The sequence below is a fragment of the Streptomyces sp. NPDC050287 genome (assembly GCF_044459385.1).
Taxonomy (GTDB): domain Bacteria; phylum Actinomycetota; class Actinomycetes; order Streptomycetales; family Streptomycetaceae; genus Streptomyces.
This window is the reverse complement of the sequence record NZ_JBITIY010000014.1, coordinates 57,672-112,723: the sequence shown is the minus strand read 5'-3', so window position 1 is coordinate 112,723 and position 55,052 is coordinate 57,672. Positions and strand designations below refer to the sequence as shown.

54 protein-coding genes and 4 pseudogenes (1 of these 58 only partly in view) are annotated in these 55,052 nt (G+C 70.6%); 24 read left to right on the top strand and 34 right to left on the bottom strand.

Translation table 11 applies throughout. The features are described 5' to 3' along the window. Positions 1 to 55 precede the first annotated feature (55 nt). The 5 genes from ACIBK3_RS37085 to ACIBK3_RS37065 all read left to right on the top strand — a co-directional run bounded on the left by ACIBK3_RS37085 (position 56) and on the right by ACIBK3_RS37065 (position 6,554). Positions 56 to 964 (top strand): pyridoxamine 5'-phosphate oxidase family protein, encoded by a 909-nt coding sequence (locus ACIBK3_RS37085; protein WP_399372175.1) that lies wholly within the window; start codon positions 56 to 58, stop codon positions 962 to 964. A gap of 57 nt (positions 965 to 1,021) precedes the next feature. Further along, positions 1,022 to 2,014 carry an Acg family FMN-binding oxidoreductase gene (locus ACIBK3_RS37080; RefSeq protein ID WP_399372173.1) on the top strand — a complete coding sequence of 331 codons (993 nt, stop codon included), beginning with the start codon at positions 1,022 to 1,024 and terminating at the stop codon, positions 2,012 to 2,014. Positions 2,015 to 2,329: 315 nt separating this feature from the next. Further along, the gene (locus ACIBK3_RS37075; RefSeq protein WP_399372172.1) at positions 2,330 to 3,115 is read left to right on the top strand and encodes a universal stress protein; all 786 of its coding nucleotides are present in this window, start codon (positions 2,330 to 2,332) and stop codon (positions 3,113 to 3,115) included. A 53-nt stretch (positions 3,116 to 3,168) separates the two neighbouring features. Further along, on the top strand, positions 3,169 to 5,580 hold the full coding sequence (locus tag ACIBK3_RS37070; RefSeq protein ID WP_399372169.1) for a glycoside hydrolase family 65 protein: 2,412 nt from the start codon (positions 3,169 to 3,171) through the stop codon (positions 5,578 to 5,580). Positions 5,581 to 5,675: 95 nt separating this feature from the next. Next, positions 5,676 to 6,554, top strand: a complete 879-nt coding sequence (locus ACIBK3_RS37065; RefSeq protein ID WP_399372167.1) for a potassium channel family protein — start codon at positions 5,676 to 5,678, stop codon at positions 6,552 to 6,554. A 237-nt stretch (positions 6,555 to 6,791) separates the two neighbouring features. Here the strand turns inward: ACIBK3_RS37065 and ACIBK3_RS37060 are convergent, their stop codons facing one another. From ACIBK3_RS37060 to ACIBK3_RS37050, 3 genes and pseudogenes are all read right to left on the bottom strand, one after another. Continuing rightward, positions 6,792 to 8,033 carry a PP2C family protein-serine/threonine phosphatase gene (locus ACIBK3_RS37060; RefSeq protein WP_399372166.1) on the bottom strand — a complete coding sequence of 414 codons (1,242 nt, stop codon included), beginning with the start codon at positions 8,031 to 8,033 and terminating at the stop codon, positions 6,792 to 6,794. A gap of 131 nt (positions 8,034 to 8,164) precedes the next feature. Next, positions 8,165 to 9,178 (bottom strand): 2-hydroxyacid dehydrogenase, encoded by a 1,014-nt coding sequence (locus tag ACIBK3_RS37055; RefSeq protein WP_399372164.1) that lies wholly within the window; start codon positions 9,176 to 9,178, stop codon positions 8,165 to 8,167. Positions 9,179 to 9,278: 100 nt separating this feature from the next. Beyond that, positions 9,279 to 9,532: pseudogene (locus ACIBK3_RS37050) on the bottom strand (response regulator transcription factor); the annotation flags it as partial. 234 nt (positions 9,533 to 9,766) lie between these two features. Between ACIBK3_RS37050 and ACIBK3_RS37045 the strand changes: the two are divergent. Both ACIBK3_RS37045 and ACIBK3_RS37040 read left to right on the top strand, forming a co-directional pair. Continuing rightward, a complete protein-coding gene (locus tag ACIBK3_RS37045) occupies positions 9,767 to 10,672 on the top strand; it encodes a universal stress protein (RefSeq protein WP_399372163.1) in 906 nt (301 codons plus the stop codon). A 43-nt stretch (positions 10,673 to 10,715) separates the two neighbouring features. Beyond that, entirely contained in the window at positions 10,716 to 11,579 is an 864-nt protein-coding gene (locus ACIBK3_RS37040) for a universal stress protein (protein ID WP_399372162.1), read from the top strand. 71 nt (positions 11,580 to 11,650) lie between these two features. Here ACIBK3_RS37040 and ACIBK3_RS37035 read toward each other — a convergent pair. The 8 genes and pseudogenes from ACIBK3_RS37035 to ACIBK3_RS37000 form a co-directional block, all read right to left on the bottom strand. Then, positions 11,651 to 11,885, bottom strand: a pseudogene (locus tag ACIBK3_RS37035) (putative PEP-binding protein); the annotation flags it as partial. 98 nt (positions 11,886 to 11,983) lie between these two features. Then, positions 11,984 to 12,598, bottom strand: coding sequence for a TetR/AcrR family transcriptional regulator (locus tag ACIBK3_RS37030; RefSeq protein WP_399372160.1), 615 nt, complete (start codon positions 12,596 to 12,598; stop codon positions 11,984 to 11,986). After that, entirely contained in the window at positions 12,598 to 13,446 is an 849-nt protein-coding gene (locus ACIBK3_RS37025) for an oxidoreductase (RefSeq protein ID WP_399372159.1), read from the bottom strand. The genes ACIBK3_RS37030 and ACIBK3_RS37025 overlap by 1 nt, the downstream gene beginning before the upstream one ends. A 362-nt stretch (positions 13,447 to 13,808) precedes the next feature. Beyond that, positions 13,809 to 14,162, bottom strand: coding sequence for a hypothetical protein (locus ACIBK3_RS37020; protein ID WP_399372158.1), 354 nt, complete (start codon positions 14,160 to 14,162; stop codon positions 13,809 to 13,811). Between the two features lie 671 nt (positions 14,163 to 14,833). After that, positions 14,834 to 15,631 (bottom strand): ArsR/SmtB family transcription factor, encoded by a 798-nt coding sequence (locus ACIBK3_RS37015; protein WP_399372157.1) that lies wholly within the window; start codon positions 15,629 to 15,631, stop codon positions 14,834 to 14,836. A gap of 541 nt (positions 15,632 to 16,172) precedes the next feature. After that, positions 16,173 to 16,400: a helix-turn-helix domain-containing protein gene (locus ACIBK3_RS37010; protein ID WP_399372156.1), complete on the bottom strand. Its 228-nt coding sequence runs from the start codon at positions 16,398 to 16,400 to the stop codon at positions 16,173 to 16,175. Beyond that, positions 16,397 to 16,546, bottom strand: a complete 150-nt coding sequence (locus ACIBK3_RS37005; protein ID WP_399372155.1) for a hypothetical protein — start codon at positions 16,544 to 16,546, stop codon at positions 16,397 to 16,399. Before ACIBK3_RS37005 ends, ACIBK3_RS37010 begins: the two co-directional genes overlap by 4 nt. Continuing rightward, positions 16,543 to 17,394, bottom strand: coding sequence for a hypothetical protein (locus ACIBK3_RS37000; protein WP_399372153.1), 852 nt, complete (start codon positions 17,392 to 17,394; stop codon positions 16,543 to 16,545). Before ACIBK3_RS37000 ends, ACIBK3_RS37005 begins: the two co-directional genes overlap by 4 nt. Before the next feature lie 98 nt (positions 17,395 to 17,492). Here ACIBK3_RS37000 and ACIBK3_RS36995 point away from each other — a divergent pair. Together ACIBK3_RS36995 and ACIBK3_RS36990 are read left to right on the top strand one after the other, a co-directional pair. Further along, positions 17,493 to 17,822: pseudogene (locus tag ACIBK3_RS36995) on the top strand (L-histidine N(alpha)-methyltransferase); the annotation flags it as partial. 194 nt (positions 17,823 to 18,016) lie between these two features. Continuing rightward, positions 18,017 to 18,232, top strand: coding sequence for a dodecin (locus ACIBK3_RS36990; protein WP_399372151.1), 216 nt, complete (start codon positions 18,017 to 18,019; stop codon positions 18,230 to 18,232). A gap of 24 nt (positions 18,233 to 18,256) precedes the next feature. On the opposite strand, the gene ACIBK3_RS36985 is transcribed toward ACIBK3_RS36990, so the two are convergent. Continuing rightward, positions 18,257 to 18,760 carry a hypothetical protein gene (locus ACIBK3_RS36985; RefSeq protein ID WP_399372150.1) on the bottom strand — a complete coding sequence of 168 codons (504 nt, stop codon included), beginning with the start codon at positions 18,758 to 18,760 and terminating at the stop codon, positions 18,257 to 18,259. Between the two features lie 280 nt (positions 18,761 to 19,040). Here ACIBK3_RS36985 and ACIBK3_RS36980 point away from each other — a divergent pair, with 280 nt between their 5' ends. Continuing rightward, positions 19,041 to 19,445, top strand: coding sequence for a (2Fe-2S) ferredoxin domain-containing protein (locus tag ACIBK3_RS36980; RefSeq protein ID WP_399372149.1), 405 nt, complete (start codon positions 19,041 to 19,043; stop codon positions 19,443 to 19,445). A gap of 15 nt (positions 19,446 to 19,460) precedes the next feature. Here the strand turns inward: ACIBK3_RS36980 and ACIBK3_RS36975 are convergent, their stop codons facing one another. Then, a complete protein-coding gene (locus ACIBK3_RS36975) occupies positions 19,461 to 20,159 on the bottom strand; it encodes a DNA polymerase beta superfamily protein (RefSeq protein ID WP_399372148.1) in 699 nt (232 codons plus the stop codon). Between the two features lie 185 nt (positions 20,160 to 20,344). Here ACIBK3_RS36975 and ACIBK3_RS36970 point away from each other — a divergent pair, with 185 nt between their 5' ends. Continuing rightward, positions 20,345 to 21,343: an LLM class flavin-dependent oxidoreductase gene (locus ACIBK3_RS36970; protein WP_399372146.1), complete on the top strand. Its 999-nt coding sequence runs from the start codon at positions 20,345 to 20,347 to the stop codon at positions 21,341 to 21,343. Here ACIBK3_RS36970 and ACIBK3_RS36965 read toward each other — a convergent pair. Beyond that, positions 21,330 to 22,277 carry a DMT family transporter gene (locus ACIBK3_RS36965; protein WP_399372357.1) on the bottom strand — a complete coding sequence of 316 codons (948 nt, stop codon included), beginning with the start codon at positions 22,275 to 22,277 and terminating at the stop codon, positions 21,330 to 21,332. The genes ACIBK3_RS36970 and ACIBK3_RS36965 overlap by 14 nt on opposite strands. Positions 22,278 to 22,432: 155 nt before the next feature. Here ACIBK3_RS36965 and ACIBK3_RS36960 point away from each other — a divergent pair, with 155 nt between their 5' ends. Then, positions 22,433 to 23,038 carry a TetR/AcrR family transcriptional regulator gene (locus ACIBK3_RS36960; protein WP_399372144.1) on the top strand — a complete coding sequence of 202 codons (606 nt, stop codon included), beginning with the start codon at positions 22,433 to 22,435 and terminating at the stop codon, positions 23,036 to 23,038. A gap of 213 nt (positions 23,039 to 23,251) precedes the next feature. On the opposite strand, the gene ACIBK3_RS36955 is transcribed toward ACIBK3_RS36960, so the two are convergent. After that, positions 23,252 to 23,902, bottom strand: coding sequence for a response regulator (locus ACIBK3_RS36955; protein WP_399372142.1), 651 nt, complete (start codon positions 23,900 to 23,902; stop codon positions 23,252 to 23,254). Then, on the bottom strand, positions 23,899 to 25,104 hold the full coding sequence (locus ACIBK3_RS36950; protein ID WP_399372141.1) for a sensor histidine kinase: 1,206 nt from the start codon (positions 25,102 to 25,104) through the stop codon (positions 23,899 to 23,901). Before ACIBK3_RS36950 ends, ACIBK3_RS36955 begins: the two co-directional genes overlap by 4 nt. Before the next feature lie 154 nt (positions 25,105 to 25,258). Here ACIBK3_RS36950 and ACIBK3_RS36945 point away from each other — a divergent pair, with 154 nt between their 5' ends. Together ACIBK3_RS36945 and ACIBK3_RS36940 are read left to right on the top strand one after the other, a co-directional pair. Beyond that, a complete protein-coding gene (locus tag ACIBK3_RS36945; protein WP_399372139.1) occupies positions 25,259 to 25,819 on the top strand; it encodes a VanZ family protein in 561 nt (186 codons plus the stop codon). 359 nt (positions 25,820 to 26,178) lie between these two features. Next, positions 26,179 to 26,391: pseudogene (locus ACIBK3_RS36940) on the top strand (hypothetical protein); the annotation flags it as partial. A gap of 130 nt (positions 26,392 to 26,521) precedes the next feature. On the opposite strand, the gene ACIBK3_RS36935 reads toward ACIBK3_RS36940, so the two are convergent. From ACIBK3_RS36935 to ACIBK3_RS36915, 5 genes are all read right to left on the bottom strand, one after another. Beyond that, the gene (locus ACIBK3_RS36935; RefSeq protein WP_399372137.1) at positions 26,522 to 27,337 is read right to left on the bottom strand and encodes a lysophospholipid acyltransferase family protein; all 816 of its coding nucleotides are present in this window, start codon (positions 27,335 to 27,337) and stop codon (positions 26,522 to 26,524) included. Continuing rightward, a complete protein-coding gene (locus ACIBK3_RS36930; protein WP_399372135.1) occupies positions 27,337 to 28,107 on the bottom strand; it encodes a GNAT family N-acetyltransferase in 771 nt (256 codons plus the stop codon). Before ACIBK3_RS36930 ends, ACIBK3_RS36935 begins: the two co-directional genes overlap by 1 nt. Before the next feature lie 219 nt (positions 28,108 to 28,326). Next, a complete protein-coding gene (locus ACIBK3_RS36925; protein WP_399372134.1) occupies positions 28,327 to 29,076 on the bottom strand; it encodes a succinate dehydrogenase/fumarate reductase iron-sulfur subunit in 750 nt (249 codons plus the stop codon). Further along, positions 29,073 to 31,022: a fumarate reductase/succinate dehydrogenase flavoprotein subunit gene (locus ACIBK3_RS36920; protein ID WP_399372133.1), complete on the bottom strand. Its 1,950-nt coding sequence runs from the start codon at positions 31,020 to 31,022 to the stop codon at positions 29,073 to 29,075. Before ACIBK3_RS36920 ends, ACIBK3_RS36925 begins: the two co-directional genes overlap by 4 nt. Positions 31,023 to 31,024: 2 nt before the next feature. Further along, entirely contained in the window at positions 31,025 to 31,696 is a 672-nt protein-coding gene (locus ACIBK3_RS36915) for a succinate dehydrogenase (RefSeq protein WP_399372355.1), read from the bottom strand. A 130-nt stretch (positions 31,697 to 31,826) separates the two neighbouring features. On the opposite strand from ACIBK3_RS36915, the gene ACIBK3_RS36910 reads away from it, so the two are divergent. Then, positions 31,827 to 32,711, top strand: coding sequence for a LysR family transcriptional regulator (locus tag ACIBK3_RS36910; protein WP_399372132.1), 885 nt, complete (start codon positions 31,827 to 31,829; stop codon positions 32,709 to 32,711). Positions 32,712 to 32,718: 7 nt separating this feature from the next. On the opposite strand, the gene ACIBK3_RS36905 is transcribed toward ACIBK3_RS36910, so the two are convergent. Continuing rightward, positions 32,719 to 33,618, bottom strand: coding sequence for an NAD(P)H-binding protein (locus tag ACIBK3_RS36905; protein ID WP_399372131.1), 900 nt, complete (start codon positions 33,616 to 33,618; stop codon positions 32,719 to 32,721). 124 nt (positions 33,619 to 33,742) lie between these two features. On the opposite strand from ACIBK3_RS36905, the gene ACIBK3_RS36900 reads away from it, so the two are divergent. Next, entirely contained in the window at positions 33,743 to 34,588 is an 846-nt protein-coding gene (locus ACIBK3_RS36900) for a LysR family transcriptional regulator (protein WP_399372130.1), read from the top strand. Between the two features lie 342 nt (positions 34,589 to 34,930). On the opposite strand, the gene ACIBK3_RS36895 is transcribed toward ACIBK3_RS36900, so the two are convergent. The 3 genes from ACIBK3_RS36895 to ACIBK3_RS36885 form a co-directional block, all read right to left on the bottom strand. Beyond that, positions 34,931 to 37,066: a putative bifunctional diguanylate cyclase/phosphodiesterase gene (locus ACIBK3_RS36895; RefSeq protein ID WP_399372128.1), complete on the bottom strand. Its 2,136-nt coding sequence runs from the start codon at positions 37,064 to 37,066 to the stop codon at positions 34,931 to 34,933. After that, complete coding sequence (locus ACIBK3_RS36890; protein ID WP_399372126.1) at positions 37,063 to 37,875, bottom strand: SAM-dependent methyltransferase; 813 nt, start codon at positions 37,873 to 37,875, stop codon at positions 37,063 to 37,065. Before ACIBK3_RS36890 ends, ACIBK3_RS36895 begins: the two co-directional genes overlap by 4 nt. 317 nt (positions 37,876 to 38,192) lie before the next feature. Further along, a complete protein-coding gene (locus ACIBK3_RS36885; RefSeq protein WP_399372125.1) occupies positions 38,193 to 39,161 on the bottom strand; it encodes an SCO0930 family lipoprotein in 969 nt (322 codons plus the stop codon). A 778-nt stretch (positions 39,162 to 39,939) separates the two neighbouring features. Between ACIBK3_RS36885 and ACIBK3_RS36880 the strand changes: the two genes are divergently transcribed. Together ACIBK3_RS36880 and ACIBK3_RS36875 are read left to right on the top strand one after the other, a co-directional pair. Then, positions 39,940 to 40,068: a hypothetical protein gene (locus tag ACIBK3_RS36880; RefSeq protein WP_399372123.1), complete on the top strand. Its 129-nt coding sequence runs from the start codon at positions 39,940 to 39,942 to the stop codon at positions 40,066 to 40,068. Positions 40,069 to 40,091: 23 nt separating this feature from the next. Beyond that, positions 40,092 to 40,856 (top strand): hypothetical protein, encoded by a 765-nt coding sequence (locus ACIBK3_RS36875; RefSeq protein ID WP_399372121.1) that lies wholly within the window; start codon positions 40,092 to 40,094, stop codon positions 40,854 to 40,856. Between the two features lie 456 nt (positions 40,857 to 41,312). Here ACIBK3_RS36875 and ACIBK3_RS36870 read toward each other — a convergent pair whose 3' ends face one another. Then, positions 41,313 to 41,810, bottom strand: coding sequence for a hypothetical protein (locus tag ACIBK3_RS36870; protein ID WP_399372120.1), 498 nt, complete (start codon positions 41,808 to 41,810; stop codon positions 41,313 to 41,315). A gap of 332 nt (positions 41,811 to 42,142) precedes the next feature. Between ACIBK3_RS36870 and ACIBK3_RS36865 the strand changes: the two genes are divergently transcribed. Beyond that, entirely contained in the window at positions 42,143 to 42,814 is a 672-nt protein-coding gene (locus ACIBK3_RS36865) for a class F sortase (RefSeq protein ID WP_399372118.1), read from the top strand. A 34-nt stretch (positions 42,815 to 42,848) separates the two neighbouring features. Here ACIBK3_RS36865 and ACIBK3_RS36860 read toward each other — a convergent pair whose 3' ends face one another. Both ACIBK3_RS36860 and ACIBK3_RS36855 read right to left on the bottom strand, forming a co-directional pair. Beyond that, positions 42,849 to 43,712 (bottom strand): polysaccharide deacetylase family protein, encoded by an 864-nt coding sequence (locus ACIBK3_RS36860; protein ID WP_399372117.1) that lies wholly within the window; start codon positions 43,710 to 43,712, stop codon positions 42,849 to 42,851. Between the two features lie 402 nt (positions 43,713 to 44,114). Beyond that, positions 44,115 to 44,456 (bottom strand): hypothetical protein, encoded by a 342-nt coding sequence (locus tag ACIBK3_RS36855; protein ID WP_399372115.1) that lies wholly within the window; start codon positions 44,454 to 44,456, stop codon positions 44,115 to 44,117. 87 nt (positions 44,457 to 44,543) lie between these two features. On the opposite strand from ACIBK3_RS36855, the gene ACIBK3_RS36850 reads away from it, so the two are divergent. Then, on the top strand, positions 44,544 to 45,005 hold the full coding sequence (locus ACIBK3_RS36850; RefSeq protein WP_399372112.1) for a universal stress protein: 462 nt from the start codon (positions 44,544 to 44,546) through the stop codon (positions 45,003 to 45,005). 385 nt (positions 45,006 to 45,390) lie between these two features. Here ACIBK3_RS36850 and ACIBK3_RS36845 read toward each other — a convergent pair whose 3' ends face one another. Continuing rightward, on the bottom strand, positions 45,391 to 46,539 hold the full coding sequence (locus ACIBK3_RS36845) for a CapA family protein (protein ID WP_399372110.1): 1,149 nt from the start codon (positions 46,537 to 46,539) through the stop codon (positions 45,391 to 45,393). A 210-nt stretch (positions 46,540 to 46,749) separates the two neighbouring features. On the opposite strand from ACIBK3_RS36845, the gene ACIBK3_RS36840 reads away from it, so the two are divergent. From ACIBK3_RS36840 to ACIBK3_RS36830, 3 genes are all read left to right on the top strand, one after another. After that, entirely contained in the window at positions 46,750 to 47,295 is a 546-nt protein-coding gene (locus tag ACIBK3_RS36840) for a sigma-70 family RNA polymerase sigma factor (RefSeq protein ID WP_399372109.1), read from the top strand. 137 nt (positions 47,296 to 47,432) lie between these two features. Continuing rightward, the gene (locus tag ACIBK3_RS36835; RefSeq protein ID WP_399372108.1) at positions 47,433 to 47,948 is read left to right on the top strand and encodes a hypothetical protein; all 516 of its coding nucleotides are present in this window, start codon (positions 47,433 to 47,435) and stop codon (positions 47,946 to 47,948) included. Between the two features lie 160 nt (positions 47,949 to 48,108). Then, on the top strand, positions 48,109 to 48,768 hold the full coding sequence (locus tag ACIBK3_RS36830; RefSeq protein ID WP_399372106.1) for a zf-HC2 domain-containing protein: 660 nt from the start codon (positions 48,109 to 48,111) through the stop codon (positions 48,766 to 48,768). Positions 48,769 to 48,796: 28 nt separating this feature from the next. Here the strand turns inward: ACIBK3_RS36830 and ACIBK3_RS36825 are convergent, their stop codons facing one another. Continuing rightward, entirely contained in the window at positions 48,797 to 49,660 is an 864-nt protein-coding gene (locus tag ACIBK3_RS36825; protein WP_399372104.1) for an Fpg/Nei family DNA glycosylase, read from the bottom strand. 60 nt (positions 49,661 to 49,720) lie between these two features. Continuing rightward, a complete protein-coding gene (locus ACIBK3_RS36820; protein WP_399372102.1) occupies positions 49,721 to 51,796 on the bottom strand; it encodes a SpoIIE family protein phosphatase in 2,076 nt (691 codons plus the stop codon). A gap of 295 nt (positions 51,797 to 52,091) precedes the next feature. Here ACIBK3_RS36820 and ACIBK3_RS36815 point away from each other — a divergent pair, with 295 nt between their 5' ends. Then, positions 52,092 to 53,519: a lipase maturation factor family protein gene (locus ACIBK3_RS36815; RefSeq protein ID WP_399372100.1), complete on the top strand. Its 1,428-nt coding sequence runs from the start codon at positions 52,092 to 52,094 to the stop codon at positions 53,517 to 53,519. A gap of 19 nt (positions 53,520 to 53,538) precedes the next feature. Here the strand turns inward: ACIBK3_RS36815 and ACIBK3_RS36810 are convergent, their stop codons facing one another. The 3 genes in view from ACIBK3_RS36810 to ACIBK3_RS36800 are tightly spaced (each overlapping or abutting the next) and all read right to left on the bottom strand, a layout consistent with a single transcriptional unit that may run on beyond the window. Further along, positions 53,539 to 54,363: an amidohydrolase family protein gene (locus tag ACIBK3_RS36810; protein WP_399372099.1), complete on the bottom strand. Its 825-nt coding sequence runs from the start codon at positions 54,361 to 54,363 to the stop codon at positions 53,539 to 53,541. Further along, positions 54,360 to 54,674 carry an L-rhamnose mutarotase gene (locus ACIBK3_RS36805; RefSeq protein WP_399372097.1) on the bottom strand — a complete coding sequence of 105 codons (315 nt, stop codon included), beginning with the start codon at positions 54,672 to 54,674 and terminating at the stop codon, positions 54,360 to 54,362. The genes ACIBK3_RS36810 and ACIBK3_RS36805 overlap by 4 nt, the downstream gene beginning before the upstream one ends. Beyond that, positions 54,671 to 55,052, bottom strand: partial view of an aldo/keto reductase gene (locus ACIBK3_RS36800; RefSeq protein WP_399372096.1) — the final stretch only. The gene runs 617 nt beyond the window's last position; only the last 382 of its 999 coding nucleotides appear in the window; its start codon lies off the right edge, out of view; it ends in the stop codon at positions 54,671 to 54,673. Before ACIBK3_RS36800 ends, ACIBK3_RS36805 begins: the two co-directional genes overlap by 4 nt.

Sequence of the window (55,052 nt, the reverse complement as noted above, 5' to 3'; positions counted from 1 at the left end):
CCCGGCGCGCGTGGCACGTTGGATACAGCACTCCTCCAAGGAGAGGGCGGACGTCATGCGAGCTCACCTGGGCGATCACCTCGTCATCGAACGCACGACGACGGGCGCCATCAAGCGCGACGGGGAGATCGTCGGACTTCATCACGAGGACGGAACGCCGCCTTATGACGTGCGCTGGTCGGACACGGACGAAGTGACGCTCGTGTTTCCCGGGCCCGACGCACACATCCACCATCTCGAACACGGCCTGTCCGCAAGCGCCTACGCCGCCTCGGACCCTGACACGGCCGAGGCAGAGGCCACGCCGGGCCGGACACCCGGCCCCGGTGACATCGGTCGACGCGTGGCCGTCGAACGCCACAGACAGCGAGTCAGCCGCGAGGAGACGGCCCGCCGCGCCCGGATGTCGCCCGGCTACCTGGAGTATCTGGAGGAGCGGCCCGCCGACCCGAGTGTGGCAACCCTCATCAGGCTCGCCGACGCGCTGGGGACCACGGTCACCGCCCTGCGCGGAGGAGGAGTGGATCTGCCACCCGGCCAAGGACAGGCGCTGCTGCATCCCCAGCTGCGAGACATGGACCCGGAGGAATGCCGCACGTTGCTCTCCACCCATGGCGTGGGGCGCATCGCGGTCTCGGCGGGCGACGGCCGCCCAGCGGTCGTGCCGGTCAACTACGACGTCGTCGATGACGCGATCGTCTTCCGGACGGCGCCGGGCTCCACCCCCGCGGCATCCGTCGGAACCGAGGTCGCCTTCGAGGTCGATCACATGGACGAGGCGATGAGTCAGGGCTGGAGCGTGCTCGCCGTCGGCCCCGCGAGCTCGGTGACGGACCCTGAGGCCGTACGCCGGCTCACCGATCAAGCCCACACCACCCCTTGGCCGGGCGGTGAGCGTGAGTTGTGGGTGTCGATCCGGCCCGTCCACCTCACGGGCCGCCGCATCACTCCGGCCGATGGGTGACCGGGCGCCGACCAGGCAAGAGCGGTCTCGTCCCCAGGGCTCTCGAAGGGGGTTCCGATGGGCCAGCCAGCACCATCCGACGAGTGGGTGGCCGCCCGGGTACACGACGCGGTGGCCGCCCCGTCGATGCACAACGCACAACCCTGGCGCTTCCGATATCTGCGGCGCAGCCGCGCTTTCGAGGTGTGGGCCGACCTCGAGCGCACCATGCCACATTCCGACCCCGACGCCCGCGGCCTTCATCTCAGCTGCGGAGCCGCTCTGTTGAACCTGAGGGCCACCATCGTCCACGAGGGCTGGCATCCGGAAACCCGGCTGCTGCCCAACCTCGCCGACCGGGCACTCCTCGCAAGCGTGAGACTGGCCGGCCGTACCAACGACGAGAGCGGCCTCGGCGCGCTGTATCCGGCGATCCGCCGGCGGCACAGCAGCCGCTTCCCCTTCGAGGAGAGACAGATCCCCGAGGCCCTGCGGGAGGCTCTCGGCGCGGCCGCTCGCATCGAGGGAGCCACACTGACGTTCCCGATCTCATGGCATCTGTCGGAGGTGCTGGAACTGGTTCAGGAAGCCGAGGCACGCAACATCACCGATCCCAGCAGCGACCAGGACCTGACCCGGTGGACGCGTATCGACGCCCCGTCCGTCAGCACCGCCGACGACGGAGTCCCGCACTACGCCTTCGGACCGCGCAAGCGCGGGGGCAAGGCGCCCATGCGCGACTTCGCGGGCCCACGGCAGGTGGCGGGACGTGACGCGGCGGATTTCGAGCAGAACCCTCAGCTTGCTCTCATCAGCACGGATCACGATCGCCCGGAGGACTGGCTTCGCGCCGGCCAGGCGATGGAACGCGTCCTGCTGCTGGCCTGCCGCGAGGGCCTCTCCAGCTCCTTCGTGACCCAGCCTCTCGAATGGACGGACTTGCGCTGGCCATTGCGCGACCCCGTGACCGGCACGGGCTACACGCAGATCCTGCTGCGTCTGGGCTACGGCCCCACCGGTCCCGTCACGCCGCGCCGCCCTGTGTCGGAGGTACTCGACATCGAAGCCTGACCCTGGACTGTCCACGGCCGGGGTTCACGCCCAGACGCCGGAGTGGACCGTAACCCCGGCAGCGGTCTGTGCTCGGCGGTCACGGAACATCGCATCGCTCACAATGGCGGGGTCCCCGGTATGTGCCAGGTCCTTGAAGAGCGCCGGGTGGTTGGTCGGGCCGTAGGTCTCCAGCAGCGTCGCGACCCGCCACATCGCAACCCGCCGACGGCCGACCGATCCGAGCGCCCGCCTGTATGTCGCGGCGGCGCGCAGGCGGTGCGACGGTATTCAGAGGGGGGTTTGTCAGCAACGGGACGGAAGGCGGTGGCCCCGATGGAGCTCCCGCTGGTCGTGGGCGTCGACGGATCGGAATCCAGTCTGCTGGCGGTCGACTGGGCGGTGGACGAAGCGGCCCGCCACGGCCTGTCGCTGCGGCTCGTCCATGCCTCCCGAAAGAGCCGGGCCCTCCCTCAGCACCGATCGTCCCGCCGGAGAGGTCATGGGCTTCAGGCGAGGCCCGAGGCGTTCGCCCTGGTCACGGACGCTCGTGGGCGCGGCGAAGTCGCCGGGCTGTTGCTGGGGTCGGTCAGCCTCACGGTGGCGGCTCGCGCCATGTGCCCGGTCATCGTCGTCCGAGGCGAGGAGCGCAACCTTCGGGGGTCCGTCGGCCGGGTCGTGGTGGGCGTCGGCGATGCGACCGGCGGCACGGGTGCCGTATGGTTCGCCGCCCGCGAGGCCGAGGCGCGGGCATGCGCCCTGACCGCCGTACGGGCCTGGCGCAGTCCGGTTCACGAGCCGGACTCACCTCCCGCAGCGTCCGTCCCGGGGGACCCCCGGCTCGCGGCGGACGCCGCCGTGGCACCCGAGGAGCAAGTCTCGGCCAGCCTCGACGATGCGCTACGGGAGGTCGTGCGGGAGCACCCTCAGGTCGATGTCAGCCGCCGGGCGGTCGAGGGCCCCGCCCACCGAGTACTGCTGGAGGCATCGGCCGAGGCCGACCTGATCGTCGTCGGTGCTCTGCGCCTGCACGGGCACTTCGGTCTGCAGCTCGGCAGTGCTGCCCACGCCCTGCTGCACCACTCCGCTTGCCCGGTCGCCGTCGTCCCTCATCGGGTCTGAGGTTCGCCGTGCAGGCCCGGCTCCCACGGCTTCCGATCTGAGGAGGGCGACGGATGACGGAGTGGACGTGGGAGTGGGACGGGTACGACCCGGCTGACGAACAGCTGCGGGAGTCGCTCTGCACGCTCGGCAACGGCTACTTCGCCACACGGGGTGCGGTACCCGAGTGCCGGGCGAGCCTGGTGCACTACCCGGGAACCTACGCGGCCGGATGCTACAACCGCGCGGAGTCGACCGTGGCGGGGCGACAGGTGGTGAACGAGGACCTGGTCAACCTCCCGAACTGGCTGCTCCTGCGGTTCCGCCTGCGCCGCCCCGATGGTGCGTGGGGCCCGTGGTTCTCCCCCCATCCGCACACCCTCCTGGACCACCGGCACACCCTGGATCTGCGCCGCGGCACACTCACCCGTGCCTTCCGCCACCGGGACGGGGAGGCAGGTGTGGTCGCCGTCGAGCAGAGCCGCCTCGTGCACATGGGTGATCCTCATCTGGCCGCGCTCCGGACGGTCTTCACCGCCGAGGACTGGTCGGGAGAGGTCGAGATCGAGTCCTGCCTCGACGGCGAAGTGCTCAACGGAAATGTGCACCGTTACCGTGCCCTCAACCACCGCCATCTGACCCAGGTGCGGACCGGGACGCCAGACCCCCACACCATCTGGCTGACCTGCCGGACCACCGCCTCCGACGTCAGTGTCGCCATGGCCGCCCGGACCGTCGTCACGGACCGGCCACGGGCCTCGCCGGAGTTCCGCCCAAGCCGCCGCCGTGCCGTTCACCGCCTGGTGGTTCCGCTCGCTCCCGGCCGTTCCGTCGCCGTGGAGAAGACCGTGGCGCTGTACACCTCACGCGACACGGCGATCAGCGATCCTCTCGGGGCGGCGGTCGACCGGGTGTCCTCGGCGGCGGACTTCGCGGGTCTGCTGAACTCCCACGTCGCGGCCTGGGAGCGGTTGTGGCGGCGCGCGGAGGTCCAGGTGCCTGGTGAGGCCGGGCGCGTCCTGCGCTTCCACCTCTTCCACCTCCTGCAGACGCTGTCACCGCACACGGCGGACCTGGACGTGGGCGTCCCGGCCCGGGGGCTGCACGGCGAGGCGTACCGGGGCCACGTGTTCTGGGACGAGCTGTTCGTCGTGCTGTACCTCAACCTGCACTTCCCGGAGGTCTCCCGGGCCCTGCTGAACTACCGGTACCGACGCCTCCCACGGGCCTGCCGGGCCGCCGCCGCGATCGGCCGGGCCGGGGCGATGTATCCCTGGCAGAGCGGCAGCGACGGCCGCGAGGAGACCCAGGAGTGGCACCTCAACCCCCGTTCGGGTCGCTGGCTGCCGGACCACTCCCGGCTCCAGCACCATGTGGGCTCCGCGATCGCGTACAACGTGTGGCAGTACTGCGAGGCCACGGGTGACACCGAGTTCCTGCACACCAGGGGCGCGGAGATGCTGCTGCAGATCGCCCGCTTCTGGGCGGACCTCGCGGTCTTCGATCCCGCGACGGAGCGCTATCACATCCGCGGAGTCGTCGGCCCCGACGAGTACCACGACGCCTACCCGGGCGCCGACCTGCCGGGGCTGGCGGACAATGCGTACACCAACGTCACCGCCGCATGGGTGCTCGGCCGCACCTTGGACCTCCTGCGGCGCCTTCCGGCCTGGCGCCGGCAGGAGCTGCGCGATCGCATCCGGCTGGGCGACGACGAACCTGCCAAGTGGGAGGAGGTCTCCCGACGGTTGTGGGTGCCGTTCCACCGTGGTGTCATCAGCCAATTCGAGGGGTACGACGATCTGGCCGAGCTGGACTGGGACGCCTACCGGGCGCGCTACGACAGCGTCCGGCGGCTGGACCGGATCCTGGAGGCCGAGGGCGACACGGTCAACCGTTACAAGGCGGCCAAGCAGGCCGACGTCCTCATGCTCGGCTACCTCTTCTCACCCGGCGAGCTGCGGCAACTGTTCGCGCGTCTCGGCTATGACCTGGACGACGAGGTCTGGCGCGGGACCGTCGACTACTACCTCCGGCGCACCAGCCACGGCTCCACACTCAGCGGCCTCGTCCACGGCCTGGTCCTCGCGAAGGCCAGACGGGCGGAGGCGTGGCAGTACGTGCAAGACGCTCTGGAGGCGGACATCGCCGATATCCAGGGCGGCACGACCGGCGAGGGCATTCATCTCGGGGCGATGGCCGGGACCCTCGACCTGGTCCAGCGCGGACTGACGGGACTGGAGACGCGCGAGGACGCCCTGTGGCTGGACCCCGTGCCGCTTCCTGCCCTCTCCGAGTACGGATTCTCGCTGCGCTATCGCGGCCACTGGGGGGTGCGCATACGGCGCCTGAGTGGGCAGCTGAAGATCGGCGTGCCCGACTCGGAGGAGTCGGCGATCCGCGTGGTGCTGGCGGACCGGGCCGTGACCGTGGCGCCTGGGGAAACCTGCAGGCTCGTTCTGGAGGCGGATGATCCGAGCGAATGAGCGTGGCGTACCCGCATCCGCACCGTCACGCACCGTACACGGCCTAGGCTCCAAGGCGGGTTTCCGTTTCATGCCAAGGGCCGTGGGAGGCGCGGATGAAGTGGTTGGTCTCGCTGGTCGGGGCCGGGCTTGTCATGGTCACCCTGCGGGACCTGTTCCACACGCTCTGGCACCCCACACGCCACGGTGGCCTGAGCCGCCTCGTGATGACAGCACTGTGGCGCCTCGCCCGGCGATTCCGCGCACCCGGCCGCGTGGCCGGGCTCGTCGGACCGCTCGCCATGGTCACGGTCGTGAGCATGTGGGCCGTCACCGTCATCCTCGGCTGGGCAATCGTCTACTGGCCCCACATGCCGGGGGCGTTCACCTTCTCCCCCGGCTCCCAGGCAGCACAGGAGCCGGCACTGCTCGACTCCGTGTACCTGTCGCTCGTCACGGTGGCCACCCTGGGGCTGGGTGACATCGCACCGGACGAAGGCTGGCTCCGTCTCGTCTCACCCCTCGAAGCCCTCATCGGTTTCGCCCTCCTGACGGCCACCGTCTCCTGGGTCCTGCAGATCTATCCGGCGCTGACCCGCAGGAGAGTCCTGGCCGTCCGACTGGCTCTGCTGCGCGACGCGGATCCGACGACCCGGCAGATCGACTGCACCGCGGGGGCGCTTCTGCTGGACAGCCTGGCCACCGAAGTCGCATGCGTCCGCATCGACTTCACCCAGTACGCCGAGGCGTACTACTTCCATGACGGGGAGGACCACTCGTCGCTGGCGGCCATGGTCGGCTACGCCGCCGTGCTCGCCCAGCGCGGGCAGGCGGCGGGACGACCTGAGGTGCGGCTGGCCGGCGCGCTGCTCGCCGGCGCGTTGAAGGACCTCGCCGCCATCCTCGACCAGCGTTTCCTCCATACAGGCGGACCGCCGACGGACGTGTTCGCCGCTTACGCGGCCGACCACGGCCGCGACGGCGCTCAGCCGTGAAAAAGCAAGGCCGGCACCCTGCGGCCGATACGGGCATGGGAGGCCGGATGCCCCTGGCAGTCCATGACTTTCTGACGATGTTGAACAACGCGGAGCTTCCGCCCAGTCGCGCATCCCGCCAATCACGTCCACGGCCGCCGCGCCGCGGGCGCCCAGCCAACGACGCAGACTGGATGGCGAGGGGCCTGCCGCCGGTCCTCGGGGGTTCGTCCGGTAGCTATCGAGAGTCCGCCGCGGTCATAGGCGGATGACCACGAGGGCGATGTCGTCGGGAGCTCCACCAGCGACGTCGAGGCGGGCCAGCAGCGCGTCGGCCATCTGGTCAGGAGCGAGGGTGCAAGTCTGGGCCAGGACTGTGGTCAGGCGGGCCAGGCCGGCGTCGATGTCCTCGTCGCGCCGCTCGATGAGACCGTCGGTGTACAGCACGAGAGTGTCCCCCACGGTGTAGGTGAGGCCGGCTTGAGGGCGGGGGACATGATGTGGGCGGGCGCCGAGCGGCGGATCGGTGGCCTGGTCCAGCAGTTCGCAGGTCCCATCGGAGTGGAGCAGGAGGGGCGGTGGGTGCCCGGCGTTGCTGTAGATGATCAGCCTGCTGCGGGTGTCGATGAGTACCTTGACCGCGGTGGCCGCCGTCGCGCCGTCCACGGAGCGGGCATACAGTCCGAGGACTTCCAGTGCCTGGGCGGGACTGGGAATGGCCCGGATGGCTGCGCTCAGGGCGCTGCGGAGCATGCCCATGACGGCTGCGGCGTGCAGTCCGTGGCCGACGACGTCTCCGACCGCTGCGGCGTAGCGGCCGGGTGGCAGGTCGACGATGTCGTACCAGTCGCCGCACACGTTGAGGGACTTCGTTGCCGGCAGGTAACGCACGGCGATGCTGCCGGTGTGGCCGTCGAGGTCGGGGACGGAGAGCATGGCTTCCTGCAGGGTGACGGCCACTTGCCGTTCGCGGGCGTGGGCCCGGCGTAGTTCCTGGATCAGCCGTTGCAGCTCGCGGGCCCGCGCGTACAGCTCGGCTGCCATGCCCTTCTCCAGCTCGGCGAACTCGTCGGTGAGCTGGCGTGCCCGGCGTGAGTGGATGAAGGCGGTGACGTCCTCAGATCGTTTGACGATCAACTTCACTTTGCCGTCAAGCCCGGGAACCGGGGTGTGGATCTCAGACCACCATCGCTCCTCAAACCTGCCTGGCTCGTAGAGGTCGGGAATGTCGTAGCGCTGCAGCACCAAGGTGTCCGGTTCTCCGGTGTCCAGGACCCGGAGCAGCGACGCCTTCACGTTCTCTTGTGCGTCGTCGTCGAGGGTGCCGGGATTCTTCGGCAGGGCGTCGAAGAAGTACTTCCCGATCAGCTGATCCCTGGCACGGCCGGTGGCCAGCAGATATGCGGTGTTGACGTAGCGGATCACCAAGTCCGTGTCCAGCATGAGGTACGGGCTTGGTGTGGCGTCGAAGAAGGCCGTGAAATCAATGTCCGTCGTCATCACCTCCTCTCCCGGGCTTGTGAGGGCGGTGCCTGCGTTTCCAATCTACGAGCGATCCAGCGCCTGGGCTCGGCAGACAGGTTGGGAATCCTGATCGCCGGCACACCGGCTGCCGATGCCGTCCGTCTGTCTCATCCGGAGCCCGGATGGATGAGCATGTTGTCGCTCGTGCGGTCGGCGAAGTAGTCCTCGATGTTGCTCACTGTGGTCTCGGCGATCTGGCCGACGGCGTCCCGGGTGAAGTACGCCTGGTGTGAGGTGACCAGCACGTTGGGGAGAGTCATCAGCCGGGCCAGGCGTTCGTCGGTCATCACTTCCAGGGACTTGTCGAGGAAGAAGACCCCGGCCTCCTCCTCGTACACGTCCAGGCCCACTCCGCTGAGACGGCCGGCGCGCAGGGTGGTCAACAGGGCATCCGTGTCGACCAGGCCGCCGCGGCTGGAGTTGACCAGGACCGCGTCGTCCTTCATCCGGGCGAGGGCCTTGGTGTCCACGAGGTGGTGGGTGTCCGGCAGCAGCGGTACGTGCAGGCTGATCAGGTCAGATTCGGCGAACAGGCGTTCGCGGGGGACGTACTCCATACCGAGGGCCAGGCAGTCGGCGTTCTCCGCGATGTCCCAGCCGAGCAGGCGCATGCCGAAGCCGTGGGCAATGCGGGCGAACGCCGTGCCGATCTTGCCGGTGCCCATCACACCGACGGTGCGGCCGTGCAGGTCGCGGCCCATGAGCCCGTCGAGCCTGAAGTCGAACTCGCGGGTTCGGTGCGCGGCCCGTATGATCCGGCGCCCCACGGCCAGGGCGAGTGCCCAGGCGAACTCGGCGACCGAGTAGGGCGAGTAGTACGACACGCGGGCCACCGTCAGTCCCAGTTCCCGGGCGGTGGCCAGGTCGATGTTGTTGTAGCCGGTGGAGCGCTGGGCGATCAGTTTGGTGCCGTACTTGGCCAGGTGGCGCAGCACCTCGGCGTCGAGTGTGTCGTTCACGCTGCTGAGCACGACCTCATGGCCTGCCGCGATGGGGACGGTGTCCCGGTTCAGGAACAGCTCCAGGCAGCGCAGCTCGTGGCGGTCGGCGAACGCCCTGGCGCACGTTTCCCGTAGAAGTGGCTGCTCATCGGCCAGAACTCCGTACGCGAGGATCTCCACAGGGGCCTCCTCCCACGGGCGGTCACATCCACGACCTTAGGCGCCCGCCCGAGCCGGTGCCTGGGCCGGTCGGTCTGCCGTGCAAGACGTTCGCCCCGACGGGTGCGCGTGGCCGGGGCAGCTCCGGGCAGACGGTGAAGCCGTCGCCGTCCGGCAGGAGCACGTCACGGCCACGTCCGGCCGGACGGCGGGGCCCCGGTCAAGCGCGTGTGCGGCGGTGTCGGCGTCTCCGACCACCGAGATGCCGGGCTCGGCGTCCAGGAGAGCGGCGAGACCGCGCCGTACCACCTCATGGGCGTCCAGCAGGAAGGCCCGGATCGGACTCTCCACTGTGAGGGTGCGTGTCTCGGCCATGACGGCCCCTTGTTGCCGGGTGGACGGACTCACAGAAAGTCCGTGACCACGATCATCACTCGCCGAGACCGCAGTCACCAGGGCCGACCGGCCCAGTCGTGGGACGGAGACCAGACCGCCGACAAGGGACCGTACGGCACGAGGGCTGAACCTTCGGCACGCCGCGGTGACCGCGGTGTCCGGCGAGACTAGGTATGAGAGGCGTGCCGCTACGTCACCTGGGAGGTGGAGGTCATGCTCCGCACCGTCACTGTCGGTCTGGACGGCTCGCGCGAGAGCCGGGCCGCCGCCGAGTGGGCGGCCCAGGAGGCGAAACTGCGAGGGCTGCCGGTGAGACTGGTCCACGTCTGGGAACCGGTCCCGGAACCAATGGCGCAGGCCCCGCTGCTCGGTGCGGAGACGCACCAGCACTGGACCGAACGCGTTCCCCGGGAGGCCGCGGAGGGACTCCGGCTCCGTCACCCCGGCGTCGAGGTGACGACCGAGCAGGTCGCCGGGCGCCCGAGTGATGTGCTGGTCGAAGCTGGGAGGGACGCCGAACTGCTCGTCCTGGGCGCGCGCGGCATGAGTGGGATCGGAGGTTTCCTGGTGGGGTCCGTCGGGCTGGCGGTCGTCGCCCATGCCGGGCGGCCGGTTGTGCTCGTACGCGCCGGCGAGCAGGCTGCCGACGAGCATGACATGGACCCTGCGGGAATACCGTCCGCAGCGGCTCCCTTCCTGCCTGTCGTGCTCGGCCTGGACACCGAAAGCCCGGACGAGACACTGATCGAGTTCGCTTTCGATACAGCTGTCCGCCGTGCCGCGTCCCTGCGGGTCGTTCACGGCTGGCATCCGCCGCCGTACTACAGCTACGGCCTGTCGATCGACCCACAGCTTCACGGGTCGCCGGCGCGGCGCGAAGCCGCAGCCCTCACGGAGGCTCTGCATCCCTGGCGTCAGAAGTACCCGGACGTGAAGGTGATCGAGGAATCGCGCAACGAGAGTCCGGCGGTCGCTGTGGTCGCCGCCTCCATGGCAGCGTCCCTGGTGGTCGTGGGCCGACGCATACGCCGGACTCCTGTAGGCATTCACATCGGCTCGGTCACGCATGGGGTGCTGCATCACGCCACCGCGCCCGTCGCCGTCGTTCCACACGACTGACGCAGCGGCTCATCCTCACCCTTTGCGTAGGGCGGTGAGAACAATGCATCTTCCCGTGGTCGTGGGCGTGGACGGCTCCGAGCCGAGCCTGCGAGCTGTGGACTGGGCGGCCGACGAGGCCGCGCTGCGCGGGCTGCCGCTGCGAGTGGTGTACGCCTCGCTGTGGGAGCGGTACGAACACGCCGTCTTCGCCACAGGTGGGGACCCGTCGGAGCAGATCCTCAACGGCGTCTTCGTAGCGGCCGCAGCCGAGCGCGCCCGGGCGCGGATCCCTGATCTGCAAGTGTCCACCCAAGTGATTCCGGACGGGCCGACGCCCGTTCTGCTGCGTGAGGCACGCGATGCCTCAGTGCTGGTCCTGGGGTCCCGCGGTCGCGGCGATGTCCCCGAGTTGCTGCTCGGTTCCGTCAGCCTGACCGTGGCGGGACGGGCCGACTGCCCGGTGATCGTGGTCCGTGGCGGCCACGACGAGGGGGACGGTGCGTACCGTCGCATCGTTGTGGGCATTGGCGAGGAGGCGGCGACCGCGAACGCCATCCGCTTCGCCTTGGAGGAGGCTGAGCGACGCGGCGCCCTACTGGAGGCCGTCCGCGCATGGCGGCGCCCCGCGCACGAGACCACCGACCACCCACTGCTCGCGGGAAAGTCGGCGCAAGCGCACGAGCAGCGGGCAGTGGAAACACTGGAAGCCGCGCTCCGCGCCGCTCCAGCAGGCGTGGAACTACGAAGGCGCACAGCCGAAGGCTCCGCCCGGAGGGTGCTCCTGGATGCCTCCCACGGAGCGGACCTGCTGGTCGTGGGGGCACGCCGCCACCCGGGGCACTTCGGGCTGCAACTCGGCCGGGTCGCCCACACGGTGCTGCACCACGCCGCATGTCCGGTCGCCGTGGTGCCCGAGCCCGTGTGAGAACACGGCAGAAGCTTGGCCCGCCTGGAAGCCGGCCGAGCGGCGATCACCACCGACGACGGCGACTCCGGCGCCACGACATGATGGACGGCGAGGTCGGTGCGGCGGGCAGGAACTCGTGCAGGGGTGGGTTCAGGAGGCGAATGGTGACCGGCAGACCGTCCATCGCCACCACCATGTCTGCGAAGTCCTGCCGCTGGTGCGGCGGCAGGGCGTCCAGAGCACGTTCGCGCTCGGTGTCGGTGCGGGCCAGGATTTTTCGACCAGCTTGCGGCGGTCGCCGAGGAACACGTGCTCGGTGCGGGGACGTTGTGCCTCGCGGGATTCCGCCGGCGGAGTGCCTGGACGGTGGGCCTCGGAGTCACGGGGTTCGGTTTCGCGCCTCGCCGTCCACACCAGATGCCTCATGTGGTCAGACCGGCGCTGATCAGCCAGATGTGTTCGCAGGTCGAAGATGCCTTTTGCAACTCCTCGCGGGACTCTTGCGAGGCGTGGTAGAAAGTCCGCTCGATCATCCAGCACAGGGCGCGTGCCATCGCCGACGCTTGCTCTGGTTCGGTGCCGGCCTCAACGCCGGCTCGTTCCAGGACGGCGGCGATGGCCGTGATGAACAAGTCAGCTGTGTGGCTCCACAGTTCGCCGATCTCCGGCACGGTCAACGACAGGTCGATCGCCGTGCGCATGACCAGACCGTGCTCGTTCCACAGCTCGACTGTGCGCCGCATGGCTGCTGCGATGGCCTGGCGTGGCTCGTCGGTCTGCGCGGTGGCCCGGGACCGCTCCCACAGGTGCTCGACGGTCCGGGCCACGAGCGCCGTGACCACTTCTTGCTTGGAGCCGAAGTAGAAGTACAGGGCGCCACGTGTGATGCCGGCGCCCTGCGCGATGTCGCCAACGGTCATGGCGTCATAGCCCTGTTGCGCCAGCAGAGCTTCGCAGGTGTCGAGGATGGCCCGCTCCCGGACGTCACCCTTGCGTTCGGTGGTGCGTCGGCTCCGCGCGGGGTGGTGGCCGGGCATCAGAGCTGAGCGCCCTCGGCGAAGTCGGTGGTGCGGGAGAGCGTCTCCCACGCGCGGATGTCCTCGTCCACGGCCGTGCGCGCGGCGGTGACCAGTCGCAGCGCGTCCGAGCCCAGGACGAGGTGGGTCGGCGGCTGGTCGACCGACGCGATGTGCACGACGGCGTCCCCGGCCTTGGCCGGATTGCCCAGCTGGTTCCCGCTGGCCTTCTGCCGCGCTTCACGGATGGGGGTGAACAGTTCGTCGTAGTCGTCGATGGACCGCGAGGTGCGTGTCATGGACCGTCCGGCCCAGTCGGTGCGGAAGGACCCGGGCTCGATCGCCGTCACGTGGATCCCGAACTGTGCGACCTCCTTGCCCAGTGCCTCGAGGATGCCTTCAAGAGCGAACTTGCTGCCGCAGTAGGCGGACATGCCGGGCACGGCCATCAGCCCGCCCATGGAGGTGACGGCCATCAGGTGTCCGCGACGGCGCCGGCGCATGTGGGGCAGGGCCGCCTGCAGCGTGGCCACTGTCCCGAACACGTTGACCTCGAACTGCCGCCGCACGTCGGCCAGCGGCGTCTCCTCGAAGGTGCCCTCCAGGCCGTAGCCCGCGTTGGCGACGACGACATCCAGGGGACCGACGCTCTGCTCCACCTCCGTGATCACACTCGAGACGGCGTCGTCGTCGGTCACATCCAGGATGCGGCCGTGAGCGCACCCCGGTTTCAGCCCTTCGAAGGCCCGCAGGTCCTCCTCGGAGCGGACCGTGCCGACGACGGTGTGCCCGGCGGTCAGGGCGGCTTGGGCGAAGGCACGTCCAAGGCCCGTGCTGACGCCGGTGATGAGCCACTTCTGCTGCTGCACTGCTCCTCCAGAAAGGTCTCGCGAGGAGCTGGACTGCCCCCTCACCCAGAGAGTCTACACAGCGTCGAGTTTTATCAACGTGACGTTGATTCTGTCGCCCTCGATCGGATCATGCTCGCCCTGGTCAATCCGGTCCCTCACCGACCCGCTGGCGCACGCCGCTGTACATACTGGCTGGTGAGCTGCAGGTGCTGTCCTGCGATGTCACTCCGGCCGGCACCGCCCGCATCCGGCGGACCCTGACCGGACATGCCCTGGCGTCGCGCTCCTCAGCCAGCCATGTCCTGAGAGGGCGGTATGTGAGTTGACTGTTTCGCCCTGTCGGGAGGGGTAAGCGCGCTGGGTGCGGCGTCGTCGGGCGGTTACGGCCGCGGCTGGGTGAACAAGCCCTGCTCGGTCTCGGCCAGGATCCCGCGTTCGGCGAGCCGCTTGAGCTTCAGGCGGGTGTTGTTGATGGTGTTGGGCGCGGTCTCCAGGTCCATCGCCTCGCACACCTGCCGCGCCCACACCGGGGCCTCGGCCGCGGCGAACACCGCCATGATCTGCTGATAGGCCGGATGGTCCGGCAGCCTCGGGACCGACGGCGCGGACGGTCGCGGATCGGGCAGCTCCAGCAGCTTCTTGCGGGTGATGCGGATCTCCTCGACGGTGCGGTGAAACTCCTCGAGCTGCGCGGAGAGCTCCGCGATCCGGTCCTTGGCCGCCTCGGCCTGCACCCACTGCTCGTCGGACAGGTCAGTCTTCCAGGACCTTCCACTCGCTCACAGCGACTGGCCCAGCATCCCATGGCCGCCGACCGGCAACACATCGTGCTGTCACACGTTCAGGTGACAGCGAATCACCTACGCACTCGCATACCGTCCTCTTACGACTCCGTGAACGGCAGCGAGCCGTTCACCACCCGGCACTGGTCCTCGCGCGCCGTTTGGAAACCCTTATGGGACGCCGACCTGCTGGTCCTGCCTCTTGCCATCAAGGCCCGAGCAGGACAACTTCAGTACGGTTGCCGCTCGGGGTATTGCGCAGCCTTCGCCTGGAACCCGCCAGAGATTCTTGGCGGGAGCTCCACCAGGCACGCTGGCTCTACGCAACCCCGCCCGCGTCGCGTGCCCACGCAGGCGCCGTGATTGTCCAACTCCTCGACGCCGGGCTCTTCACCCAATCCCCGGCCCAAGTGAGACAGCCGCCAGCCACTTGCACAACGCCACTGTCTGGCCGAGCGTCCCGACGAGCAAAACACAACTCCGACCTGGCTCCCGGCCTCAACGGGAGCGACGCCTCCCGGTGAAGTGAGTCCCAGAACGGTCAGCCTGCCTTGCCGTCCTGGGCCGCTGCCCGGGCTCGGGTCAGGGCGAGGCGGTAGGAGTCGGTGCCTGTCTGGATCAGGTTAGGCGTGCTGCTCGGCGGGCAGGATGTCGCCGGTCTCAAGGAGGGTCTTGAGGCTGGACAGCAGGTGCGGCCAGCCGCCACCGATCATGTCCAGGACAGTGCTGCCCGGCTCGAACCCGTCGTGGACGACGGTGAGTTTCACGGTCTCGCCCTGCGGTTCGAGATCGAAGGCGACCTTGGAGCGGGGCTCGGTCTGGATCTTCGCCAGTGTCTCGTCGCTGACACCGGCCGCCTTGGCCCACTCGGGTGTGAAGGTGTGCCAGGTGTAGGACAGGCGCCGGTACGGGTCGGCTTCGAGAACGACCTGCGCGGGGTCGGTTCCGTGCAGACCCGCCCCCTCCCAGCTCATCGGTGAGCCGGTCTGCCAGTCGGTGGTGAAGGCCAGTCCCCAGTAGCGGCGGGTGAAGGTGGGGTCGGTCAGGCCCTGCCACAGCCGCGCGGGCGTGGTCTTGATGTAGGTCGTGTAGACGAACGTGTTGCTGTCCATGGGAGTCTGCTCCAGTGCTTTCTTCAAGTCGGCGAGTGCGTGCACCCGCTCGGTGTCGAAGCGGCTGATCCAGCGCTCCGCGATGGTGTTGATCGGCTCGGCGTTCAGGTAGTGCAGCTTCTGCCGCCCGTCCCGCACCGCGGTGACCAGGTTGGCCGCCTCCAGCAGCGCCAGGTGCTTGCTGACGGACTGCCGCGCCATGTCGAGGCCCGCGCACAGCTCGCCCAGGTTCTGGCCGCCCCGCTCACGCAGACCGTCCAGCAGTCTGCGGCGGCTCGGGTCGGCCAGTGCCTTGAACACCTCGTCCATCAGCAACCCCCTCCAACATGCAGCCATTCAGCTGCCAATAAATATAGGCAGCTGAATGGCTGCATGTCAAAGAGGCACGCGTCCGGCTGTAGAGCACGACCCTCGCCCGCGGAGGTCTGCCGCGGTGAATGCCGGATTTACCGCGACAGAGCCCCTACCGTGATCACCGCGACCTGCGTCGGGCCATTTCGGCCGCCGGGGCACGCGAAGCCGCCCGTCTTCCCCGTCGACGCGATCGACGACCCGGCACTGCCGGAGGTGCTCGCCGAGCTGGCGGCAGCGCGGGCTGACGAGATGGACGCCGACACCTCAACCGGGAACTGTCCAGCGCAGGTAAGGCGATCGGCTGGTGGCAGCGCCAAGGCTGGATCGAAGGCGCACGATCGGCATCGAGCGGCGGCCGGCACCGCCCGACCGGGGAACCCACGGCGTCTTCGGCAGGCAGGCATGAAATTGCGGGAGACCTGCCGGTGCGAGGACGCGGGGCGACGGCGCGCGGCTGGCCCACCGCCGTGGCCTGTGAGTCGGTCGCCGGCACCGGCTACGGCACCTTCTCCGGCTCGGGCAGCAGCAGTTCCTCGACGCCGCAGCCGAGCACGGCGCAGATGACGTCCAGCTCGTCGAGCTTGACGGTGTTCGGCTGGCCGGACCACAGGTCCGACATCTTCCCCGCGCTGATCACCACGCCGCGTGCGGCGAGCATCCGATGGAGTTCGCCGGCCTTCCAGATGCCGCGGTTGGCAGCCGCCAGGCGAAGGTTCCAATTCACTGGGCCAGTCCTTTCCATCGGTCGGTGGCGCGCTGCTGTCCGGCGACCCGTGCGTCTTCGACATGGGTGCCGTGGACGTGGATATACCGGGCCGTGGTTCCGGTCCAGGTATGTCCGAGTAGTTCCTGGATGGCGAACAAGGTCATGCCGGCGAGACAGAGCTGGGAAGCGCAGAAGTGCCGCAGCACGTGCGGGGTGAGCTTCCCGGCCCAGGGGGGCAGGTGCTGGGCAGCGGCTTCGGCCAGCACCTGCGGAAGACGTCGGAGGTCGCCCGCGAGCAGGAGCCGTCCCGGTTCTTGCGCTCGGAGGGGAACAGCGGGGCACCGGGCCGGGTGTGGTCGGCGTCGAAGTGGCCCCATACGTCCTCGATGAACCACCGCAGGTTGCGGTCGGCGCCGTTGATCAGCGGCACCAGCCGCGGCTTCGGCCCACGCCTCCGGGAGCCCTTGCCGTGCCGGACGTTGAGCTTGCCGAACCGGCCCAGTTCCCACCGGATGTCGTCCAGGTCGAGCATCCGTGCCTCGTTGATCCGCAGTCCCACGTCCGCCGCCAGCCGGGCCACCGCGTAGTTGCGGGCGGCCGGACCGAACTTGCGGCAGGTCACCAGTTCCTCGCGCCATCCGGCGAACAGCTCCTCGATCTCTGCTTCGCTGGGCGGGATCCGCAGTTGCGGTTCCAACGAGGCCCGCGGCCGGTTCATCTCGTCCAGCGGGCACTCGACCACACGGCCGGTGAGGTTGTGCAGCTCGACCTTGTGCCGCAGCTCAAGGAATTGGAAGAACTCCGCCAGCGCGCCCGCCCGGCCGGTCCGGGTCGAGGGCTTGGCGTCGTGAAGCACCTTGCCGAAATAGACGTCGGCGTCGGCCGGCTCCATCTCCCACAGCGGCCGGCCGAACCAGTCCCGGATCAGCTCCAAATGGTTGGTGTCATTGCGGATCGTGCTGTCAACCAGACCGGCCGAGGCCCGCGCGAAGGCATGCCTGAGGACGAACAAGGCGAGGAAGACGCGAGTGAGGGCTACCTCCGACGAAACGTCCCGACGCGCCTCCCAGGTTCTATGGCCGGCATCCGGACATGTCCACGCCCGCATAAGCCCGGTTCAACAAGAACGTCCTTACGGTCCTCAACCGCGAGCTGGGTGCCGACTTCGATCCCGGCGCCTTCGACCACGTGGCTCTCTGGGACACCGAGAACGAGTGGATCGAGATGCGGCTGCGCTCCCGTACGGAGCAGACCGTGAAGATCCCCGCGCTGGACCTCGCGGTCGACTTCACGGCGGGCGAGGAACTGCGCACCGAGGTGTCCGCCAAGTTCCGCAAGGAGGGCGTGCGCGCGGAACTGTCCTCGGCGGGCCTCGGCCTGGCCCACTGGTGGACGGACGGCGAGGGCCGTTTCGCGCTGTCGCTGAGCGTGGCGCGGTGACGGCGGACGTCGGCCGTCTCGCGCCCCGCCACGGCTTGGGGCACGGTGGAGTGACGCGCCCGGACACACCCCGTCGCTTCGGCCGCACAGGTCACGTCGGACATTTCGCATACTTCAGATGCGTCGGACAGGCCGGACGCTTCGGATACGTCGAACACAGGTGACATCGCCGTCACCGCGGAGAGGAGCCCCGCATGTCGAACCACACCTACCGGGTCACGGAGATCGTCGGCACCTCGCCCGACAGCGTCGACCAGGCCGTCCGCAACGGCATCTCCCGCGCCTCCCAGACCCTCCGCAACCTCGACTGGTTCGAGGTCACCCAGGTGCGGGGCCAGATCGAGGACGGGCAGGTGGCGCACTGGCAGGTCGGCCTGAAGGTCGGTTTCAGGCTGGAGGAGTCGGACTGACGGCTCCGGCACCCCGACACGGACTCAGGTCCGCCCCTCCCGCTCCTGCGCCACCTCCAGCTCGGCGGACGGGTCCGCCCAGCGCGCCCGTACGACCGTGAAGCCGGCCCGTTCGGCGTCCTCGCACACCAACTCGTCGTCGTCCACCAGCATCCGGATCTCCCGGGTGCTGGCGAGCCGGCGGAGGATCTCCAGCTTGGTGTGCCGGGCGGGCCTGCGGTCACCCCTTCCGCCGGCGTCGCGCCGCATGTACAGGCGTCCCTCGGGCAGCCCCTGAGCGGCGAGCCAGTCGAGCGTGTCGCGCCGGCAGCGCTCGGGCCGCCCCGTGAGGTAGACGACCTCGCACTCCCGCGCGCTCTTGAGCACCAGCGCGATGCCCTCGGCGAGCGGCGGATCCTGCGGCGCGGCGGCGAAGAAGCCGTCCCAGTCGCGTGGTCTGCGTTCCAGGAACCGCTGCCGGTGCGCCGTATCGGCAAGGGTGTTGTCCAGGTCGAACACGGCGAGCGGAAGGCTGTTGCTGTCGGTCACGCGTTCCACCCTAGACACCCGGCAACCCGCACGGCCCCGCCGGCCACTGCTGTGCCGACCACGTCCGACGGTCAACCCACGACGACAGCACAGGCACAGGGCAGGCACGGCGAAGGCGGGAGGCCCGTGTGAGGCACGCGGTACGCGTCGGTCCGGACGGCGGCGGCACTGGTGGGCACGGCACTGGCGACGGGATGGGCAGGGGCGGTTCTGAGGGTGAAGGCGGGCAAAGGGCACCCCGGCGGCACGCGGTGATCCCCACAGGCCGCATGCTTCTCCCATGCCTTCGATGCCCCGAACGTCCCTGACCGGCTCCGGATCCTGCACGCTCGTCGTGTGCCGGGGCTGCTGCTGCGGCAACGCCCGCAAGCAGCCCGGCACCGACCCGGCCTGGCAACTGGAACTGTTGCGGGCCGGCGCGGCCGAGCACGGCTTCCAGGTCCGGACGACGGACTGCCTGGGGCCGTGCGACCAGGCCAACGTGGTGGTCGTCCGCCCCTCGGCCGCGGGACGCCGGGCCGGCGGCCGGGCCGCGTGGATCGGGTTCGTGACGGACGACGACAGCACCGAGGAGGTCGTGCGGTGGGCGGCCGCCGGCGGTCCCGGCATCGCCGAGCCGCCCGTCACACTGGAGCTTCAGTTCATCCGGCCGCCCCGGGACGCGCGCGTGCGGTCCCGTCGCTGACGGGCCACGCAAGGGTCAGGTGACAGCCTCCGCCGGGTAGAAGTGACGGCGGACCCGGCGCAGCCACGCCTCAGCGGCCGCCTCGTCGGGCACCTCCGGCAGCACGGCGCGCGTCTCGTCGAAGGCGGCCTCGTAGTGGCGGAGCACGGGCAGCGCGGCCGACGGGTCGGCGGCGACCCGTTCGCCGAAGGCGCGGTACTCGTCGGGGTTCTCGACGCGGATCTCCAGTCGGCCGGTGGCGTACAACTCCAGGCCCTGGTGGCACAGCCGCTTGAGGTGCCGGGCGTGCTTCGCGGTGCGCCCCCGGGTGTCCGCCGAGAACGAGCCGTCGCCGCGGTTCTCGAGCCGGCGGAACTGCTGGGTGGCGTAGCCGAGATAGGCGTCCCGGACGCGCTTCGCGCACAGGAACGACGTACGGATGCCGATGAGTTCCTCGCCGAGCGGAGTGCGCGTCTCGTACAGCTCGTCCGGGAGCCACACCAGCTCCATGGCGGTCGGGTTGGCGCCGAGGGCGAGCCGGCACCATTTCGCCGCCTCGTGCAGCGTGCGGTCCGGTGCCGTGGTGACGTGGGACTCCTTCGGGCCGCGCAGGCCGTGCAGTTCGGTGGTGGGCGCGGCGAACAGGCCGAGGCGGTCGACGTCGGAGCCGGCGTGGGCGAGGCCGTACGCGGTGGACCCGACGATGCCGGCGAGCAGGATGTTCTGGACGGTCACGGTCGGCCGCCTTCCTTGGGTGGGGCGAGGTGGATGCGCGGCCGCCGCGGAGACATGTCCATTGTGCTGACCGGCCGGATCGCGGTCACCCGGATTTCCGGAGCACGGCACGGCACGGCACGGTCCGCTCCACTCCGGTCGTCGACCAGCGGGAATGTCGCCGCTCGCCATGCGTTGATACGGACGTGAGTTCCGTGATCGCCGACACCCGCTTCTCCGTCCTCGACCGTTCCCGGACCCGTGAGGGCCGTACGAACGCCGAGGCGCTGCGCGACACCGTGCGGCTGGCGCGGGAACTGGAAGGGCTCGGCTACCACCGTTTCTGGGTGTCGGAGCACCACGGCGTGCCCGGGGTCGCGGGGTCGGCGCCGACCGTGCTGGCCGCCGCCGTGGCCTCCGCGACCGAGCGGATCCGGGTCGGCACCGGCGGCGTGATGCTGCCCAACCACCAACCCCTCGTCGTGGCCGAGCAGTTCGGGGTGCTGGAGTCGCTCTTCCCGGGACGTGTCGACATGGGCCTGGGCCGGTCCGTCGGCTTCACGGACGGTGTGCGCAGGGCGCTGGGGCGCGACAAGGAGGTCGCCGACGACTTCGCCGGGCAGCTCGACGAGCTGCTGGGCTGGTTCCTGGGCACCTCCCCGACCCGGGTGCACGCGCGGCCCGCCGAGGGCCTGACCGTGCCGCCGTTCGTCCTCGCGATGGGCGAGGGTGCCGCCATCGCCGCCCGGGCGGGCCTGCCGATGGTCATCGGCGATCTGCGCAACCGCGAGAAGATGCGGCGCGGGATCGAGCACTACCGCGCCCGCTTCCGGCCCTCCCCCTGGGCGAAGGAGCCGTACGTCGTCATCTCCGGCACGATCGCCGTCGCCGCCACACCCGAGGAGGCACGGCGGCTGCTGATCCCCGAGGCCTGGTCGATGGCGTACTCGCGCACCCACGGCACCTTCCCGCCCCTGCCACCCGCCGAGCGCGTCGAGTCGCTGACGATGACCGGCAAGGAGCGCGGCTTCTACGAGGCCGGGCTCACCGGCCACCTCGCCGGCACCGAGGAGCAGGTCGCGCACGAACTGGAGGCGGTGCTGAAGGAGACGGGAGCCCAGGAGGTCCTGGTCACGACCAGCACGTACGACCGCGAGGCCCTGCTGGACTCCTACCGGCGGCTGGCCCTGATCACCTCCGGCTAGCAGCCTCTTCGCGCACCGCCCTCGCGGGATCACGGCGCCGGACGGTGGTGTCGTCGGACTTGGCCGACCGCCCGCCGGCGGCGTGCACGACGGCCACTGCCGAGAGGGCGACCGCCAGGCCGACGGCGGTCTGCGCGGTGAACGGTTCGCCGAACATGAGCGCGCCCCACACGGCCGTGACGGGAGCCATCAGGAACATCAGAGTGTTGACCTTGGTGACCCCGAAGCGCCGTAGCGCCAGCCAGTAGAGACCGTATCCGCCGAACGTCGACAGCGTCACCAGCCACACGATCGCGATCCAGAACGAGGACACCGCGGGCGGCGCGGCCGACGCGGTGGCGAGGGCGGCGCCGGTGAAGACGACCGCGCTGGTGGCGCAGTGGACGGTCAGCGACACCGTGGGCGTGACCCGCGTACGGGAACGCTGTTCGAGGAACGTGGCCGCCACGAGTGAGAGCATCCCCGCGAACGGCACGAGGTAGGCCCACCACGCCACCGTGCCGCTCGCCCCGGCGTCGGCCATGGTGACCAGGGCGACGCCGACGAGGCCCAGGCACAGGCCGAGCCACTGCCGCCCCGAGACGTACTGCCGCAGCAGCGGTCCGGAGAGCGCTCCCGCGACGAGCGGCTGGGTGCCGTCGATCAGGGCGGTCGTGCCGCTCGACACGCCGAGTTGGATCGCCCAGTAGACGGTGAGCAGATAGCCGCTCTGGGAGAGCAGTCCGATCACGGCCTGCCGCCCGATGTCGCGCGAGGTCAGCCCCTGCCACGCCGTTCTGCTCCGGACCGCGGCCGCAGCGACGAGGAGGACCGCCAGGGGCAGGAACCGCCACATCAGGATCGTCAGCGCGCCGGCGTCCTGCGTGCCCAGCTTGGCGCCCACGAACCCGGAGCTCCAGCACAGCACGAAGGCCACGGAGAGGAGGAAGTCCACGGTCATCACCCACCAGGGGTCGGGTCACCAGGTGACGAGGTCGCTGGGTCACGCGGTGACTAGACAGATCGGTATACCTCCGTCCAGTGCCCACTATACAGATCGGTATACCTCCGTCCAGTGCCCACTATACAGATCGGTATACCCTGGGGTTCATGAGCACCAGGCGGATCACGATGACCCCGGGCGCGCGCCGCGTTCTCACGGCCGCGTCACGGCTCTTCTACGAGCGCGGCATCCACGCGGTCGGGGTGGACCTGATCGCCTCCGAGGCCGGGGTCACGAAGAAGACGCTCTACGACCGGTTCGGCTCCAAGGAGCAGATCGTCGTCGAGTACCTGGCCGACCGTGACGAGCGCTGGCGGGCGTTCGTCACGGAGCGGATCGAGCCCGTGGAGCGGGGCTCCGTCGCCCGGATCCTGGCGGTGTTCGACGCCTCGCGGGCGTGGATGACCGAGAGCAGTCCCAAGGGGTGCAGCATGGTCAACGCGCACGCCGAGATCAGCGACGCGGCCCATCCGGCCCACCCGATCATCACGGGACAGAAGGAGTGGATGCTCGCGCTGTTCACGGACCTGGTCCGGGAGTTCGCCCCGGCCCGGGCCGAGGAGTCGGCCCGGACCCTCATGCTGCTCCACGAGGGCGCGATGGTCGCCCACGGCCTGCGTATCTTCCCGGACCCGATCGGGCACGCCCGTGACCGCGCGCGCGACCTGCTCGCAGGCGCCGGGGCCCACGGGAGTCACGACGGCACCCCTTAGGGCCCGTGTGCCGTCGTGATCAGTCTTGTCGATCCGGGTCCGCCTGGAAGGCGGATCCGGTAGGAAGACGATCGTGCCGCGTAGGCAACTCACCGACGAACTGTGGTATTTGATCGAGCCGTTCCTGCCGATAGGCGAGTAACGGCCCCTCCCCCGAGGATCAGTTCGAGGGGGCCGGGTGGTCTGCCTCGTTTCCCGCGCCGTTGGCACGGTTCATGTGCTGCGTCCCGCGAGTCCGGTGCGCCATGCCCAGGCCGCGATCTCCACGCGGTTTCTGGCGGTGAGCTTGGCCTGGACGTTGGCGAGGTGGGTTTTGACCGTGCCGATGGTGATGGACAGGGCTGTGGCGATCTCGGCGTTGGTCATGCCCTCCGCCAGCAGCATGACCACCTCCTCCTCGCGCGGAGACAGCCGGGTGGCGGGCTCCAGCCGGGAGGAGGAGGTACGAAGCTGTTTCAGGAGCCGCACGGTGATCGACGGGCTGACCATGGAATCGCCGGCCGCAGCCGCGCGGACCGCTTCGGCGAGCAGGCGGGGCCCGGAGTCCTTGAGGATGAATCCGCAGGCACCCGCTCCCACCGCACGGGTCAAGTAGCCCTCGTCGTCGAAGGTGGTCACCATGACGACCTGCGGCCGGTGCGCGGCGTGGGGCCGGGTGAGCTGACGCAGCGCGTCCAGGCCGTCCAGGCGCGGCATCCGGATGTCCATGAGAACGACGTCCGGCCGGTGCAGCGCGGTCATCTCCAGGGCTTGGAGGCCGTCTTGGGCGTGGGCGACGACGTCGATGTCGTTCTCAGCGGAGAGGATCATGGCCATGCCGGTGCGCACGATCTCCTGGTCGTCGGCGAGAAGTACCCGGATCACGTAAGTTCCCTCCACACGCCGGCGACAGGAATCCGGGCGCTCACCCGCCACTGTCCCTGGTTGTCGGTGCCCGCTTGGAAGGTGCCGCCCTCGGCCGTGACACGTTCTTCGAGCCCTGTGAGACCGTACCCCGCCGTGTTCCCGGCCGGGCCGGGCTGGTCGTTGACGATGTCGAGTTCGACGGTCCCCGAAAGGACACTGAGGGTCACAGACACCTTCCGGGAACCCGGTGCGTGCTTGCGCACATTGGTCAGCGACTCCATGACAACCCGGTGCACGACCACCATGGCCGCCGCGGGCAGGCTGCCCACAGGCCCCTCCTGCACGAGACGGGCCCGCCCACCGCCGGGCAGGGCGAAATCCGCCACGAGAGAGCGCAGCTGCTCTACGTCTCCCGCCGGTACGAGCCCGGCCTCCGTACGAAGCCCGCTCACCATGTGCCGCAGAGCCCTGAGAGCCTCCGCAGCAGCCCGTTCGATCTGCCCCAGCGCCGACGCGATCATTTCCGGCCTGGACGCCGCGACCACCTGGGCCCCCTGCGCCTGTACGACGATGCCCGTCACATGGTGGGCCACGAAGTCGTGCAGGTCCCGGGCGAAAGCGAGCCGCTGCTCAAGACGCACCCGCTCGGTGTGACGCCGGCGCTCGGCAGCCACCAGCCGGGCCACGAGCGCCCCAACCAGTGCGGCACACACGGCGAACGTGCAGAACAACGCCACGAGGAGGCTGTTCTCGCTCACCTCCACGGCCACCGGCCTCAGGACCACCGCCGTGCACAGCACAACGGCCGCCACGGCAGTCGGCCAGGCAGCGCCGTGCCGGACAGTGAGGACCAGTACCACGATGAGAGCGCTGATCTCGAACAGGGTGTAGGCGTCGGCACGCCCGGCCGACGATCCCTGCTGTCCCGCCGCGACGTGCATCCACGCGCTGCACCCAAGGGACACAGCACCCGCGGTCCCACCGCCCACCGCCAACGCCCACGGCCCCACCCACGATCGGCGCAGCACCCGGACCGGGACCACCAGGAACGGCGCCGCAGCCGAGAGGCGTACCTGCGGCGCGAGAGCGGACCCGTAAACACCGCTGTGGTAGTCGGCAGCGAGCGCCAGCGCCAGGACGGCCCCCACGGCGGCGACGCCGAGGCAGACCAGCATGCCACGCACCCAGGAGGAGCGGCGGCCGAAGATCACGGAATGCATGTTCCGCAGCCTACGGAACGGGCCGTGTCAGGCCCCTCTGCCGAAAGTCGTAGTGACCCCGCCCGGTTTCCGTCCTTCGACAGATCCACAGCGGCCCCCCGCACGGACACGATCGCTCAAGACGATCCGCACAAGCACGCCGCAGGAGTACGCCGTGAACTTCCAGACTCAGATCCCCGCCGCTGCCGTTCTCGGCCCGGCACTCGCGGTCTTCGCTCTATTCGCCCTCGTACGCCGACGAGGCAGCGTCCCTGGGTGGCGCGGCGGCCCGCTGGTACTCCGGGCCTTCACCGCGCTCTACGCGGCAGCGGTCGCCTTCATCACGATCTTCCCCCTGTGGATCTACGGCGGCGAATACCGCAACGCGGCACCCTGGATCAGCCAGATTCAGCCGATCCCGCTGCTCACCGCCGACATCTCCATCATCCCCAACGTCATCATGTTCGTCCCGCTCGGCTTCCTCCTGCCACTGCTTTCCCACCGCCTCACCAGGGGTCGCACCGTCGCGATCTGCGCCCTCGCCAGCCTCGGGATCGAGTTCGCACAACTGCTTCAGTACATCGCCCTCGCCAACGGACGCGCCGTCGACATCAACGACCTGATCGCCAACACCCTCGGTGGCCTCCTCGGCTACGCCGCCCTGCGCACCGCGCAGCGCACCACCGCCGCGCGCGCCGTACTGATCAAGGTGTCCCCCTCACCCAGCACCCCCTGACCGGATGCAAGGCCCCCTGCCCGCGATCCGAGCCGGCAAGGGGCGCAGGCGAAGAACCGCAGGCCTCGCTATTGCTGCATCAGGCAAAGACTGATCAGCGGCCGGATCGCTGCCGGGATACCGGTGGTTCGCGAACACCCGGAAGAACCGATTACGGCCTGTGTGACGTCGTGATCAATTTTGCCGATCCGGGTCCGCCTGGGAGGCGGATCCGCTAGGAAGACGGTCGTGACGCGCAGGCAACTGACCGATGACCAGTGGAAGTTGATCGAGCCGTTCCTGACGATAGGCGAGTACGGCCCGTACCCCGAGCGGCTGCGGGATCAGTTCGAAGGGGTGATCTGGCGGTTCAGGACAGGAGAAAGAAGAAGGGCAGCCGGGGCGGCCGCCCGGTCACTTTCGACGCCGGTCTTTACCGTGACCGCAACACCGCCGAGCGACGGATCAACCGGCTGAAGGACTGGCGCGGCATCGCCACACGCTTCGACAAGACGCCCGAAACCTACCTCGCCGGCCTCGAACTGCGCGCCTCGATGATCTGGTTCGGAGATCTCATGCGAGCAGCCGATTGATCACGACATCACACAGGCCCTAGGACACTCACCCCTCGGGACACGCACCCCTCAGGTCACTCACCCCTCAGGACGTTCGTCTCTCACGACACTCGTCCCCACGACCCTCGTCTCCCAGGACGTTCGTCCCTCAGGACACCAGAACCGCGTGGATCGGGGCCTGCGCCGGCTCGGGCAGCGCTTCCCGCTGCGCGGCCCGGGCCAGCGTACGGCGGTCGGGATGGCCGCCCGGTGCGATGGCTGCCCGTACCTCGGCCTCGGCCACCAGCCCCCGGGTCGACACCACCCGCCACACCGAGGCGAGCAGGGAGTCGTCGCCGACGAACGCGGGCGCGGTGCTGGCCGCTCCCCCGGCGAGCCGGTAGCGGATGCGCACCGGCTGCACCGGGACGCCGGCGTCGAGCGCGGCCTGGAACACGGCCCGGCGGAAGTGCCCCTGGGCGCGCCCGCACCAGGTGCTGCCTTCAGGGAACACGGCGACGGCCCCGCCCGCCCGCAGGGCGTCCGCGATCCGGGCGACCGTGCCGGGCAGGGCGCGCAGCCGGTCCCGGTCGATGAACAGGACACCGCCGCGCGCGGCCACCTGCCCGGCCACCGGCCATCGCCGTATCTCCGCCTTCGCGAGCATCCGGGCCGGACGGACGGCGGCGAGCAGCGGGATGTCCAGCCAGGAGATGTGGTTGGCGACCAGGAGCAGCCCTCCGGTGGGCGCGGCGGTGCCGGTGACGCGGACCTGGACCCCGGCGGCCCGTACGATCCACCGGCACCACCGCCTCACCACAGGGGCGGGGACCTGCCCGCCGAGCGGCGACAGCACGGCCCCGGCCAGCACCAGGACCGTGACCGCCGCCAGCCGCAGTACGGCCAGCGGTACGGCCGCGGCGGCCCCCGTCCGTTCCACGCACGCCCTCGGGGTGCAGGGCGCGCCGGGGAGCCAGACGCTCATCAGGCCGGGACGAGCGAGAGGAAGTGCCGCAGATAGCGCGGGTTGACCCGGCGCATCGACAGCAGCACGTACAGGTCGGCGACGCCGAACTGCGGGTCGTGCGCGGGCTCCGCGCACACCCAGGCGCCGAGCCGCAGATAGCCGCGCAGCAAGGCGGGGAGTTCGGTGCGAGCCGGGACGGTCACGTCCTGGGGCACCCAGGGCAGCAGCGGACGTACCCGGAACTCCTCCGGCGCCAGGTGCTTGTCCCGGACCCGGTCCCAGGTACCGGCCGCGAGGGCGCCGCCATCGGCGAGGGGGATCGAGCAGCAGCCGGCGAGCCACTCGTGGCCCCGGTCGACCATGTAGCGGGCGATGCCGGCCCAGATGAGGCCGATGACCGCGCCGTCGCGGTGGTCGGGGTGCACGCAGGAACGGCCGACCTCGACGAGGCCCGGGCGGATCGGGTCGAGCGGAGCGAGGTCGAACTCACCCTCCGAGTACAGACGTCCGGCGACCGCGGCCCGCTCCGGCGGCAGCAGCCGGTACGTCCCGACGACCTGGCCGGTCGCGGTGTCGCGCACGAGCAGGTGGTCGCAGTAGGCGTCGAAGGGGTCGATGTCGAGGCCTTCTTGCGGTGAGTTCAGGTGGGCGCCCAGCTCCCCGGCGAACACCTCGTGCCGCAGCCGCTGCGCGGCCCGCACATCGGCCTCGTCGCGGGCCAGGGTGACGGTGTAGCGGACGGGTGCGGCGGACTGCGGGGGACGGTCCAGGGTGGAAACGCCGGTCATGGCTCTCTCCAGGGCACGGGCCAACTCGGGGACGGTGGCGGTACACCCTGTTTCTTCCGACACCGGTTGGCGCGCACATGACCTGGGCCAGGAGCGCGGATGTGGGGTTGTTGAATGCCAGGGGCGCCGCCCGGAGAAAGCGAGACGGGGCCGGGGATGAGCACCACTCCCGGCCCCGCCCGTCCGCACCCTGGGCGAACGTTCCTCACCAGCGGCTGTCTACCGCTTCCCCGCCTTCCGCGCGGCTCGCAGCCACTCCTTGTTCATCCCGGTGATGGACACGAGTGGGATCCCCTTGGGGCAGGCCGTCGCGCACTCCCCCGTCAGCGTGCACCCCCCGAACCCCTCGTCGTCCATCTGCGCCACCATGTCCAGCACCCGCGTCTCCCGCTCGGGCGCCCCCTGCGGCAGCACATTCAGGTGGTTGATCTTCGCGGAGGTGAACAGCATCGCCGCCCCGTTGGGACACGCGGCCACACACGCCCCGCACCCGATGCACTCCGCGTGCTCGAACGCGAAGTCGGCGTCGGGCTTGGGCACCGGCGTGGCATGGGCCTCCGGAGCGGCCCCGGTCGGCGCGGTGATGTACCCGCCGGCCTGGATGATCCGGTCGAACGCGGACCGGTCCACCACAAGGTCCTTGATCACGGGGAACGCGGACGCCCGCCACGGCTCGATGTCGATCGTGTCGCCGTCCTTGAAGGACCGCATGTGCAGCTGGCAGGTCGTGGTGCGCTCGGGCCCGTGCGCGTCGCCGTTGATGACGAGCGAACACGCCCCGCAGATGCCCTCACGGCAGTCGTGGTCGAAGGCGACGGGGTCCTCACCGCGCAGGATGAGTTCCTCGTTGAGGGTGTCCAGCATCTCCAGGAAGGACATGTCGGAGGAGATCTGGTCCACCTCGTACGTGGACATGGCGCCGTCGGCGTCGGCGTTCTGCTGCCGCCAGACGCGCAGGGTGAGCTTCATGCGTAGCTCCGCTGAGTGGGGTGGACGTACTCGAAGACCAGGTCTTCCTTGTGCAGGACGGGAGCCTCGCCGGTGCCGGTGAACTCCCAGGCGGCCGCGTACGCGAACGCCTCGTCCTTGCGGGCCGCTTCACCGTCGGGTGTCTGGGACTCCTCCCGGAAGTGACCACCGCAGGACTCGCCGCGGTGCAGGGCGTCGAGGCACATCAGCTCGGCGAGCTCCAGGTAGTCGACGACCCGGTTGGCCTTCTCCAGGGACTGGTTGAACTCCTCGCCGGTCCCGGGGACCTTGATACGCCGCCAGAACTCCTCGCGGATCTGCGGGATCCGCTCCAGCGCCTTGCGCAGCCCGCTGTCGGTGCGGGCCATCCCGCAGAATTCCCACATGAGTTCGCCGACCTCGCGGTGGAAGGAGTCGGGGGTACGGTCGCCGTCGACGGCGAGCAGCAGGTTCAGCCGGTCCTCGGTCTCCGCCACCACCTCCTGAACGACGGGGTGTTCGGCTGTGACGGCCTCGTGGTGCGGGTTGCGGGCGAGGTAGTCGTTGATGGTCGCCGGCAGCACGAAGTAGCCGTCGGCCAGGCCCTGCATGAGGGCGGAGGCGCCGAGCCGGTTCGCGCCGTGGTCGGAGAAGTTGGCCTCGCCGATCGCGAACAGGCCGGGGATGGTGGTCTGGAGGTCGTAGTCGACCCACAGGCCGCCCATCGTGTAGTGCACGGCCGGGTAGATCCGCATCGGCACCTCGTAGGGATCCTCGTCGGTGATCCGCTGGTACATGTCGAAGAGGTTGCCGTACTTGGCCTCGACGGCCCCCCGCCCCATCCGCGCGATCGCGTCCGCGAAGTCGAGGTAGACACCCTGTCCGCCGGGCCCGACGCCCCGTCCCTCGTCGCAGACGTTCTTCGCGGCGCGGGAGGCGATGTCACGCGGGACCAGGTTGCCGAAGGACGGATAGATCCGCTCCAGGTAGTAGTCGCGCTCGTCCTCGGGGATCTTGTTCGGCGGCCGGTCGTCGCCCTTGGCCTTCGGTACCCAGATCCGGCCGTCGTTGCGCAGCGACTCGCTCATCAGCGTCAGCTTGGACTGGTGCTCGCCGGTGCGCGGGATGCAGGTCGGGTGGATCTGAGTGAAGCACGGGTTGGCGAAGTGGGCACCGCGTCGGTGCGCCCGCCAGATCGCGGTGGCGTTGGAGTTCATGGCGTTCGTCGACAGGTAGAAGACGTTGCCGTAGCCGCCGCTCGCCAGGACCACGGCGTCCGCGAAGTAGGTGCCGATGCGCCCCGTGACGAGGTCCCGCGCCACGATCCCGCGCGCCTTCCCGTCGATCACGATCAGGTCGAGCATCTCGGTACGCGGATGCATCTCGATGTTCCCGGCCGCGATCTGGCGGGACAGCGCCTGGTAGGCGCCCAGCAGCAGCTGCTGACCTGTCTGGCCGCGGGCGTAGAAGGTCCGCGAGACCTGGACGCCGCCGAAGGAGCGGGTGTCGAGCAGGCCGCCGTACTCACGCGCGAACGGCACACCCTGTGCCACGCACTGGTCGATGATCTCGACGGAGATCTGCGCGAGCCGGTGGACGTTGGACTCCCGCGCCCGGAAGTCGCCGCCCTTGACGGTGTCGTAGAAGAGCCGGTGGATCGAGTCGCCGTCGTTGCGGTAGTTCTTCGCCGCGTTGATGCCGCCCTGCGCGGCGATGGAGTGGGCGCGGCGCGGGGAGTCCTGGTAGCAGAACTGGACGACGTGGTAGCCCTGTTCGGCGAGCGTGGCGCCGGCGGAGCCGCCGGCGAGGCCGGTCCCCACGACGATCACGGTGTGCTTGCGCCGGTTGGCCGGGTTGACCAGCTTGGCCTCGAAACGGCGCTTGTCCCAGCGCTCGTTGATCGGTCCGGCGGGAGCCTTGCCGTCGACGACCGGCTCACCCGTCCTGTACTCGGTGTAGGTTGTCATGTTCAGCTCACCACTCCGGTCATGACGCCCACGGGTACGGCGATGAAGCCGGCCGTGAGCAGCAGCGCGAGAACGGCTGCGATGGTCTTCAGGGCGCGGTCGCGGGTGCGGCTGCCGACGCCGAGGGTCTGGGCGGCGCTCCAGAAGCCGTGCTGGATGTGCAGTCCGAGGGCGAGCATCGCCACGATGTAGATGACGTTGCCGTACCACGTGGAGAAGGTGTCCACGACGTTCTGGTACGGGTGGCCCTCCTGGAAACCGCCGGAGTGCACGGTGCCGGTCGTCAGGTCGAGGAGGTGCCAGACGATGAACAGGCCGAGGATGATCCCGCCCCAGCGCATGGTGCGCGTGGCGTAACTGGCCCGCGGCTTCCTGTGGACGTACTTGCTCGGGCGCGCCTTGATGTCGCGGCGGCTGAGCTGGTAGGCGGAGGTGGCGTGGGCGACCACGGCGACGACCAGCACGATCCGGATCAGCCAGAGCGTCCACTCGTAGTGCATGAACGGTTCACCGACGGTGCGCAGCCAGTGGGCGTAGTGGTTGAACTCGCCCGCCCCGAAGAAGATCTTCAGGTTTCCGATCATGTGGGCGACCAGGTACAGCAGCATGATCAGGCCGCTGACGGCCATCACGGCCTTCTTGCCGACGGTGGAGTCCCACACGGTGCGCGCCAAGGACGGCCGTCGGTCCGTCCGCGTTGCCAGTGCCATGCCACAGCACGCTACGGACGGATGTCCGATCGGTCCAAGACATGGTCCGGCTTGATTCCATAGATTCTGGCTATCGTCGGGCTATCGTGAGGGTATGCAGTTCCAGCAGCTCCAGTACTTCGTGGCGGTCGCCGAGACCCGGCACTTCACCCGCGCCGCCGAGCTGGTCCATGTCGCCCAGCCGTCCCTGTCGCAGCAGATCAAGGCGCTGGAGCGGGAGTTGGGCGCGGATCTGTTCCTGCGGGCGCGCGGCAACATCACGCTCACCGACGCGGGTGAGGCCCTGCTGCCGCTGGCCCGGCGGATCCTCGCCGACGCGGACACGGCCCGGCACGAGGTGCTGGAGCTGGTGCAGCTGCGCAGCGGCCGGATCCGGCTGGGCGCGACCCCGAGCCTGTGCACGGGCCTGCTGCCGGATGTGCTGCGCGCCTTCCACGACCGCTATCCCGGCATCCGGCTGCTGATCGAGGAGGGCGGCTCGCACGACCTCGTACGGGAACTCGCCCGCGGCGCCCTCGACCTGGCCCTCGTCGTCCTCCCGCTGCCCACGCCCTCCCCGGCACTGACCACGGTGGAACTGCTGCGCGAGGACCTGGTCGTGGTCTCCTCCCCGGACGCCCCCAAGCCCGGCCAGGGCCATCGCACCGTCCGGGTCGCCGACCTGGAGGGCGAGCGCCTGGTGATGTTCCGGCACGGCTACGACCTGCGCGAGCTGACCGTGGCCGCCTGCCGCGCCGAGGGCTTCGAGCCGGACTTCGCGGTGGAGGGCGGGGAGATGGACGCGGTGCTCGGCTTCGTACGGGCGGGGCTCGGCGTGGCCGTCGTACCGCGCATGGTGGCGGCCCGGTCCGGGCGCGGGCTGCGGGTCACACCGCTCGCCCGGCCCGGCCTGAACCGTACGATCGCCCTCGCTCATCGCAGCGACGTGGCACCGCCGAGGGCCGCCCGGGAGCTGCAGCGGATGCTGCTGGAGCGATGAGCGCGGCTCAGTTCTGGGACTGGAGGACCGCCGGCTCGAGGACCTCCTCGCACCACTGGCGGAAGGTGGTGGCGGCGAGGTCGGGTGTGGTCGGCTGGGACGCGCCGTAGAAGCCCTGGTCGTTCTGGGCGTCCACCATGTCGGCGTACGCCTGCGCCCACGCCTCGGTCGCCCCGAAACGGAGCATCCTCTCCTTCTGCTCCGCGCTGGAGGAGAACTCGGTACGGACGGGCCGGCCGAGCACCTCGGACAGGACGCCGGCCATGCCCTCCGGGGTCAGGTCGTCGGGACTGACCAGGGGGACGTCCTCCTGTCCGGTCCAGGAGTCGTCGAGGAGCAGGCGGGCGGCCGTGGCGGCGACATCGCGGGTGGCGCACAGGCGCAGCACACGGTCGGCGGCGAGCGCCATGGAGAACACCCCCGCGTCGCGGATCGACGCCACCTGGTGGAGCACGTTCTCCATCAGGAACGGCGGACACAGCGCCCGGTAGTGGACGCCCGTGGCGGTGATCGCCTCGTCCATCGCCAGCGACGCCGAGACCAGCCCCGCGTCGCGCGCGATACCGCGCCCCAGGGTGGAGACGGCCACCACCCGCTCCGGTCCCTGCGCCGCGATGACCTCGCAGAGGGGCTCGGTGAAGGCCCGGAAGTGTCCCTCGACGCTGTCGGCGCCGGGGGTCGGCGGGACCAGCCAGAACACGCGGTCGGCGCCCTGGCAGGCCTCCTTCAGTACGGCGGGGTCGGCGTGCGATCCCTGGACGACCTCCACGCGGTCGCGCACCTGTGGGGCGAGCGTGGCGGGGTCGCGGGCGATCACCCGAACCGGTGGGGAGCCCTCGCCGGCGTCGAGGAGTCGGGTGACGACCTCGCGGCCGATCTGGCCGGTCGGGGTGGTGACAACAATCATGAACTGCTCCTGGGAGACGGCTTGTCGGGATGTCCATGAGCCTGCTGCCTCCCCGTCCGGAACTGAAGGACCGGTTCGCTCCCGCTTGTTACCCTCAGGGCAATACCGATCGGAGGGCAGGCCCATGGAGTCCCGTCCGCTGCGCTACTTCGTCGCCGTCGCCGAGGAGCTCAACTTCGCCCGCGCCGCTGAACGGTTGGGCATCTCGCCGCCGCCGCTGTCGCGGTCGATCCGCCAGCTGGAGTCGGAGCTGGGGGCCGTCCTCTTCGAGCGGACCACCCACAGCGTGGCACTGACCCCGGCGGGGGAAGTCCTCCTGACGCAGGCCCGGTTCGCACTGGAGGCGTTGGAGGCCGCCGGGCGACGGACGCGCCGCGCGGCCGCCGCCGAGCCGAAGCTGGTGCTGGCCGTGAAGGCCGACGGGGACGCCGGCCTGTTGGAGCCGATCCTCGCCCGGTACGCGGCCGACCCCGCGGCGCTGCCGGTAGCCGTCCGGCTGTGCGGGTGGCAGGAACAGACCCGGCTCCTGCGTCAGGGCGATGCCGATGTCGCCCTGGTCTACGAGCCGTACGAGCGCACCGGCCTCGACACGGAGTACCTGGCCACCGAACCGCGCGTCGCCGCCCTCGCCGCGCGTCATCCGCTCGCCGCCCGGGCCGGGCTGAGCCTCGCCGACCTGGGGCTGCGTCCCGACGATGCGCAGCGGTACATCGACGAGATGCGTGCCAAGGGCCAGGACCTGGCCCAGCTCCTCACCCGCGTCGGCCTCGGCGAGGTCGTCGCCCTGCTCCCCGTGTCCGTGGCCGACCGCTATCCCCGGCCGGGCGTCGTCTACCGCCCCGTCCTGGACGCACCCCCCGCCGTCCTGGCCGTCACCTGGCCGCAGCAGTCCCGCTCGACGGCCGCGGCGGCACTGGTCCGCGCGGCCGCGGAGGTGGCGGACGCCGTACGGGAACGGCAGGCGAGCTGAACGCTCCGCTCAACGGCGCAGGTGGTAGCCGGTTCGCCGCCCGGCCGAGGCTGATCACGCCCGCGCTGCGGAGCCGCACGGGCACCCGAGCAGTCGTACGGCGACCAGGAGCGGCGGCAGGCGAGCTGAACGCTCAGCCGAACAGCGCGGTGAACGACCCACGGCCCGTCGGGGGCCGGTCCCGCCCGCGCTGCGGAGCCGCACGGGCACCGGGCAGCGGTACGGCGACCGGGAGCGGCGGCACGCGATACGGCCCCGCCGCCCCTGGTGGTGGGGTCGCCCAGGCCGCTCGGCGACCCGCGCGTCCCGCCCAGGGCCCACGCCCGGTACGCCCGCCGCGCCTCACCCCGTGGCGTCCACCAGCGCCAGTTCGTGCAGCCGCTCCGGTGGGCCGGGGCGGGCGTAGTACCAGCCCTGGGCGGTGTCGCAGCCCAGTATCCGCAGTTGCTCGGCCTGGGCGCCGGTTTCCACGCCCTCCACCGTCACCGCGAGGTTCAGGCCGTGGGCCAGTGAAACGATCCCCTCGACGATCTTGAGGTCGACGGGGTCGGCCGGGAACTGCTGCATGCTCTGGGTGAAGGAACGGTCCAGCTTGAGGACGCTCACCGGCAGGCGGCGCAGGTTGGCCAGGTTCGAGTAACCGGTGCCGAAGTCGTCGAGGGCGATGTCGACGCCCATCTCGGCCAGGCGCCGCAGCGGTTTCAGCAGGTCGTCGTCCGCGCCGATGAGCGCCGACTCGGTGACCTCCAGGCACAGCGCGTCGGGTGTGACACCGGCGCGCTCCAGAATGTCGATGGTGTCCTGGACGAGGCCGGGATGGGTGAGCTGGCAGGGCGAGAGGTTGACGTTGATGCGCAGCGGCCCGGCTCCGTCGTACCGCTCCTGCCAGGCACGGGCCTGGCGCACGGACTGCTCCAGGACCCAGCGGCCCAGCGGCACGATCAGCCCGGTGTGCTCGGCGAGCGGGATGAACCGGTCGGGGCCGAGAACGCCGTGCTGCGGGTGCAGCCAGCGCACCAGGGCCTCGGCGCCGCGTACGCTGCCGTCGCCGAGGTGGACCAGGGGCTGGTACTCGATGAAGAACTCGCCCCGGTCCAGCGCCGTCGGCAGGGCCGTGGTCAGTCCGTGCCGGGTGATGGCACGGGCGTCGGCCTCCGGGTCGGCGAGCTCGTAGCGGTTGCCGCCCGCCGACTTGGCCCGGTACATGGTGATGTCGGCGCTGCGCAGCACCTCCGCCGGGCTGCGCTCACCCGCCGGGCCCTCGACGATGCCGATGCTGCCGCGCACGGTCAGCTCACGGCCGTCGATACTGACGGGGGCGAGCAGTGCGTTCATGATGCGCGCGGCGAGTTCGTCGACCTCGCTCTGGGTCTCCGGTCCGGTGGTCAGGGCCACGAACTCGTCGCCGCCGAGCCGGGCGACCATCTCGCCGGGCGCGGTCGCGCAGGACTGCAACCGGTCCGCGATCTCGACGAGCAGCCGGTCGCCGGCCGCGTGACCGAGGCTGTCGTTGATGGTCTTGAAGCCGTCCAGGTCGAGGTAGCACAGCCCGAACCGCTGGCCTTCCCCGGCGCCCAGCGCCTTCTCCAGGCGTTCGAAGAAGAAGGTGCGGTTGGGCAGACCGGTGAGCGCGTCGTGGGTGGCCTCGTAGCGCAGCCGGAGGTTGAGCAGCCTGCGCTCGGTGGTGTCCTCCATGAGGGCCAGCTGGTACTGCGGGTTGCCGTCGGCGTCGCGCAGCAGGGAGACCGTGAGGTTGGTCCACAGGACCGTTCCGTCGGGGCGGTAGAACGCCTTCTCGACGTGGTAGTGCTCACGCTCTCCGCGGACGAGTTCCTCGTAGAGCCGCCAGGTCTGGGGCGCGTCGTCGGGATGGGTCCACTCCGGGACGCGGCGCCCGCGCAGCGCCTTGTCGGTGTGGCCGAACATGCGCAGCAGGGCGCCGTTGACCTGGAGGACGTTGCCGTCGAGGTCGGCGATGCCGATTCCTATGGCAGCGCCCTCGAAGACCGCGCGGAAGCGGGCCTCGCTCGCGTGCAGCGCCTGCGCCACCACGCCCTGCGCCCGCAGCGCGGCCTGGGCGATGGCCTCCTGCTCGGCGAGCGTGCGCTCACGCAGCGCCTGCGCGAAACCCGCGGCCATGGCGTGTTCGATCCGTGCCGCTCGCGCCCGCAGGTCCTCCTGCACGCCGCCCTCGCCGCAGTACAGCACCAGGTAGGCGTCGACGCAGTCCAGGGTGCGGGAGAGCGCGTCCGGGTCGGTGCAGTGCGCGGCGACCAGGGCGGCCCCCACCGCCTTCGCCTCGTCCGCGTCGAAGGTCCTGGCCTTCAGGGCCTCACTCAACCGCCGTGCCAGCGGGAGGAGTTGCTGTTCGAACTCGGGTCGGGTCGCGGACGTCGAGGTCACCGGGAACACGGCCCGGCTCCAGATCGTCGCGAACCGCCGCAGTCTGTCCTCCGGCCCGTCCGGTTCCGCGCTCACGCCGTACGCCCCACGCCCGCGAACCCGGAGAACGCATACGGATCCTCGTCCTCCAGTGCGGTGTCCGGCCGCCAGAGCGGCATCGGCACCAGTCCGGGTTCCACCATGTCGTACCCCTCGAAGAACCGCGCGATCTCGTCGCGCGAGCGCATGATCAGCGGGTTGCGGATGTCCTTGTACACGTCCACCGCCCCCTCGGCCCGCTCGGCCGACAACGGAATTCCCTCGTACGAGGCGTGCGTGAGCAGCAGCAGGCTGCCCGGCGCGAGCGCGTCGCGCAGTTCGGCCACCGCTGAGTACGGGTCGTCCGCGTCTTCCACGAAGTGCAGTATGGCAACGAGAAGCAGGGCCACCGGCCGGTTCAGGTCGATCAGGGCCCGTACTTCGGGGCTGGAGAGGATCTCCTCGGGCTTGCGGAGGTCGGCCGCGACGACGCCCGCGTCCGCGTTGCCGGCCAGCACCGCCTCGCTGTGCGCGACCGCCACCGGGTCGTGGTCCACATACACCACGCGGGCGCCGGGGTGCGCCGCCTGGGCCACCTCGTGGGCGTTGCCGAAGGTCGGGATACCGGAGCCGATGTCGAGGAACTGGGTGACACCCTCGTCGACGGCGAAGCGCACCGCGCGGCGCATGAACGCCCGGTTCGCCTGCATGATCTTGGGAAGTCCCGGCATGAACTCCATGGCCCGGCGGGCCGCTTCCCGGTCGACCTCGAAATTGTGCGATCCGCCCAGGTAGTAGTCGTAGATGCGCGAAACGCTCGGCACCGCGATGTCGATGCTCCGTGGGGCCCAGGCGGGACGCTCCATCTATCTCTCCAGGCGTAGGCGATCCGGTGTTCGAGCTGAGGCTACTGATCGCCCGCCAAAGGAGCGAGCAGAAACGGAAATTGACCGTCCGTTCCCGGTCACTGCCTGCGGCACGTGCCGAAGTGATTCCCCCGCGCAGTGCCCGTGAAGCCCCTGTGTCGGCATTACCGGAATACGCTACGAAAAGTACGCACTCGGTTCCGGAGTGTTCCGGAACCGAGTGCGAATCGCGGGGAGTTGTGGTGAATGACGGCAAACCGGTCCGCCCCCTCCGTGCGGCGCGGAGGGAGCGGACCGGTGGACCGGATGCGCCGTCGTTACTTCGCGGGCGCTCCGATCGGCTTTCCGTCGGGTGCCGCGGCATACCAGGTGCCGCCGACACCCTGGCCGTTGGTGTCGCCCGGGGCCTTGTCACCCGAGAAGGTGTAGATCGGCCAGCAGTTGATGGTCTGCTGCTGCACGCCGTCGGGCCGGGTGAAGTTCATGTAGCCCTTCTTCTGGATCCCCTTGGTGTCGTTGATGTCGACCGGGGCCACGGCCGGCCACTTCTCCAGGCAGGCGCCCTTGCAGGCGGAGATCGGGTCGGGCCAGGCGGTGTCCTTGAGGAACCGGTAGACCGTGTGGCCGTTCTTGTCCACGACGATCTCACCCAGCTTGGGGTCCTTACGGGTGGAAAGTCCCGGAAGGTCGGCCAGGCCCGCCTTCTTCGCCTTCTTGCCGTCCGGGGCGAGCGCGAACCACTTGCCGCCCACGCCCTGGCCGACGACGTCCCCGGCCTTGGTGTCCTTCGCGTAACGGTAGGCCGGCCAGCCGCCGATGGTCAGCTGCTTGGTGCCGTCCGTCCGCGTCACCTCGCCGAGCAGCGCCTTGTCGATGCCCGCGCCGGCCGTGGCGTCGTCCGCCGGGACGGGCGGCCAGGTCGTGGCGCAGGCACCGTCGCAGTTCGACTTCGGCGGCTCGGCCGTGTCCTCGTCGAAGCGGTAGAGGGTGAGGCCCGCGCTGTCGGTGAGGACGTTGCCGAGCTCGCCGTTGGTGGACACGTTCAGCTGGCCCGCGGCCGCGGTCTGCGTCGCGGGGCTCTGACTGGCCTGCGCATCCGCGCCGGCGCCGGTGTCGGTGCCGAGACCGGCGCCCGGGCTGCCGTAGCCACCGGCCCCGGCCGCGGCCGTCGCGCCCACGTTCTGACTGCCGGTGGACGGGGCGCTTTCCTGGCCGCACGCCGTCGTCAGCACCAGCACAGCCGCAGCGCTTGCCACGAGTGAGGCGCTCCGCCAGGAGGTCTTCATCGTCAACTCCCCATAAATTCCAAGGGTGTTGCAGCGCCCTTCTGCGCCGCCGCACGACCATGGGTACGCACGGGGGCCACGCTTGCGTTCAATCGCGCCAGATATTTCTTTCCGAAACCTGTGACATCGGGCTCCGAAACCCGCGGCACCCGGGCCGTACGCGGTGACACCGGCGTTCGCTCTTTCGGGGCAATCCCCCCGCACTCGGGCGTGCCGCGGGGCGCCAGGCCTCATGATCTCCGTCGTGCATCGACCCGAACCGACCCGATCCGCCCCGGCCATACGGGTGTTCACCCTGTTGACGCTCACCTGGATGCTCGTGGGCGCCCCCGTCGGCGCGGCCCGGGCAGACGCCTGCGCGTATGCCTCGACGGGCCCGGACGGCACCCGGGCGGTGGCGGTCGCCGGCAGCCTCACCTGGCCGACTCCCCCGCCCTGCCCGCCGCCTCCTCCGCCGCCGTGCCCCACTCCCACCCCGACTCCTCCTGCTCCTACTTCTGCCCCTACGCCCATCCCCACGCCCACGCCCACGCCGACACCACCTCCGCCCGAGCCGTCCCCCACTCCCCGTCCCGCCCCGCCGCCGAAACCGACCCCGACGCCCGAGCCGCCGCCCGCACCGCCCCCGTCGCCACCGTGGGCACGGCCGGCCCCGCCGCACCCCGCTCCCGCACCCGCTCCCGCACCCGCACCGGCACCGGCACCGGCACCGGCCCCTCCCCCATCCCCGGCCCCCACACCGTCGGCGAAGCCAGCCCCGCGGCCCACCGTCACCCCGGTGACGTATCCGCGCTACAAGGCGCTGACCCGCAAACGGCAGCCTCACGGCACCACGTCGCCGGTCACCTACGTCCTGCTCATCACCGTGCCCGCGGTGATCGCCGTCGCCGCGCTGCGGCCGCGCTAGCAACCCGATCCTGGAGGCATCCCTTGCCGGAATGGCTTGTTCTCACCCTCGCGATGCTGGCGGCCTGTGCCGTGGTGGTCGTCATCACCCTGGTACGGCACCGCAGGGCGCCCGAGGACGAGGACCCCAGCGAGACGCCGGACGTCATCGAGTACATGACCATGTGGATCGGCGTGGTGTACGCCATCGTCCTGGGCCTGGCCATCGCGGGTGTCTGGGAGGCCCGCAGCAGCGCCCAGGACCACGTACAGGCGGAGGCCCAGGCGCTGCACGAGATCTCGGAGCGGGTCCGGGTCTACCCGGCCGACGTCCGCTACCGCATTCGGGACGATGTCAACGCCTATGTCGGACACGTCGTCCACACCGAGTGGCAGCACATGGCGGACAGCGGCGAGGTCACGGAGCGGGGCACCGAACTCCTCGACCGGGTCCGCGCCGACGTCACCGACTACCGGCCGAGGACGGACTTCGAGGCCCAGGCCTATCAGCCGGTCCTCGACCAGCTGGCCACCGCGGACCAGGCCCGAGGCGGCCGGGCGGACTCGGCCAAGCCCACCATGCCGGGCGTGGTGTGGTTCGGGCTGCTGGCCGGAGCCGCCGTCACCATCGGGATGGTCTTCACGCTGCAGATCCGCCGTACCGCCCGCGAACTGATCCTCGCCGGGCTGTTCTCCGCGCTGATCGCGTTCCTGCTCTTCCTGATCTGGGACTTCGACGCGCCCTACAGCCGGGGCATCACGGCGTCGGCGGACCCGTTCCTGAATCTCTTCCCGGGCATCAAGGGCTGACGTCCCTCACCAGGGGCACGGCTCGGCCGTCTGCAGGCCCTCACCCCGGGGCCCGCCCGACCCGCCGGGGGACGCGCGACACACCGGTCCCGTCCCCCGATCGCGGGAACACGATCCCCTGACCGGCGCACACGCATGCCCCGTTCGCACGAGTGGGATCGCGCGGCCGCCCCCGTGTTCCTAGCGTTGCGGTCATCGAGGTGCATCGACAGCGGAAAGGGAAAGGGTCCGCGGCTGCTCCTCGGGGACCGGAGGAATCACCATGGGCGCGATACCCGCCGCTCGGGCCGCATCGCTGGGCGTGGGCCCTCGCCCTCGCCGCCCCCGCCGCGCACGCGAGCGGCGAGAGCTCGGGCTTTCGCGTCAGTGTCCTGTCCGAGACCGTCGTGGCCGCAGGACAGGTGACGCCGCGCGCCACCGGCTGCCGTCAGGACGTGTTCGTCTCCTCGGGCGGGATCACATCCGCCGCTCGGCACGGCGGCGCATCCAGAACACCCCGCCGCCGATGGCGGCCGCGGCCACCAGACCGCCGCCGATGGCCATGTCGGCCGGGGTCGCCCCCGTGGAGGTGCTGCCGCCGAGGCCACCGCGGACACCGCCGATGACGGTGAAGGCGGCCGGGTTGGTCAGGGTCTGGCCGGAGCAGTCGACGGTGATGCTGTGCGAACCGGGACGCGCGTTGCGGTCGACCGTCGCGGTGCCCCTGGAGACGCCGTTGGTGCCGGGAATCGGCGTCAGGGGCGCGCTCCGGAAGGCGTCCGAGGTCATGGTGCCGCCGGCGGGGCAGCCGTCGACCGTGACCGTCAGCTGGCCGCCGCGGGCGATGACGCTGGGCTGGGCGACGATGTTGCTCGGTCGGGCGCCCATGCCGTCCCGCGCGACGGCTGCGGGGGCGGCGAGCCCGAGGAGGGTGACGGCGGCACCGGCGGCCGCCAGGGCACGAGTAGTACGCATGTGATCCTCCGCGGGAGGCGCCCCGGGAACGGTCCCCGGTGGATCGGCGAGAGAACGCCTCCCGGAAAAACCCTCAGATGCCCTGCACGGACCCGCATTTCGGCAATGGTCCGTCCTGGTGAGAGGACACGCCGAGGAAAAAGCACAGAAGCGGATATCACCGCAGGTCACGGACCGTCAGAAAATTCCTGTGCGCGGCAACTCGGATGGCGCACCGAAAGAGGGGCGGGCCACCCGTTCGCTTTCGCCCCGTCGCCGGTTTCCCTGGCGCGACTTAGCGTTCTGCTATGCGCGAATGACGTGGCGACGGCCACGTCGAGAGGGGAAGTCGAATGTTTGCGTCCGAACCGGCCGACTGGGCCGAAGAGGAGGAGCGGCCGAGGAAGCGCGCTCCTTGGGGCGTGATAGCGCTTGTTCTGCTGACCGGTCTCGCACTCATTCGCAACGGCTCGGGGGAGTTCGACGTCGGACCCCCGCAGCCGGCCTCGGCTGCCGCCGCCGAGAGCCCCGCCACGCCCGGCACCTTCCTGGCGGCCCCGGCCCCGCTGCCGTACTCCGTGCCCGACCGGGTGCGGATCCCGTCGATCCGGGTCGACGCACCGGTCCTGCCCGTCGGTCTGGACGCGGACGGCTGGGTCGGCGCGCCGCCGCCGGAGGACCCCAACCTGGCCGGCTGGTTCACCGGCGCTGTCTCCCCGGGCGAGAAGGGCACAGCCGTCGTCGTCGGGCACGTCGACAACCTTCAGGGCCCCGCCGTGTTCTACGGACTCGGGGCCCTGAAGAAGGGAAACCGCGTCGAGATCGCCCGCAAGGACGGCAAGACGGCCGTTTTCGAGATCTACGGCATCGAGGTCTTCGAGAAGAACAACTTCCCCGGCGACCGCGTCTACGGTTCCAAGGGCTCCCCGGAACTGCGGGTCATCACCTGCGGGGGCGGTTTCTCCAAACAGAGCGGCTACGCCGGCAACGTCGTCGTCTTCGCCCGCCTGGTCGAGGTCCGCTGAGCGTTCCCCGACCGGGCGGGCCCGGCGCCGGCGGTCACACGGGCTGCCGTCGTGGGACGGTGATGTGGTAGCCGCAGTCCAGCAGGTGCGGCAGATAGTCGCGCAATGCCCGGACGCTCTGGGTGCGGTCGCCCCCGGCGTCGTGCGAGAGCACCACGACACCGGGGGCGGCTCCGTGCTCCACCCGGCTGACGATGGCGCGGGTGCCGGGTCTGGTCCAGTCGAGGGTGTCGATCGTCCAGGCCAGCGGTTCCATGCCGAGTTCGGCGCCGAGTTGGAAGGCGGCCCGGTTCCAGGCTCCGTAGGGCGCGCGGAACCACTGGGGGCGTTCGCCGTACGCGTCCTCGATGACGTCGCTGGTGCGTTCCATCTCGTAGCGGATCCGGCCGCGGCTGAGCCGGGTCAGCAGCGGGTGGGACCAGGTGTGGTTGCCGACGACATGGCCCTCGTCGGCCATCCGGGCCAGCAGGTCCGGGCGGTAGGAGGCCATCTCCCCGCACACGAAGAACATCGCGCGGACGTCGTACTCGGCAAGGGTGTCCAGGATCTTCGGGGTGTAGCGGGGGTCGGGCCCGTCGTCGAAGGTCAGCACCATGGTGCTGCCGCGCCCGGACAGGCGCAGGAACGGTTCGCGCCGTACCTGGGCCCGGGCGGGCTCGACCCGGGGCGGGCCGTATCCGGTCAGGGGCTGGAGGCGGTAGGCGGAGGGTTTGAGCTCGGGACGCGCCTGGGAGCCGGCGGCGGGCGCGGGCCGGACCGGTTCGCCGCCCGAGCCCGGCGCCAGCAGACCGGCCGTGCCGGCCGCACCGCAGGCCGCGGCGCCCGCGAGCAGGACCCGGCGCCGCGTGAGCACCGCCGCCGCCGTCGACAGCCGTGTGAGCAACTGATCCTTCGTCATGACTCATCAGTCGCCCACCGCGCACCCGACGCACTACACCGACACCGGAGCGGCGGCATGAAAACACCCACTCGGCCCAGCCCGTGGGGTCAGCGGCGGCGTGCCAGGGCCACGGCAGTGTCTCGCGGATCGTCAGGTGCCGGATGCGGACCTGTTCGGGCAGGTCCGCATCCGGTGCGCCGGAGCCGGCCTCGTCCCCTCCGTCGAGACCGAGCGCCGAGAGCGACGGCAGGCCTTCGGTGGCGGCCGGCCGGAACCCGCCCTTCGGGTGCCCCTTTTCCCCGGAGTTTGCGCAACGACGGTACGGAGACGAATCCTTCGGCGATCCCGGAGGTCCAGGCCGAAGCGGGCGAGGGCGCCGGTGTCGCCGTAACGGATGAAGCGGGGCTACCGCAGGGGCTGCTAGGGGGCGTTGGAGCGGTACAGGGGCTCCAGACGCCACCAGCGGGCGAAAAACAGAAGGAGCATCCGCCGGAGCCTGAGGACGGGCCGGGGCCGGCGCCGGCGCATGGGCCGTTGCGGGCGCCCTCCTCGAGGGCCGAGCGGAACATGGGGGAAGTTCAGGGAGATCCTGCGGACGTCCGGTTCGGGTGCGGTCGCGCACAGTTCGGCGACGTTGAGCGGGGCGAACGCGCCGGACAGAGCGACGGCGACACAGGCCGACGACTCCGAGAGCGTCGGCCAGGCCGGCCCCGTCCGACCCCTGGTGTCCTTCGCGGGCGCGGCCTCCAGGCCGGCACTCATGTTCCGACCGCAGGAACACCCGGCGGCCCTGCCCGTCGAGGGGCCCGCGGCAGGGCGGGACCTGCGGTTTCCGATAGCCTCGCTGCCGTGACGGAACAGCATGCGCAACAGTTCGAGCGGGGCACGGACGGGCCCAAGGTCATCGTGGTGGGCGTGGACGGCTCCGACTCCTCGCTGCGTGCGGCGGCGTACGCCGGTGGCCTGGCCCGGCGCCAGCGCGCCCTGCTCGCCGTCGTGTACGTGCAGCCGGTGCTGGCCGGTGGAGCGGCCGTCGGTGCGCCGGTCGCGGAGACGACCGACGAGATCGCCGAGGGCCTGGTGGCGCAGATCCGGGAGGCGACCGAGCAGAACCGGGGGATATTCGACGTGCGCTGGGAGTTCCACACCTTCCGCGGCGATCCCTACGGCGGCCTGGTGAAGGCGGCGGACGAACTCAAGGCGGACGCGGTGGTCGTGGGCGCCTCGGAGCAGGCCGGCCACCGGATCGTCGGCTCGGTGGCGGTACGGCTGGTGAAGGCGGGGCGGTGGCCGGTGACGGTGGTGCCGTAGCCGCTGGGTGCGGGGTCCGCGTCCCCTCGGCCGCAGAGCGTGCGGAATCCCGACGGCCGTACCGGCGGGCGCGACGCAAGGCGGAGCAGGCGGTACCGGCCGACGGGCTGTCCGTGGGAGTGCGGGCGGAGCCGGCACCGCTGACTGACGCGGACCATGACGGCGCCTCAGGCGGAGCGGACCACGGCGGCAAGGACGACGATCACCGCCGCCCTCGCCCGTGAGCACGCAGCGCCGGCGGCGGGCGGCGGTGGGCACGCCGGGGCTGCGGGCGGGCGGCGGTGGGCACGCCGGGGCTGCGGGCGGCCGGCGGTGGGCACGCCGGGGCTGCGGGCGGTGACCGCGCCGGCGCAGAGGGCGGGCGGCGGTGGTCCGCAACGCCCGGTTACCGTCCCATGGTGAGGCCGTCCTTCGCGGCGCCCCGGCTCAGCACCACCTGCCGGATGCGGTCGCGCACGGCGCGCACGTCGGCGCCCGCGGCGAGCGCCTCGTTGAGGTTCACCACCCGTCCCGCGTCGACGTCGAACCACTGCGGCACGAACTCCGCCTTCGTCACCCGCCAGCGCTGTCCCGCGCGCGCGGGCGGGGCGAAGGTGAAGCGGCCGAGGGTGGACTGGTTGCCGCGCGGGTCCTGGGCGCCCTGGTAGTTGAACATCTCGCCGGCGATCTGGTCGCCCATGCCGTAGATCACCCAGGTGCCGTTGACCTTCTCGTACGCCTGCGGAATATGGGCGTGCGTGCCGAGGATCAGGTCGATGTCGGGGCGGCCTCCGGTGCGGGCGGCGGTGAGGTCGCGGGCCAGGGTCAGTTGCCGCTCGTCGGGGGCGTCCTGCCATTCGGTGCCCCAGTGCAGGGACACGACGACCACGTCGGCGCCGGCCTTCCGGGCGGTGCGGGCGTCCGCCAGGATCTGGTTCTCGTTCATCAGGTTGACGGCCCAGGGCTGCCCGGGCGGGAGCGGGAAGCCGTTCGTGTCGTAGGTGTAGGCGAGATGGGCGACCCGCGCCGTGCCCGCGCGCAGCACGGTGACCGTGCGGGCCTCGGCCTCGGTGCGGGCCGAGCCGGCGTGCCGTACGCCCGCGCGGTCGAGGGCGTCCAGGGTGCGGCGGATTCCGCCGGCGCCGTCGTCGAGGGTGTGGTTGGAGGCGGTGGAGCAGCCGTCGTAGCCGGTGGCGGCGAGGGCCTTGGCCACTTCGGGCGGGGACTTGAAGGTGGGGTAGCCGGTGTAGGCGCCGTTGGCGCCGTATACGGTCTCCATGTGGCACAGCGCCAGGTCGGCGCGGGAGACGACCGGTTGGATGCCGGAGAGCATCGGGCGGAAGTCGTAGCCGGTGCCGCCGCCGTCGTAGCGGGCCCGGTCGATGATGGAGCTGTGCGGGAGGACGTCGCCGGAGGCGACGAGCGTGAAGCCCCGGGAGCCGTTCGCGGACGGGGCGGGGTGCCCCGGCGCCTCGTGCTCGTGGGCCTGGCAGGCGGCGCCCGCGGCGAGAACGGCCGTGAGGGCCAGGGCCACCTGTCGACTGCGTGCAATCATCAGCTCACCCCTTGTGGTCATATTTACCCACCAATAGGTACGAAGCTGTAGGCGCCCGCAAACACCGCGGCCCTCGCCGTTAACCCGTCCGGAGCCTCAAGGCGGCGGAAGGGACCGTTCGTCGAACCGTTCGTCGACGCGATCGACCGTCCGCCGCAGACCTGTGCGCCCACCCTGTCCAGAAACGGCCCCCTGTTGTGGCATACGGCCATGACGGCCGGAACCACTCTCACGAACGGGACGACCGCCGAGCACGAGCTCGCCGCACTGCAGCGCGAGCACGGCCGGCCCCTCTTCGCGCTGTTGCTCCGGCTCTGTGACGGCGACCGACAGCGCGCCGAGGACCTCGTCCAGGAAACCCTCGTCCGCGCCTGGCAGCATCCCGAGGCATTGCGCGCCGACGACTTCGAGTCCGTACGGCCGTGGCTGCTGACCGTGGGCAGGCGGCTCGCGATCGACGCACGGCGGGCCCGGCAGGCGCGCCCGGCCGAGGTCGGCGACGCGATCCTGGAGAACGCGCGGGTGTGCGCGGACCACGCCGAGCGGGCGGCGGCCACGCTCGACGTCCGGGAAGCTGTGAAGACACTCACTCCGGAGCACCGTGAAGTCCTGGTGCTGGTGTATTTCCAGGGGGCGAGTGTGGCGGAAGCCGCGGGGATCCTCGGAATTCCGCCCGGTACCGTGAAGTCCCGCGCGTACTACGCACTGCGCGCCCTGCGCCGGGTCCTTCCGGGATACGCGGCCGACCTGCGGTGAAACCAATGGCTGAGTCAAGCCTCCGTAAAGCGCCTTGCCGCTGACCCCGGTTGAGTAATCGGCTGTCCTCATCCGTGTTCCGGACTGAGGACCCGGCGACGGGCGACGCGCACGCAACCGGAGGAAGGCAGGAAGGGATGCTGCACAGAGGTCAAGAGAGCACGGGCGGGGGCGGCGGTAGGGAACTGATCGTCCCCATGGCCTGGCTGTACGCCGAGTACATCGCCGACGAGCTGCTGCGGTCCGGTGATCTGATGCCGCCGACGTCGTTCGAGTTCCGCGCCGGACGGGACGCGCTGGCGCTGACCATCTACCTCTCCGACACCGACGGTGAGCTGTCCGGCATCCAGGTGGTCTCCCAGCTGGAGAACTGGCTGTCGCTGACGGCGTACGACCAGCCGTGGCAGGACTGGGTGTGCGAGCGGATGGCCGCGCTCACCGCCGAGACGGCCCTGACCGGCGGCCCATGGCCCGATCTGGAGCTGGCGCGGGCGGCCTGGCGCTGGCTGGAGGAGACCGAGCTGCTCGCGCCCGATCTCAACGCGGTGCCGGGCGGTGGTGCGGCGGTCGGCGAGGACGACGGGCCCAAGGTGTGGACGCCTGCCTGGCAGCTGGGGTTGCCCTTGGGGCACCTGGCCATCCACCTCTTCTAGATTCTTTGGATTCGTTTCGCCTTGGACCAATCCTCGGCTCGGGCCGCTCCGAATCCCTTGGTTACGATTCGGTGTGCGGCTTGAGTGATTCGGCTGGTTGGTGCGTACCGGTGGGGGCAACGAGTAACCCCACCCGCACCCAACGGCACGAGGATTCGGCATGAGGTCCCTGGAGAGGCATCGCGACGTCGGCGCGTACGCGCTCGGCGTGCTGGACGAGGCGGAGGCCTTCCGCTTCGAGGACCACCTCATGGAGTGCCCCCGCTGTACGGCACACGTGACCGAGTTCGGGCCGGTGACCCGGCAGATGATGCTCTACCGGCGGGCCACCCCGCGGGTCGTGCATCCCATGACGCAGCCGGGCCCGCGGCTGCTGGACCGGCTGCTCGGCGAGGTCGCCACGCGGCACCGGGCGCGGCGTCGGCGGCTGTTGTACGTGGTGGCCGCCGCGGTGGTGTTCGCGGTGGCCGGGCCCGCGATCACGATGCTGGCGAAGGGCGCCGACCCGCGGCCCCAGGACGTGCGGGTGACCGCGACCGACGAGCGGTCGGGTGTGTGGGCACAGCTGACCACCGAGGACGAGGCCTGGGGCAGCGATGTCGAGATCACGGTCAAGGACGGGGCCGGCCCCCGCTCCTGCCGGCTGATCGCCGTCGGCGTGGACGGCACCGAAGAAATCCTCACCACCTGGAACGTGCCCCGGCACGATGCCCGGCCGAACACCATGCACGGTGGCTCGACCCGGCACACCGACCAGATCGACCACTACGAGGTCCGCACCAGCGCCGGTGAGCATCTGGTGACCCTCAAGCCCTCCTGACCTCTGGCAGGTGCGCTCAGCCGCGGGGCTACTTCAGCAGCCGGGACAGTCTGCGGTCCGCGAGGGGCTTGCCGCCGGTCTGGCAGGTCGGGCAGTACTGGAGCGAGGAGTCGCTGAAGGAGACCTCGCGGATGGTGTCGCCGCACACCGGGCAGGGCCGGCCGGTGCGGCCGTGGACGCGCAGGCCGCTCTTCTTCTCCGACTTCAGGCGGCCGGCCGCCACCCCGCGGGAGCGTTCGATCGCCTCGGTGAGGGTGGTGCGCAGGGCCTCGTACAGCCTCGTGGTCTCCTCCGGGGTGAGCGAGGAGGTCGGTTTGAAGGGGGACATCTTCGCCGCGTGCAGGATCTCGTCGCTGTACGCGTTGCCGACGCCGGCGATCAGGCCCTGGTCGCGCAGCGCGCCCTTGATCTGGCGGCGCTCGCCCTTCAGCAGGGTGGCGAGGCGGGCCTCGTCGAAGTCGTCGGCGAGCGGGTCGGGGCCGAGGCGGGCCACGCCGGGGACCTCCTGCGGATCCCGGACGACGTACACCGCGAGGCGTTTCTGGGTGCCCGCCTCGGTCAGGTCGAAGCCGGCTCCCGTCTCTAGGGCGACGCGCAGGGCCAAGGGGCCCTTTCCGGGGCGTGGCGGGCCGTCGGGGAGCTTGTCCTTCCAGTGCAGCCAGCCCGCGCGGGCCAGGTGGGTCACGACGTGCGGGCCGCCGTCCATGACCAGGTCGAGGAACTTGCCGTGCCGGTGCACCGCGGTGACTTCGCGGCCCTCGACGGCGGTGAGCGGGGGGTCGAACGTCTTCAGGACGCTGATCGCGACGGGCAGCACCCGGACGATCTCGTGCCCGACGACGTTCTCGGTGAGGAAGTCCTTGAGCGCTTCGACCTCGGGGAGTTCCGGCATACGTCCAGAGTGCCACCGAAGACCGGAGTGCTCAGCTCAGTGCAGCGAGTTCGCATTCCCTCAGCTCCGCTGCGGTACGACGAACTCGCACCACACCACTTTGCCGCCACCCCGCGCCTCCACGCCCCACGCGTCGCCGAGCAGGTCGACAAGGAGCAGGCCCCGGCCGGACACTCCCGACTCGCCCGCCTCGCGGCGGCGGGGCAGGGCGCTGGAGGAGTCCTCGACCTCGACCCTTACCCGGCGGTCGCTGCCGGTGAGGGCCCTGAGGGTGACGATCGCGGGGCCCTCGGTGTGCATCAGAGCGTTGGTGATCAGTTCGTCGGCGACCAGTTCGATCTCGTCGGAGAGCGGGTGGGCGCCCCAGGCGTCGACCGCGGCGCGGATCATGTGCCGCGCCTCGGCGAGGGCCTCGGGGTCGCCGGACGCCACATGCTGCTGGAGCCGGCCGCCCGACTGGGGGGCGTCCAGGCCGCGGCGGCGCAGCAGGAGCAGGGCCACGTCGTCGTCGCCGCCGCGTTCCTCGGCCACGTCGATGAGCCGGTCGGCGAGGTCACGTACGTCGTCCGGGCCGGTGGCGATCATGGCGATGAGGGTGCGCATGCCGTCGTCGAGGTCGGCGCCGGGCTGTTCGACCAGGCCGTCGGTGCACAGCAAGAGAGTGTCGCCCGGGTCGAGTTCGAGGGTGGCGACCGGGTAGGCGAGGCGCCCGAACTCGGCGGACAGGCCGAGCGGGAGGCCGCCCTCGACGGACACCCGGCGGCAGCTGCCGTCGGGCCGCCGGATCAGCGGGTCGATGTGGCCCGCCCGGACCACCTGGACCACTCCGGTCAACAGGTCTGCCTCCGCGTACAGACAGGTGGCGAAACGGTCGGTGTCGAGTTCGTGGAGGAATACGGAGGCCCGGGCCATCACGGCGGCCGGGGTGTGGCCCTCGGCGGCGTAGGCCCGCAGGACGATCCGCAGCTGACCCATGACGGCGGCGGCGTGGGTGTCGTGGCCCTGGACGTCGCCGATGACGGCGCCGACCCGGCCGCCCGGCAGCGGGATCAGGTCGTACCAGTCGCCGCCGATGTCCCGGCCCAGGGAGGCGGAGCGGTAGCGGACGGCGACGTCGGCACCGGGGACGCTGGGGATGGTGCGCGGCAGCATGGCCTGCTGGAGGCCGGTGGCGAGGTCCTTGTCCTGCTCGTGGAGCATGGCCCGCATGAGGCTCTGCGCGATGCTGCTGCCGAGGGCGATCAGGACGTTGCGGTCCTCGGGTGAGAAGCCGCGCCGGTCGCTGTAGAGCAGGCCCACGGCGCCGATCGGGCGGGCCTCGGCGATGAGCGGCAGATACGCGGCGGCGGTGATGTGCAGGCCGGTGATGTGCGGCCACAGCAGCGGATAACGCTCGGCGAACTCCTCCGGCGACTCGATGAAACGGGGGCTGAGGGTACGCACGACCTCGCTCATCGGGTACTGCTCGTCGATCCTGGTGACGCGCGTGCCGGGTACGAAACTGCCCGCGGGGCCCTCGGCGATCAGCCTGATCCGCCCGGCCTCGACCAGCCCCATGACCAGGCTGGTCGCACCGAGGTGGATGAGGCCGTGGGTGTCCTTGAGGACGTCGATCACGTCGTCGACCGTGTGGGCGTGGGCGAGGGCGGCGGTGGTGAGCTGCACGACGTTGGTCTGGCGGCGCCGCGCCTCGTCCTGGGCGGCCTGCTCCTGGCGGGAGTCGAGTTCGCGGAGCTCCTGGGTGGCGTCGCGGAGGATGCCGACGATGCGGCGCGGACGGCCCGTCTCGTCGCGCCGGATGTAGCCCTGGGTGTGGGTCCAGCGCAGGGAGCCGTCGCGGCAGCGCAGCCGGAAGTAGGCGCCGTAGTTCTCGCTGCCGTCCTTCATGGCCTGCGCGACCAGGGCGTCGAGCCGGTGGCCCTCCGCGCGCGGGACCCGCACCGCCAGGGACGACGGGTGGCCGTCGTATTCGTCGGGGCGCAGGTCGAAGACCTCGTGGGCCTGGGCGTCCATGTGGAACAGCCCGGCGTCCAGGTCCCAGTCGAAGCTGCCCATGCGGTTGAGCGCCAGGATCGGATCCGGGTGGGCGGGCCAGTCGTCCGGGAGTGACAGGGCGCTCGCTCCCCGATCAACCATGGGGCTACCTTGCCAGGATTTGTCTGATTCTTCGAGCGGGCTGACAGAGTTTGTATGCCGGGGCAAGGCCGTCACCCGTCGATTCACCGGTCGTGGCGAGGTCCCGGGTGGATGTCCGCACCACAACCATCGTCCGCTCCACTCACTCGGGTTACGGAACCGGAGGCGAGGTACACGGAGAGTCACGCAGGCGTCCGGGCGCAAGCGTGTTCGGCGAGAGAGCCGACAGAGTCGAGAGAACAGAGAATGCCGACAGAGTCGAGAGAACAGAGAATGGGGACAGGAGCACACCGCCGTGGACTGGTTCACCGCACCCGAGTACTGGATGAGCCGGCTGGTCTTCCAGCGGGCTCTGGCGGCCGTGTACCTCGTGGCGTTCCTGACGGCGGCCCTGCAGTTCCGGGCGCTGCTGGGTGAGCGCGGCATGCTGCCGGTGCCCCGGTTCACCGAGCGGGTACCGTTCCGGCGGGCGCCGAGCCTGTTCCACCTGCACTACTCGGACCGTTTCTTCGCGGCCTGCGCGTGGGCGGGCTGCGCGGTGTCGGCGGCGCTGCTCGCGGGCCTCGACTCCCGGCTCCCCCTGGGCGCCGCGATGCTGCTGTGGTTCGTCCCCTGGGTGCTGTACCTGTCGATCGTGAACGTCGGCCAGACCTGGTACGGCTTCGGCTGGGAGTCCCTGCTCCTGGAGGTCGGTTTCCTGGCGGTGTTCATCGGCAACGACGAGGTGGCGCCGCCGGTCCTGGTGCTGTTCCTGCTGCGCTGGATCCTGTTCCGGGTCGAGTTCGGCGCGGGGCTGATCAAGATGCGCGGCGACGAGTGCTGGCGCAAGCTCACCTGTCTCGACCATCACCACGAGACACAGCCCATGCCGGGCCCGCTGAGCTGGTTCTTCCACCACCTGCCCAAACCCCTGCACCGGACGGAGGTGGCCGCCAACCACGTCACTCAGCTCGCCGTGCCTTTCCTGCTGTTCACCCCGCAGCCGATCGCCACGGCGGCGGCCTCGCTGATGATCCTCACCCAGCTGTGGCTGGTGCTGTCGGGCAACTTCTCCTGGCTGAACTGGATCACCATCGTGCTGGCCCTGCCGGCGGTGGCGTTCCCGAGCGATCCGCCGTCGCCGGGTCCGGGGCCGGCGCCCCTCTGGTACGAGGTGCTGGTCCTCACGGTCGCGGCCCTGCTCGTCGGCCTGAGTTACCAGCCGGTCCGCAACATGATCTCCCGCCGCCAGATCATGAACCGCTCCTTCGATCCCCTCCATCTGGTCAACACCTACGGGGCGTTCGGCAGCGTCAGCCGGATCCGCTACGAGGTGGTCGTCGAGGGCACGGACGACGACGTACCGCGCGAGGACTCCGGCTGGCGGGAGTACGAGTTCAAGGGCAAGCCGGGCGATCCCCGGCGCTGGCCGCGCCAGTTCGCGCCGTACCATCTGCGGCTCGACTGGATGATGTGGTTCGCCGCGCTCTCCCCCGCGTACGCGGGGACCTGGTTCAGCGCCCTGGTGGAACGGCTGCTGGAGAACGACCGCGACACCCTGAGGCTGCTGCGCCGCTCCCCGTTCCCACCCGACGCCCCGCCCCGCTACATCCGCGCCCGCCTCTTCCGCTACCGCTACACGACCTGGCGTGAGCTGCGGGAGACGGGGGCCTGCTGGCAGCGGACGTATGTGCGCGAGTATCTGCCGCCGACGCGGCTGACGGGGGTGGCTCAGAGGTCGTAGAGGCGGATGGCGGGGGTGCTCAGAGGCCGTAGACGCGCGTCGCGGTGGTTTCGAAGATCTGGGTGCGGTCGGCGGGGGAAGTCAACTCGCGGGCCGCGCCCAGCACTTCGCCGTAGGTCGCGGCGAGCGTGCACACCGGCCAGTCCGAGCCGAACATCAGCCGCTGCGGTCCGAAGGCGTCCAGCACGGCGTCGGCGTACGGGCGCAGGTCGTCGACGGTCCAGGTGGCGGGGTCCGCCTCGGTGACCATGCCGGAGAGTTTGCAGACGGTGTTGGGCCGGGCGGCGAGGGTGCGGACGGCCGTGGCCCAGGGTTCTCGCGCGCCGGACGCGATGGGCGGTTTGCCCAGGTGGTCCAGGACGAAGGTGAGGCCCTCGTGGTCCGCCGCCGCCCTGGCGCAGGCCGGGAGCTGGTGGGGCAGCACGACCAGGTCGTAGACGAGCCCCGCGTCGGCCACGGCGGCGAGACCGCGCCGTACGTCCGCCCGGAGCAGCCACTGAGGGTCCGGCTCCCCCTGGACCTGGTGACGGATGCCCTTGAGGTACTGCCCGCCGGGCAGTTCCCGCAGCCGGGCCAGTTCGTCGGCGACGTCGGGGCGGGTGAGGTCGGTCCAGCCGACGACGCCCCCGATCAGGTCATGGGCGGCCGCCAGGGCGAGGAACTCCGGGGTCTCCTCGGGCACCGTGATCGTCTGGACCAGGACGGTGCGGTCGACTCCGGCCGCCAGCGCCTCGGGTGCCAGGTCCGCCACCGTGAAGTCGCGCCGGATCCCACTGCCCTCGGCGATCCAGTCCTGGTCCCGTACGGACAGGTCCCACACATGGTGGTGCGCGTCCACGGTCACGGCAGCTCCCATACGACGGGCAGGCCGGCGTCCGATCCCTCGCTGGAGTAGTCGTGCACCACGTCCAGCAGCTCGGCCATGCGGGCCTGCCAGGCCACGTTGACCGGGAGCTTCTCCAGCTCGGCGAGGAGACGGCCGTAGTCCTCGCACTCCAGGACGTGGAAGAGGTCGGTGCCGCTGCGCCAGATCGTCCAGGAGGTGGCGCCGGCGGCGCGGATCGCGTCGGTGAGCTCGGCCGGGACCTCGCGGTGGGCGGCCTCGTACTCGCCGATGCGGTCACCGCGGACCTTGGTGTGCAGGGCGACTCTCATGACGGCTCCTGCGAGGGCTTCTCGGCGGGGACGGGGGCCTCGGCGGGCAGCAGGCCGGTGTCGCGCAGCTCCTGCCAGAAGGCGGCGGGGACGGTCGCGGTGAACTGGTCCGCGCAGTCGCGGACTTCGGCCGCCGATCGGACGCCGACCAGGACGCTCGCGACCGCCGGGTGGGCGGCGCAGAAGGCCAGGGCGGCGGCGCGCAGTGTTGTGCCGTGGCGGTCGGCGAGGGACTTCAGGCGCAGGGCCCGGTCCAGCAAGTCGGCCGGCGCCTGGGCGTAGTTGTACGTCGCTCCCGGCTTCGGATCCGCCAGCAGGCCGGAGTTGAAGGCGCCGCCGATGATGACGGACGTGCCGCGTTCCTGCGCCGCCGGCAGG

Bases quoted from the DNA above. Each gene is read 5' to 3' on its own strand.
- ACIBK3_RS37085 (WP_399372175.1), top strand. From the start codon at position 56: ATGCGAGCTCACCTGGGCGATCACCTCGTCATCGAACGCACGACGACG.
- ACIBK3_RS37080 (WP_399372173.1), top strand. From the start codon at position 1,022: ATGGGCCAGCCAGCACCATCCGACGAGTGGGTGGCCGCCCGGGTACAC.
- ACIBK3_RS37075 (WP_399372172.1), top strand. From the start codon at position 2,330: ATGGAGCTCCCGCTGGTCGTGGGCGTCGACGGATCGGAATCCAGTCTG.
- ACIBK3_RS37070 (WP_399372169.1), top strand. From the start codon at position 3,169: ATGACGGAGTGGACGTGGGAGTGGGACGGGTACGACCCGGCTGACGAA.
- ACIBK3_RS37065 (WP_399372167.1), top strand. From the start codon at position 5,676: ATGAAGTGGTTGGTCTCGCTGGTCGGGGCCGGGCTTGTCATGGTCACC.
- ACIBK3_RS37060 (WP_399372166.1), bottom strand. From the start codon at position 8,033: ATGACGACGGACATTGATTTCACGGCCTTCTTCGACGCCACACCAAGC.
- ACIBK3_RS37045 (WP_399372163.1), top strand. From the start codon at position 9,767: ATGCTCCGCACCGTCACTGTCGGTCTGGACGGCTCGCGCGAGAGCCGG.
- ACIBK3_RS37040 (WP_399372162.1), top strand. From the start codon at position 10,716: ATGCATCTTCCCGTGGTCGTGGGCGTGGACGGCTCCGAGCCGAGCCTG.
- ACIBK3_RS37030 (WP_399372160.1), bottom strand. From the start codon at position 12,598: ATGCCCGGCCACCACCCCGCGCGGAGCCGACGCACCACCGAACGCAAG.
- ACIBK3_RS37015 (WP_399372157.1), bottom strand. From the start codon at position 15,631: ATGGACGAGGTGTTCAAGGCACTGGCCGACCCGAGCCGCCGCAGACTG.
- ACIBK3_RS37005 (WP_399372155.1), bottom strand. From the start codon at position 16,546: ATGACCTTGTTCGCCATCCAGGAACTACTCGGACATACCTGGACCGGA.
- ACIBK3_RS36990 (WP_399372151.1), top strand. From the start codon at position 18,017: ATGTCGAACCACACCTACCGGGTCACGGAGATCGTCGGCACCTCGCCC.
- ACIBK3_RS36980 (WP_399372149.1), top strand. From the start codon at position 19,041: ATGCCTTCGATGCCCCGAACGTCCCTGACCGGCTCCGGATCCTGCACG.
- ACIBK3_RS36960 (WP_399372144.1), top strand. From the start codon at position 22,433: ATGAGCACCAGGCGGATCACGATGACCCCGGGCGCGCGCCGCGTTCTC.
- ACIBK3_RS36950 (WP_399372141.1), bottom strand. From the start codon at position 25,104: ATGCATTCCGTGATCTTCGGCCGCCGCTCCTCCTGGGTGCGTGGCATG.
- ACIBK3_RS36935 (WP_399372137.1), bottom strand. From the start codon at position 27,337: ATGAGCGTCTGGCTCCCCGGCGCGCCCTGCACCCCGAGGGCGTGCGTG.
- ACIBK3_RS36930 (WP_399372135.1), bottom strand. From the start codon at position 28,107: ATGACCGGCGTTTCCACCCTGGACCGTCCCCCGCAGTCCGCCGCACCC.
- ACIBK3_RS36925 (WP_399372134.1), bottom strand. From the start codon at position 29,076: ATGAAGCTCACCCTGCGCGTCTGGCGGCAGCAGAACGCCGACGCCGAC.
- ACIBK3_RS36920 (WP_399372133.1), bottom strand. From the start codon at position 31,022: ATGACAACCTACACCGAGTACAGGACGGGTGAGCCGGTCGTCGACGGC.
- ACIBK3_RS36910 (WP_399372132.1), top strand. From the start codon at position 31,827: ATGCAGTTCCAGCAGCTCCAGTACTTCGTGGCGGTCGCCGAGACCCGG.
- ACIBK3_RS36905 (WP_399372131.1), bottom strand. From the start codon at position 33,618: ATGATTGTTGTCACCACCCCGACCGGCCAGATCGGCCGCGAGGTCGTC.
- ACIBK3_RS36900 (WP_399372130.1), top strand. From the start codon at position 33,743: ATGGAGTCCCGTCCGCTGCGCTACTTCGTCGCCGTCGCCGAGGAGCTC.
- ACIBK3_RS36890 (WP_399372126.1), bottom strand. From the start codon at position 37,875: ATGGAGCGTCCCGCCTGGGCCCCACGGAGCATCGACATCGCGGTGCCG.
- ACIBK3_RS36885 (WP_399372125.1), bottom strand. From the start codon at position 39,161: ATGAAGACCTCCTGGCGGAGCGCCTCACTCGTGGCAAGCGCTGCGGCT.
- ACIBK3_RS36870 (WP_399372120.1), bottom strand. From the start codon at position 41,810: ATGCGTACTACTCGTGCCCTGGCGGCCGCCGGTGCCGCCGTCACCCTC.
- ACIBK3_RS36865 (WP_399372118.1), top strand. From the start codon at position 42,143: ATGTTTGCGTCCGAACCGGCCGACTGGGCCGAAGAGGAGGAGCGGCCG.
- ACIBK3_RS36860 (WP_399372117.1), bottom strand. From the start codon at position 43,712: ATGACGAAGGATCAGTTGCTCACACGGCTGTCGACGGCGGCGGCGGTG.
- ACIBK3_RS36855 (WP_399372115.1), bottom strand. From the start codon at position 44,456: ATGAGTGCCGGCCTGGAGGCCGCGCCCGCGAAGGACACCAGGGGTCGG.
- ACIBK3_RS36845 (WP_399372110.1), bottom strand. From the start codon at position 46,539: ATGATTGCACGCAGTCGACAGGTGGCCCTGGCCCTCACGGCCGTTCTC.
- ACIBK3_RS36840 (WP_399372109.1), top strand. From the start codon at position 46,750: ATGACGGCCGGAACCACTCTCACGAACGGGACGACCGCCGAGCACGAG.
- ACIBK3_RS36835 (WP_399372108.1), top strand. From the start codon at position 47,433: ATGCTGCACAGAGGTCAAGAGAGCACGGGCGGGGGCGGCGGTAGGGAA.
- ACIBK3_RS36830 (WP_399372106.1), top strand. From the start codon at position 48,109: ATGAGGTCCCTGGAGAGGCATCGCGACGTCGGCGCGTACGCGCTCGGC.
- ACIBK3_RS36825 (WP_399372104.1), bottom strand. From the start codon at position 49,660: ATGCCGGAACTCCCCGAGGTCGAAGCGCTCAAGGACTTCCTCACCGAG.
- ACIBK3_RS36820 (WP_399372102.1), bottom strand. From the start codon at position 51,796: ATGGTTGATCGGGGAGCGAGCGCCCTGTCACTCCCGGACGACTGGCCC.
- ACIBK3_RS36805 (WP_399372097.1), bottom strand. From the start codon at position 54,674: ATGAGAGTCGCCCTGCACACCAAGGTCCGCGGTGACCGCATCGGCGAG.